Source organism: Streptomyces sp. NPDC019890, from assembly GCF_044903445.1.
GTDB lineage: Bacteria > Actinomycetota > Actinomycetes > Streptomycetales > Streptomycetaceae > Streptomyces.
In genome coordinates this window covers 573,478-631,148 of record NZ_JBJDQK010000002.1, presented here as the reverse complement: position 1 = coordinate 631,148, position 57,671 = coordinate 573,478, and the positions used below count along the sequence as shown (strand labels likewise).

At 69.5% G+C, this 57,671-nt stretch carries 43 protein-coding genes and 3 pseudogenes (2 of these 46 only partly in view); 26 read left to right on the top strand and 20 right to left on the bottom strand.

Annotation, left to right across the window (positions count from 1 at the left end; translation table 11 throughout):
- The 3 genes from ACI2LP_RS07175 to ACI2LP_RS07165 all read left to right on the top strand — a co-directional run.
- Nucleotides 1-2,526 carry the 3' portion of an ABC transporter ATP-binding protein gene (locus ACI2LP_RS07175; protein WP_404723527.1) on the top strand. Its footprint begins 1,185 nt before the window's first position, so the window shows 2,526 of its 3,711 coding nt (coding positions 1,186-3,711); the start codon falls outside the window, past its left edge; the stop codon is at nucleotides 2,524-2,526.
- Nucleotides 2,527-2,680: 154 nt separating this feature from the next.
- On the top strand, nucleotides 2,681-3,046 hold the full coding sequence (locus tag ACI2LP_RS07170) for a hypothetical protein (protein WP_404723526.1): 366 nt from the start codon (nucleotides 2,681-2,683) through the stop codon (nucleotides 3,044-3,046).
- 97 nt (nucleotides 3,047-3,143) lie between these two features.
- A complete protein-coding gene (locus tag ACI2LP_RS07165; RefSeq protein ID WP_404723525.1) occupies nucleotides 3,144-4,577 on the top strand; it encodes a S28 family serine protease in 1,434 nt (477 codons plus the stop codon).
- Nucleotides 4,578-4,636: 59 nt separating this feature from the next.
- Here the strand turns inward: ACI2LP_RS07165 and ACI2LP_RS07160 are convergent, their stop codons facing one another.
- The 3 genes from ACI2LP_RS07160 to ACI2LP_RS07150 form a co-directional block, all read right to left on the bottom strand.
- The gene (locus ACI2LP_RS07160) at nucleotides 4,637-5,272 is read right to left on the bottom strand and encodes a hypothetical protein (protein WP_404723524.1); all 636 of its coding nucleotides are present in this window, start codon (nucleotides 5,270-5,272) and stop codon (nucleotides 4,637-4,639) included.
- A gap of 150 nt (nucleotides 5,273-5,422) precedes the next feature.
- The gene (locus tag ACI2LP_RS07155; protein ID WP_404723523.1) at nucleotides 5,423-7,276 is read right to left on the bottom strand and encodes a glycoside hydrolase family 3 protein; all 1,854 of its coding nucleotides are present in this window, start codon (nucleotides 7,274-7,276) and stop codon (nucleotides 5,423-5,425) included.
- Nucleotides 7,277-7,702: 426 nt separating this feature from the next.
- Nucleotides 7,703-8,623 (bottom strand): LysR family transcriptional regulator, encoded by a 921-nt coding sequence (locus ACI2LP_RS07150; protein ID WP_404723756.1) that lies wholly within the window; start codon nucleotides 8,621-8,623, stop codon nucleotides 7,703-7,705.
- A gap of 89 nt (nucleotides 8,624-8,712) precedes the next feature.
- Between ACI2LP_RS07150 and ACI2LP_RS07145 the strand changes: the two genes are divergently transcribed.
- The gene (locus ACI2LP_RS07145) at nucleotides 8,713-9,669 is read left to right on the top strand and encodes an EamA family transporter (RefSeq protein ID WP_404723522.1); all 957 of its coding nucleotides are present in this window, start codon (nucleotides 8,713-8,715) and stop codon (nucleotides 9,667-9,669) included.
- Here ACI2LP_RS07145 and ACI2LP_RS07140 read toward each other — a convergent pair.
- The 3 genes and pseudogenes from ACI2LP_RS07140 to ACI2LP_RS07130 form a co-directional block, all read right to left on the bottom strand.
- A pseudogene (locus ACI2LP_RS07140) lies at nucleotides 9,563-10,333 on the bottom strand (sugar phosphate isomerase/epimerase family protein); the annotation flags it as partial. The gene ACI2LP_RS07145 and the pseudogene ACI2LP_RS07140 overlap by 107 nt on opposite strands.
- A 10-nt stretch (nucleotides 10,334-10,343) precedes the next feature.
- Complete coding sequence (locus ACI2LP_RS07135) at nucleotides 10,344-11,279, bottom strand: GNAT family N-acetyltransferase (RefSeq protein WP_404723521.1); 936 nt, start codon at nucleotides 11,277-11,279, stop codon at nucleotides 10,344-10,346.
- Between the two features lie 342 nt (nucleotides 11,280-11,621).
- Nucleotides 11,622-12,686 carry a LacI family DNA-binding transcriptional regulator gene (locus ACI2LP_RS07130; protein WP_404723520.1) on the bottom strand — a complete coding sequence of 355 codons (1,065 nt, stop codon included), beginning with the start codon at nucleotides 12,684-12,686 and terminating at the stop codon, nucleotides 11,622-11,624.
- Nucleotides 12,687-12,834: 148 nt separating this feature from the next.
- Between ACI2LP_RS07130 and ACI2LP_RS07125 the strand changes: the two genes are divergently transcribed.
- From ACI2LP_RS07125 to ACI2LP_RS07105, 5 genes are all read left to right on the top strand, one after another.
- The gene (locus ACI2LP_RS07125; RefSeq protein WP_404723519.1) at nucleotides 12,835-13,986 is read left to right on the top strand and encodes a Gfo/Idh/MocA family protein; all 1,152 of its coding nucleotides are present in this window, start codon (nucleotides 12,835-12,837) and stop codon (nucleotides 13,984-13,986) included.
- Nucleotides 13,983-15,149 carry a dihydrodipicolinate synthase family protein gene (locus ACI2LP_RS07120; protein WP_404723518.1) on the top strand — a complete coding sequence of 389 codons (1,167 nt, stop codon included), beginning with the start codon at nucleotides 13,983-13,985 and terminating at the stop codon, nucleotides 15,147-15,149. The genes ACI2LP_RS07125 and ACI2LP_RS07120 overlap by 4 nt, the downstream gene beginning before the upstream one ends.
- Before the next feature lie 32 nt (nucleotides 15,150-15,181).
- Nucleotides 15,182-15,988: a sugar phosphate isomerase/epimerase family protein gene (locus ACI2LP_RS07115; protein WP_404723755.1), complete on the top strand. Its 807-nt coding sequence runs from the start codon at nucleotides 15,182-15,184 to the stop codon at nucleotides 15,986-15,988.
- A gap of 283 nt (nucleotides 15,989-16,271) precedes the next feature.
- The gene (locus ACI2LP_RS07110; protein ID WP_404723517.1) at nucleotides 16,272-18,572 is read left to right on the top strand and encodes an ATP-dependent RecD-like DNA helicase; all 2,301 of its coding nucleotides are present in this window, start codon (nucleotides 16,272-16,274) and stop codon (nucleotides 18,570-18,572) included.
- Nucleotides 18,573-18,705: 133 nt separating this feature from the next.
- Nucleotides 18,706-19,995: a citrate synthase gene (locus ACI2LP_RS07105; RefSeq protein ID WP_404723516.1), complete on the top strand. Its 1,290-nt coding sequence runs from the start codon at nucleotides 18,706-18,708 to the stop codon at nucleotides 19,993-19,995.
- Nucleotides 19,996-20,488: 493 nt separating this feature from the next.
- On the opposite strand, the gene ACI2LP_RS07100 is transcribed toward ACI2LP_RS07105, so the two are convergent.
- The 3 genes from ACI2LP_RS07100 to ACI2LP_RS07090 form a co-directional block, all read right to left on the bottom strand.
- Entirely contained in the window at nucleotides 20,489-22,678 is a 2,190-nt protein-coding gene (locus tag ACI2LP_RS07100; RefSeq protein ID WP_404723754.1) for a heavy metal translocating P-type ATPase, read from the bottom strand.
- A 171-nt stretch (nucleotides 22,679-22,849) separates the two neighbouring features.
- Entirely contained in the window at nucleotides 22,850-23,158 is a 309-nt protein-coding gene (locus ACI2LP_RS07095; RefSeq protein ID WP_404723515.1) for a heavy-metal-associated domain-containing protein, read from the bottom strand.
- A 176-nt stretch (nucleotides 23,159-23,334) separates the two neighbouring features.
- A complete protein-coding gene (locus ACI2LP_RS07090; protein WP_404723514.1) occupies nucleotides 23,335-24,075 on the bottom strand; it encodes a TetR/AcrR family transcriptional regulator in 741 nt (246 codons plus the stop codon).
- Nucleotides 24,076-24,240: 165 nt separating this feature from the next.
- Between ACI2LP_RS07090 and ACI2LP_RS07085 the strand changes: the two genes are divergently transcribed.
- On the top strand, nucleotides 24,241-26,622 hold the full coding sequence (locus tag ACI2LP_RS07085; protein WP_404723513.1) for an MMPL family transporter: 2,382 nt from the start codon (nucleotides 24,241-24,243) through the stop codon (nucleotides 26,620-26,622).
- A gap of 7 nt (nucleotides 26,623-26,629) precedes the next feature.
- Here ACI2LP_RS07085 and ACI2LP_RS07080 read toward each other — a convergent pair whose 3' ends face one another.
- Together ACI2LP_RS07080 and ACI2LP_RS07075 are read right to left on the bottom strand one after the other, a co-directional pair.
- Nucleotides 26,630-26,830, bottom strand: coding sequence for a MerR family transcriptional regulator (locus ACI2LP_RS07080; protein ID WP_360875911.1), 201 nt, complete (start codon nucleotides 26,828-26,830; stop codon nucleotides 26,630-26,632).
- A 214-nt stretch (nucleotides 26,831-27,044) separates the two neighbouring features.
- On the bottom strand, nucleotides 27,045-27,956 hold the full coding sequence (locus tag ACI2LP_RS07075) for a sugar phosphate isomerase/epimerase family protein (RefSeq protein ID WP_404723512.1): 912 nt from the start codon (nucleotides 27,954-27,956) through the stop codon (nucleotides 27,045-27,047).
- Between the two features lie 129 nt (nucleotides 27,957-28,085).
- Here ACI2LP_RS07075 and iolC point away from each other — a divergent pair, with 129 nt between their 5' ends.
- From iolC to mmsA, 5 genes are read left to right on the top strand one after another with little or no spacing between them, the layout of a single operon-like run.
- Nucleotides 28,086-29,171, top strand: a complete 1,086-nt coding sequence (iolC, locus tag ACI2LP_RS07070; protein ID WP_404723511.1) for a 5-dehydro-2-deoxygluconokinase — start codon at nucleotides 28,086-28,088, stop codon at nucleotides 29,169-29,171.
- Nucleotides 29,168-30,052 carry a deoxyribose-phosphate aldolase gene (locus tag ACI2LP_RS07065; protein ID WP_404723510.1) on the top strand — a complete coding sequence of 295 codons (885 nt, stop codon included), beginning with the start codon at nucleotides 29,168-29,170 and terminating at the stop codon, nucleotides 30,050-30,052. Before iolC ends, ACI2LP_RS07065 begins: the two co-directional genes overlap by 4 nt.
- 16 nt (nucleotides 30,053-30,068) lie before the next feature.
- Nucleotides 30,069-31,025: a 5-deoxy-glucuronate isomerase gene (gene iolB / locus ACI2LP_RS07060; RefSeq protein WP_404723509.1), complete on the top strand. Its 957-nt coding sequence runs from the start codon at nucleotides 30,069-30,071 to the stop codon at nucleotides 31,023-31,025.
- Complete coding sequence (gene iolD / locus ACI2LP_RS07055) at nucleotides 31,022-32,902, top strand: 3D-(3,5/4)-trihydroxycyclohexane-1,2-dione acylhydrolase (decyclizing) (RefSeq protein ID WP_404723508.1); 1,881 nt, start codon at nucleotides 31,022-31,024, stop codon at nucleotides 32,900-32,902. Before iolB ends, iolD begins: the two co-directional genes overlap by 4 nt.
- 11 nt (nucleotides 32,903-32,913) lie before the next feature.
- Complete coding sequence (gene mmsA, locus ACI2LP_RS07050; protein ID WP_404723507.1) at nucleotides 32,914-34,413, top strand: CoA-acylating methylmalonate-semialdehyde dehydrogenase; 1,500 nt, start codon at nucleotides 32,914-32,916, stop codon at nucleotides 34,411-34,413.
- 680 nt (nucleotides 34,414-35,093) lie between these two features.
- Here the strand turns inward: mmsA and ACI2LP_RS07045 are convergent.
- Nucleotides 35,094-35,780: a TetR/AcrR family transcriptional regulator gene (locus ACI2LP_RS07045; RefSeq protein ID WP_404723506.1), complete on the bottom strand. Its 687-nt coding sequence runs from the start codon at nucleotides 35,778-35,780 to the stop codon at nucleotides 35,094-35,096.
- Between the two features lie 194 nt (nucleotides 35,781-35,974).
- On the opposite strand from ACI2LP_RS07045, the gene ACI2LP_RS07040 reads away from it, so the two are divergent.
- Complete coding sequence (locus ACI2LP_RS07040) at nucleotides 35,975-36,838, top strand: NAD(P)H-binding protein (protein ID WP_404723505.1); 864 nt, start codon at nucleotides 35,975-35,977, stop codon at nucleotides 36,836-36,838.
- Between the two features lie 281 nt (nucleotides 36,839-37,119).
- Here the strand turns inward: ACI2LP_RS07040 and ACI2LP_RS07035 are convergent.
- The 5 genes and pseudogenes from ACI2LP_RS07035 to ACI2LP_RS07015 form a co-directional block, all read right to left on the bottom strand.
- A pseudogene (locus ACI2LP_RS07035) lies at nucleotides 37,120-37,341 on the bottom strand (TerD family protein); the annotation flags it as partial.
- Nucleotides 37,342-37,667: 326 nt separating this feature from the next.
- Nucleotides 37,668-38,147 (bottom strand): hypothetical protein, encoded by a 480-nt coding sequence (locus ACI2LP_RS07030; RefSeq protein WP_404723504.1) that lies wholly within the window; start codon nucleotides 38,145-38,147, stop codon nucleotides 37,668-37,670.
- Nucleotides 38,147-42,463 carry a DUF6531 domain-containing protein gene (locus ACI2LP_RS07025; RefSeq protein WP_404723503.1) on the bottom strand — a complete coding sequence of 1,439 codons (4,317 nt, stop codon included), beginning with the start codon at nucleotides 42,461-42,463 and terminating at the stop codon, nucleotides 38,147-38,149. The genes ACI2LP_RS07030 and ACI2LP_RS07025 overlap by 1 nt, the downstream gene beginning before the upstream one ends.
- Entirely contained in the window at nucleotides 42,460-42,828 is a 369-nt protein-coding gene (locus tag ACI2LP_RS07020; RefSeq protein ID WP_404723502.1) for a hypothetical protein, read from the bottom strand. The genes ACI2LP_RS07025 and ACI2LP_RS07020 overlap by 4 nt, the downstream gene beginning before the upstream one ends.
- Nucleotides 42,829-43,345: 517 nt before the next feature.
- Nucleotides 43,346-43,825 (bottom strand): hypothetical protein, encoded by a 480-nt coding sequence (locus ACI2LP_RS07015; protein WP_404723501.1) that lies wholly within the window; start codon nucleotides 43,823-43,825, stop codon nucleotides 43,346-43,348.
- Nucleotides 43,826-43,916: 91 nt separating this feature from the next.
- On the opposite strand from ACI2LP_RS07015, the gene ACI2LP_RS07010 reads away from it, so the two are divergent.
- Together ACI2LP_RS07010 and ACI2LP_RS07005 are read left to right on the top strand one after the other, a co-directional pair.
- Entirely contained in the window at nucleotides 43,917-44,282 is a 366-nt protein-coding gene (locus ACI2LP_RS07010; protein ID WP_404723500.1) for a MerR family transcriptional regulator, read from the top strand.
- A 112-nt stretch (nucleotides 44,283-44,394) separates the two neighbouring features.
- Nucleotides 44,395-44,914 (top strand): annotated as a pseudogene (locus tag ACI2LP_RS07005) (DUF4291 domain-containing protein).
- Here the strand turns inward: ACI2LP_RS07005 and ACI2LP_RS07000 are convergent.
- Entirely contained in the window at nucleotides 44,911-46,098 is a 1,188-nt protein-coding gene (locus ACI2LP_RS07000) for a S8 family peptidase (protein ID WP_404723499.1), read from the bottom strand. The pseudogene ACI2LP_RS07005 and the gene ACI2LP_RS07000 overlap by 4 nt on opposite strands.
- A gap of 317 nt (nucleotides 46,099-46,415) precedes the next feature.
- On the opposite strand from ACI2LP_RS07000, the gene ACI2LP_RS06995 reads away from it, so the two are divergent.
- Both ACI2LP_RS06995 and ACI2LP_RS06990 read left to right on the top strand, forming a co-directional pair.
- Nucleotides 46,416-49,196, top strand: coding sequence for an alpha/beta fold hydrolase (locus ACI2LP_RS06995; protein ID WP_404723498.1), 2,781 nt, complete (start codon nucleotides 46,416-46,418; stop codon nucleotides 49,194-49,196).
- Complete coding sequence (locus tag ACI2LP_RS06990; protein WP_404723497.1) at nucleotides 49,193-50,053, top strand: ABC transporter permease; 861 nt, start codon at nucleotides 49,193-49,195, stop codon at nucleotides 50,051-50,053. Before ACI2LP_RS06995 ends, ACI2LP_RS06990 begins: the two co-directional genes overlap by 4 nt.
- An 89-nt stretch (nucleotides 50,054-50,142) precedes the next feature.
- On the opposite strand, the gene ACI2LP_RS06985 is transcribed toward ACI2LP_RS06990, so the two are convergent.
- A complete protein-coding gene (locus ACI2LP_RS06985) occupies nucleotides 50,143-50,745 on the bottom strand; it encodes a DNA-binding response regulator (RefSeq protein ID WP_404723496.1) in 603 nt (200 codons plus the stop codon).
- A gap of 302 nt (nucleotides 50,746-51,047) precedes the next feature.
- Here ACI2LP_RS06985 and ACI2LP_RS06980 point away from each other — a divergent pair, with 302 nt between their 5' ends.
- From ACI2LP_RS06980 to ACI2LP_RS06955, 6 genes are all read left to right on the top strand, one after another.
- The gene (locus ACI2LP_RS06980; RefSeq protein ID WP_404723495.1) at nucleotides 51,048-51,371 is read left to right on the top strand and encodes a hypothetical protein; all 324 of its coding nucleotides are present in this window, start codon (nucleotides 51,048-51,050) and stop codon (nucleotides 51,369-51,371) included.
- Nucleotides 51,372-51,542: 171 nt separating this feature from the next.
- On the top strand, nucleotides 51,543-53,171 hold the full coding sequence (locus ACI2LP_RS06975) for a von Willebrand factor type A domain-containing protein (RefSeq protein ID WP_404723753.1): 1,629 nt from the start codon (nucleotides 51,543-51,545) through the stop codon (nucleotides 53,169-53,171).
- A 208-nt stretch (nucleotides 53,172-53,379) separates the two neighbouring features.
- A complete protein-coding gene (locus ACI2LP_RS06970) occupies nucleotides 53,380-53,850 on the top strand; it encodes a DUF1772 domain-containing protein (RefSeq protein WP_404723494.1) in 471 nt (156 codons plus the stop codon).
- Nucleotides 53,851-53,925: 75 nt separating this feature from the next.
- The gene (locus tag ACI2LP_RS06965; RefSeq protein WP_404723493.1) at nucleotides 53,926-55,107 is read left to right on the top strand and encodes a YbhN family protein; all 1,182 of its coding nucleotides are present in this window, start codon (nucleotides 53,926-53,928) and stop codon (nucleotides 55,105-55,107) included.
- A gap of 100 nt (nucleotides 55,108-55,207) precedes the next feature.
- Nucleotides 55,208-56,482, top strand: a complete 1,275-nt coding sequence (locus tag ACI2LP_RS06960; RefSeq protein ID WP_404723492.1) for an ArgE/DapE family deacylase — start codon at nucleotides 55,208-55,210, stop codon at nucleotides 56,480-56,482.
- Between the two features lie 162 nt (nucleotides 56,483-56,644).
- Nucleotides 56,645-57,304, top strand: coding sequence for a L,D-transpeptidase family protein (locus tag ACI2LP_RS06955; protein ID WP_404723491.1), 660 nt, complete (start codon nucleotides 56,645-56,647; stop codon nucleotides 57,302-57,304).
- Between the two features lie 57 nt (nucleotides 57,305-57,361).
- Here the strand turns inward: ACI2LP_RS06955 and ACI2LP_RS06950 are convergent, their stop codons facing one another.
- A protein-coding gene (locus ACI2LP_RS06950; RefSeq protein ID WP_404723490.1) for a response regulator crosses the window boundary here: on the bottom strand, nucleotides 57,362-57,671 show its 3' end. 413 nt of this gene lie beyond the right edge of the window; 310 of the gene's 723 nt are visible here — the last part of the coding sequence; the start codon falls outside the window, past its right edge; it ends in the stop codon at nucleotides 57,362-57,364.

Genomic DNA, 57,671 nt, shown 5'->3' with positions numbered 1-57,671 from the left:
CTCGTCGGCGGCCACGATGTGCGCGAGCTGACCCTCGACTCGCTCCGCGCCGCCATCGGGCTCGTGCCGGAGGACAGCTTCCTCTTCTCCGACACCGTGCGCGCCAACATCGCATACGGAAAGCCGGACGCGACCCAGGAAGAGATCGACACCGCCGCGCGCGCCGCCCAGGCCGACCGCTTCATCGCCGAGCTGCCCGACGGCTACGCCACCAAGGTCGGCGAGCAGGGCCTCACCCTCTCCGGCGGCCAGCGCCAGCGCATCGCGCTCGCCCGTGCGATCCTCACCGACCCCCGGCTGCTGCTCCTCGACGACGCCACCTCCGCCGTGGACGTCCGCGTCGAGCACGAGATCCACGAGGCCCTGCGCTCCGTCATGGCCGGGCGTACGACCCTGCTCATCGCCCACCGCCGCTCCACCCTGGGTCTCGCCGACCGTATAGCCGTGCTCGACGGCGGACGGCTCGCCGACATCGGCACGCACGAGGAGCTGACGCGTCGCTCGGCCCTGTACCGGCGGCTGTTGACCGACCCGGACGAACTCGGCGCGGTCTCGCCCGGACACACCCCGCTGCCGGCGGCCGAACCCGAGGAAGACCGCACCGTACGGGACGAGCTCGACGCAGAGTTCGACGCCAACCGCGGCATCACGCCCCGCCTGTGGGAGCGCGAGGAGAACGCCGAGGAGTCTGCGGCCCCCGGCGCGTCCCCCGAACTGCTCGCCCAGGTCGAGGCCCTGCCGCCGGCGACCGACACCCCCGCCATCGACGAGGCACGGGCCGTGCGGCCCGAGGAGTCGTACGGACTGCGCCGACTGCTGGGCGGCTTCGGCCTCCCGCTGCTGATCAGCCTGCTGTTGGTGGCCGTCGACGCCGGCATGAGCCTGATGCTTCCCATTCTGATCAGGCACGGCATCGACAAGGGCGTCACGCAGATGGCGCTCGGCGCCGTGTGGGCGGCCTCCGTGCTCGCGCTGATCACCGTGGTCGTGCAGTGGGCCGCGCAGACCGGTGAGACCCGGATGACCGGCCGCACCGGTGAGCGGGTCCTCTACTCCCTGCGGCTGAAGATCTTCGCCCAGCTCCAGCGGCTCGGACTCGACTACTACGAGCGCGAGCTGACCGGCCGGATCATGACCCGGATGACGACGGACGTGGACGCCCTGTCCACGTTCCTGCAGACGGGCCTGGTCACCGCGTTCGTCTCGGTGGTCACTTTCTTCGGCATCATGGTCGCCCTGCTCGTCATCGACGTAGAGCTGGCGCTGGTGGTCTTCGCGACGCTGCCGGTGCTGATCATCGGCACGTACTTCTTCCGCAAGAAGAGCGTGAAGGCGTACGAGCTGGCCCGCGAGCGCATCAGCGTCGTCAACGCCGACCTCCAGGAGTCCGTGTCCGGGCTGCGGATCGTCCAGGCCTTCCGCCGCGAGCGCGACGGCGCGGGCCGCTTCGCCGCCCGCAGCGACAACTACCGCAAGGCCCGGGTGCGCGGCCAGTGGCTGATCTCGGTGTACTTCCCCTTCGTCCAGCTGCTGTCCTCGGTGGCCGCCGCTTCCGTGCTGATCGTCGGCGCGGGCCGCGTCGAGGCGGGCACCCTCACCACCGGCGCGCTGGTCGCCTACCTCCTCTACATCGATCTGTTCTTCGCGCCCGTGCAGCAGCTGTCCCAGGTCTTCGACGGCTACCAGCAGGCGACGGTGTCCCTGGGGCGCATCCAGGAGCTGCTCCAGGAGCCGACCTCGACCGCCTCCGCGCGCGAGCCCCTCGATGTGCTCTCGCTGCGCGGCGAGATCGCCTTCGAGAACGTCGACTTCGCGTACGGGGATGACGAAGCGGCCCTGAACGCCATCAATCTGCGCATCCCGGCCGGCCAGACCGTCGCGTTCGTCGGCGAGACCGGCGCGGGCAAGTCGACGCTGGTCAAGCTGGTCGCGCGGTTCTACGACCCGACGAGCGGCCGGGTCACGGCCGACGGCACCGACCTGCGCGCGCTGGATCTGACGGCGTACCGGCACCGGCTCGGCGTCGTCCCCCAGGAGGCGTACCTCTTCGCGGGCACCGTCCGCGACGCCATCGCCTATGGACGTCCCGGCGCGAGCGACGCCGCGGTGGAGGCCGCGGCCCGCGCCGTCGGCGCCCACGACATGATCGCCACACTCGACGGCGGCTATATGCACGAGGTCGCCGAGCGCGGCCGCAACCTGTCCGCGGGGCAGCGCCAGTTGATCGCGCTGGCCCGCGCCGAGCTCGTCGACCCGGACATCCTGCTGCTCGACGAGGCCACAGCGGCCCTCGATCTGGCCACCGAGGCCCAGGTCAACCAGGCCACGGACCGGCTGACCGGCCGCCGCACCACACTGGTGGTCGCCCACCGCCTGACCACCGCGGCGCGCGCCGACAGGGTGGTCGTGATGGATGCGGGCCGGGTGGCGGAGGACGGGACCCATGACGAACTGCTGGCCCGGGGCGGCACCTACGCCACGCTCTGGCGCACCTTCATAGGGGAGGACGAGCCCGCCGCCGTATGACGCAGGGCGGGTACGGATTCCTACGGAGAGCGGATTCGTGGGAGCCGCAACCATTCTCACGCCGACTGCGTCGTACGCATGTACGGGCAAGTGGCAAAGGGGTGTGAGAGTGTTCGGTGGGGCGGGGAACAGACGACGTTGGCGGCGGCCGCTCATGCACGGCCTCGCCCTGCTCATGGCCGTGGCGGCCCTCACCATCGCCGGACCGGGCACGCCGCGTGCCGAGGCCGTGGCGTCCAACTGCGCCGGCCGCCCGCTGAAGACCGTCAAGTTCGCCACCGGCGAGCTGCGCGTCTACAAGAACCGGTGGTACGCCTGCGCCGTCGCCGTATCCAACAAGCCGGGCACGCGGCGCGCCATGTCCATCTCCCTCCAGGCGCGCGGCGGCCACGCCGCCGTCGACAAGGGCACCTTCACCCGCCAGGCGGGGCCTGTCACCGTGCACGCCCTCAACCGCTGCGTGCGGGCCACCGGCGCCATCTCCGGCGTCGCGCGCTCGACCGGCTGGATCCTCTGCTGACCCTCTCCCGGTCGATCGGGAGTCAACTGGGGCTGGCGGCTCGGGCATTGACCCCGCTAGGTTCACCGCGACCACAGGTGAATCAAGGGGAGGGTGAATGCGCAAGGCGCTCAGATGGCTGCTGTCGCTCGTGGTGCTCATTGGCACCGTGAGCGCGGTCGGCGCGACGGCCGGTGCGGCTACCGCCGCGGAGCCGACGACCGGCACGGACATCAAGGACCGGGTCCTCGCGATACCGGGTATGAGTCTTATCGAGGAGAAGCCGTACCCGGGTTACCGGTACTTCGTTCTCAACTACACGCAGCCGGTCGACCACCGGCACCCGGACAAGGGCACCTTCAAGCAGCGAATCACCCTGCTGCACAAGGACACCAACCGCCCCACGGTGATGTTCACCTCCGGCTACAACGTGAGCACCACGCCTCGCCGCAGTGAGCCGACGGCCATCATCGACGGCAACCAGGTCTCCGTGGAGTACCGGTTCTTCACCCCGTCCCGGCCCGACCCGGCCAACTGGTCCAAGCTCGACATCTGGCAGGCCGCGAGCGACCAGCACCGCATCTTCACCGCGCTGAAGAAGATCTACACCAAGAACTGGCTCACCACCGGCGGCTCCAAGGGCGGCATGACCGCCACGTACTACGAGCGCTTCTACCCGCGCGACATGGACGGGGTCGTCGCCTACGTCGCGCCCAACGACGTGGTGAACAAGGAGGACTCGGCATACGACCGGTTCTTCGAGAAGGTCGGCACCAAGGAGTGCCGCGACAAGCTCAACGCCGTGCAGAGCGAGGCGCTGGTGCGCCGCGAGCCGCTCGAGGCCATCTACACCAAGTACGCGGCGGACAACGGCTACACCTTCAAGACGGTCGGCTCCCTCGACAGGGCGTACGAGGCGGTCGTCCTCGACTACGTCTGGGCCTTCTGGCAGTACAGCCTGCTGGCCGACTGCGAGGCGATCCCGGTCGCCAAGACCGCGACCGACCAGCAGATCTGGGACAGCGTGGATGCGATCTCCGGCTTCTCCTTCTACGCCGACCAGGGCCTGACGCCGTACACGCCGTACTACTACCAGGCAGGCACCGAGCTGGGCTCGCCCGACATCAAGCAGCCGCACCTCGACGGCCTGAGCCGGTACGGGTACCAGCCGCCGCGGAACTTCGTGCCGCGTGACATCCCCATGCACTTCAAGCCGTGGGTCATGCGCTCCGTGGACAGCTGGGTGCGGCACAACGCCCGCCAGATGATGTTCGTCTACGGCCAGAACGACCCGTGGGGCGCGGAACAGTTCCGGCTCGGCAAGGGCACCCGCGACAGCTATGTGTACGTCGTGCCCGGAGGCAACCACGGATCCAATGTGGCCGGCCTGGTGCCGGACCAGAAGGCGGCGGCCACCGCCGCGATCCTGAAGTGGGCGGGCGTCGCCCCGGCCGCCGTCCAGCAGGACGCGGCGAAGGCGAAGCCGCTGACGAAGTACGACGCGAAGCTCGACAAGCGCGACGTGGAGCGGGAGCCGGCGCTGCGGCCGTAACCTTGCGCTCAGCCCGCTCGCAACCCCGTGGGCTGTGCCCGCCGCTGTGTGAGTGACCCTCACACACGGCGGGCGCAGCCCACCGGCGTGTGGCCGCCGAGCCGCACATACAGCGCCGTGGACGGCGGGCACTGCGCCCGGCTCGTCACCGCCGACGCCACCGTGAACTCCGGGGCCCGCTCGCCCGATCCGTCGCAGGCCGTCTCCTTCACCTGCCCCTTGCTCGCGCTGTAGACGCAGTCGCCGACGATGGTGTGCGGGCCGCCGCCCCCGCCCGGATCGCCCGGATGCGGCGGCTCCAGATTGCGCATACAGGCGTACCCCTGACCCACCTCCCCGTCGCCGTCCTCGTCGGTCGCCGGGCGGCTCTCGGAGATGTGCAGCACGAAGTCGGTGGTCGTGGGGCAGCCGGGGCCGGCCGCGGGCCGCCCGCCGTACCGGGCGGTCACCCGGGCCACCGCCTTCTCGCTCGTACAGGGCACCTCATGGAAGTCGCGGCCGCGCGATGCGCAGTCGCCGGGTCCGAGGAAGACCAGGCCGTATCCCGAGGGCGTGGCGGTGGGTCCTTCGACGGTGCCGGCGGCCGTTCCCGCGCGGCCCGTCGCCTGCTGGCAGCCCGTGGTGAGCGCTGCCGCCAGTACGAGTACCAGTACCAGGGCGCTCACCGCCCCGGCGGACCGCTGCTGTTGTGCCATACGGACCCCCGAGCCCCGGCCACCCGGCCGGTCCCTCAGGCGTGACCCGCCGGAGCGGGCCACGCCGGACGCGCGTCGTGCATGGGGACATTGTGGGGGAGTGCGCCGGTGTGTGTGGCCGGTTTGCGCAACTCAGCCGAATTGTGCGGCTCAGTCGTAGGACAGGCCGTGGCCGATGGGATACAGCACCTGGGCGGGGTCGCTCGCGCTCTGTATGGGCACGGGAAGCCGTCCCTCGGGCTCGGCGCGGCCCGCGATGACCCGTGCGGCGGCGCGCAGTTCGACATCGGTCCAGGAGTACGTGGCCAGCGCCGCCCCCACGCCTTCGAGCAGGGCGATGTCGTACGGATTGCGGATGGCGAGCGCGACGACCGGGACTCCGGTCCGGACGAGCCGGGCAACCAAGGTGCGCTGGGGGCCGGTGGCCGTGACGTTGTACGTGCCGACGATCACCGCGTCCTTGCCGCTTGTCGCGGCCACCGCCTCCTCGATCTTCGCGGCGGTCGGGGTGATGCCGGTGGACAGCGCGGTTGCGGTGAAGCCGAGTTCGGCGAAGGCCTGCGCCAGCACTGTGGTCGGCGGTCCGGTCGTCCCGGTCGGCGAGGCCGGATCCGCGCCGACGACCAGCAGGTTCTGGCGGCTGCGCCGGCTCAGCGGCAGCAGTGCGCCGTCGTTGACCAGCAGGGTCGTGGTCCCCTCGGCGATCTTGTCGGCGATGACGAGATGCGAGCGGGCGCCGACGATGCGGTCCAGCTGCCGCAGGGAGACGAACGGATCCTGGAACAGGCCCAGTTTCTCCTTGAGGAGCAGGATGCGCAGGATCGATTCGTCGAGACGGGAGACCGTGAGCTCGCCGCTCCTGACGGCGCTGAGGACGCCGTTCCAGGCGACGGCCAGGTCCGGCGGGTTGAGCAGCTGGTCCACGCCCGCCTTCAGGGCGAGCACCGGCACCCGATGGTCGCCGTACTTGTCCCGTACGCCCTGCATGTTGAGCGCGTCGGTGACGACCACGCCGCCGTAGCCGAGCTCCTGGCGCAGGATGCCGGTGAGGATGGGGGCGGAGAGCGTGGCCGGGTCGTTGCTGGGGTCCAGCGCCGGGAACTGGATGTGCGCCGTCATGATCGAGTCGATCCCGGCGGCGATCGCGGCCCGGAACGGCGGAGCGTCGATGTCCTCCCACTGCTGCCGGGTGTGGGTGATGACCGGGATGCCCGTGTGGCTGTCGACGGTGGTGTCGCCGTGGCCCGGGAAGTGCTTGGAGGTCGCGGCGATGCCCGCGCTCTGATAGCCGCGGACCTGGGCGGCGACGAGGCCGGCCACCGCGTCCGGGTCGGCGCCGAAGGAGCGTACGCCGATGACCGGATTGGCGGGATTGACGTTGACATCGGCGACGGGGGCGTAGTTCTGGACGATGCCCATCGCGGCGAGCTCGGCCCCGGCGATCCGCGCGGCCGTACGGGCTGCGGAGCGGGACCCGCCCGCACCCAGCGCCATCGCGCCCGGCATCAGCGTGGCGGGCTTGCCGACCCTGGTCACTATCCCGTGCTCCTGATCGGTGGAGATCAGCAGCGGCACAGGGGTCGGCTGGGCGAGCCCCGCCCGCTGGATGCCGTTGGACAGCTCGGCGATCTGGTGGGGATCGCGGGTGTTGTGCGCCCAGGCGAAGTAGATGATGCCGCCGACGTGGTATTTGGCGATCAGCTCGGCGGCCGTACGGACGCCCATCTCCTTGAGGTTCAGCTCGATGTCGGCCTGGTCGGGGGCGGTGGCGGAGTGCCCGTACACCCGCATCACGAAGAGCTGGCCGACCTTCTCCTCCAGGCTCATCCGGGCGATCAGCCGCTTGAGACGGTCGTGGTGGAAGGGGCCGGCGAACACGGGCGATGCGCCGGCGACGGCGCCGGCAGCGACGGCGGTGGCGGCGGTTGCGGTGAGGAGGGTGCGTCTGGAGAGACTCCGGTCATGGCTTCGGTCGTGACCCCGGGCGTGGCTCCGGTCATGCATGGGTGCTCCTTCCGGCCTTGCTCGACAAGGGAGTTGAAGGAAACTTCCAAGGACTCACGGATAGCCCGAAAATTACTGCCAGGTCAAGTGTGTGGCAACAGAAAGGCCGCGCGACGCGCGAAAGCTCACCGGGACGGGGGCCCGCCACCGGTGCTGTCGGAGGGGGCGCACCGGTGGCGGTGTGCTGCCGGCCGCAGGCGGCTGGAGAGGGGTGGTCAGCGATCGCAGCCAGCAGCGAGGGCCGACACCGCGTTGCGGAGACTCACCCAGCAGTACGCGGGTTGGACGGAGGGTGTTCGCGATGGGTTCCGGTATCGGGCGAATTGGTACGGGTGGGGCAGGGCTGCCGTGCGGGTCCTGAGCCTGCTCGGGGTGCGGGCGCCCGGGCCCCGGACGTCCGCACCCCGAACCGCCCCCGGGCGCGCCTCACGCCGCCGCCGTATCCCCGCCCACCCCCACCCAGTGCCCCCGCAGCATCCCCACCGTCGCCGTGATCGCCGGCCGCCTCGCCGCCCCCGTCCGCCACAGCGCGTACAGCCGCCTCTTCGGCACCGGATCCAGCGCCACCGCCACCACCCCCGCCGGCAGCACCCCCCGCCCCAGCCGCGGGATCATCGCAATGCCCAGTCCTGCCGCGACCAGCGCGACCTGGGTGTGGTACTCCTCCGCCTGGTGCGCCAGTTCGGGCTCGCACCCCGCCGCCCGCAGCGTACGGATCAGCCAGTCGTGGCACACCGTGCCCGGCGGCTGGCAGATCCACCGCTGCCCGGCCAGATCATCCCGGCGCACAGACGCCCGCGCGGCCAGCGCATGCCCCTCCGGCACCAGCAGATCGCACAGGTCGTCGCCGATGACCGCCTGCTCGACGCCCTCCGGCGCCGGCAGTGGCGCGATGTCCCAGTCGTGCGCCACCGCCAGGTCGATCATGCCGCGGGCCACCAGGTCGATGGACAGATGCGGATCGACCTCGGTCATCCGCGCATCGAGCCCCGGATGACGTCGGCCGAGCTCCGCGAGCACCCCCGGCAGCAGCCCGCGTGCCGCCGTGGCGAAGGCCCCGATCGCCAGCTGCCCGGTCGGCTGCCCCCGGCGCTCCTCGAGCGTGGTCTCCGCGCGCTCCACGATCGCGAGCAACTCCTGCGCCGTGGCTGCCAGATGCCGCGCCTCCTCGGTGAGCGCGACCCCCCGCCCCTGCCGCTCGAGCAGCGTCGTACGAGTCTCCCGCTCCAGCTTGGCGATCTGCTGCGACACCGCGGACGGGGTGTACCCGAGAGCCGTCGCCGCCGCTGCCACCGAACCGTGTACCGAGACTGCGTGCAGCGCCCTCAGCCGTCCCAGATCGAGCATCGCCGACTCCCATTCGTAAGCAACGCTCAATTCCACCATGAAGAAATCCGCGCTGGTGCTACATGGTTCACGCCGGTGATCCTCGGTCCATGCGTCCCGTACACATGGCACTCGCCGTCCTGGTCACCGCGGTCTGGGGAGTGAACTTCGTCGTCATCGAGCTCGGGCTCGGCCACTTCCCGCCCCTGCTCTTCTCCGCCCTGCGCTTTCTCGTGGCGGCGCTGCCCGCGCTCTTCTTCGTGGGCCGCCCGAAGGTCGCCTGGAAATGGGTGATCGGCGTCGGACTCGCCCTGGGCGTCGCGAAGTTCGGCCTGCTCTTCATCGGCATGGACCGCGGCATGCCGGCCGGCCTGTCCTCGCTCGTCGTGCAGATCCAGGCGGTCTTCACAGCCCTGTTCGCCGCCGCCGCGCTGGGCGAACGCCCCGGCGGTGTACGGGTCTTGGGCATGACCGTCGCCCTGTCCGGCATCGCCGTCGCCGCCGTCGACGAGGGGACCGCGGGACCCGTCCTCGCCTTCCTGCTGGTCATCGCGGCCGCGGCCTGCTGGGGCGTGTCCAACGTGCTGACCCGCAAGGCGTCCCCACCGGACGCGCTGAACTTCATGATCTGGGTCTCCACCGTCCCCGTACTGCCCCTGCTCGCGCTCTCCCTGCTCTTCGAGGGCCCGCGGGCCGATGCGGACGCGCTGCGCTCGCTGGACTGGAGCGGTGCCGGGACGATTCTCTACGTGGCCTGGGGCGCAACGGTCTTCGGCTTCGGCGCCTGGGGCTATCTCCTGCGCCACTATCCCGCCTCCGCCGTCGCCCCCTACTCGCTGCTGGTACCGGTCTTCGGCATGTCCTCCGCGGCCCTGCTGCTCGACGAGTCGGTCAGCCCGCTGCGCTGGGGCGCCGCGGTGCTGCTGGTCGGCGGGGTCGCGCTCACCTCGCTGTCGCGAGCAGGCGCTCCAGGTACTCCCGCCCCGGCGTCAGCAGCCCCGGCAGGTCCGCCGCCTTCGGATACCAGCGCTTCTCGTACTCCCAGCACAGCCACGTCTCGTCGGTGAGCGTCGCCAGGCACTCGGCGAGCGGCAGTACGCCCTCGCCGAGGGGGAGCGGCGCGAGGTCGTCGGCCGACGCGACATCCTTGACCTGCAGATAGCCGAGGAACGGCGAGAGTGCGGCATGGGCAGCCGCCGGTTCCTCACCCTCCAGCCAAGGGGACACCACGTCCCAGATCGCGCCCGCGTACCGGTGGCCGACGGGGCCCAGGATGCGGGACACATCGGCCCCGGCCCGGTGCGAGTCGTGGGTCTCCAGCAGAATCCGTACGCCGAGCGTGGCCGCGGTCTCCGCCGCAACGCCGAGCCGGCGGGCGGCGACGGCCTCGGCGACGTCGGGGTCCTGGTCTCCGCCGCCGGGAAAGACGCGCACATGTGGCGCGCCCACATCCTTTGCCAGCTGGAGCAGTTCCTCGATCTCCCGGAGCACGGGGGCGTCGTCGCCCTCCGCCGCGACGCCGGTGTATCCGCATACGGTCAGGATGTCCACGCCCGCCCGCTCGAACTCCCGGACCACGGCGGCCCGTTCCGGCGCCCCGATCCCGGGGTGGACGGGCTCCTCCGGGTCGGCCCGCAGTTCCACCCCCTGGTAACCGGTGTCGGCGGCGAGTTGCACCACGTCCGGGATGGGCATGCCCGGCACACCGAGCGTCGAGAAGGCGAACTTCACTTGACCGTCCTCACTTGTCCGTTTCTTCCGGCAGGGGCAGCCGCCAGTCCTGGCCGACCAGATCCACGCCGTACGAGCGGTGCGGCTTCTCGGCGACGAGGGTGAATCCGGCCCGCTGATAGATCCGGCGGGCTCCGGCCAGTACGTCATTGGTCCACAGCACGAGTTCCCGGTACCCCACTTCGCGGGCGAAATCCACCACCGTACGCACGAGTCGGTCACCGAGTCCCTGACCGCGCGCCTCGGGCTCGACGAGCAGCAGCCGCAGCCGCGCGGTGGCCGGGGCGTCGTCGCGTACGCACATGACCGACCCCACCGGGCGGCCGTCCAGCTCAGCGATCCACACCCGTTCCAGATGAGGGTCGTGGTCCTGGGCGAAGTCCGCGACGATGCGGGCGACGAGCCCTTCGAAGTCGGCGTTCCACCCGTACTCGGCGGCGTAGAGAGCTCCGTGCCGCTGTACGACCCACCCCAGCTCGCCCGGCCCCGGGTCCCGCAGCACCGGGCCTTCGCGGTGCCCCGCCCGGCCGCTGCCGAGGATCTCGCGTACGGTCCCCATCGCCTCGACCAGCCGCGACCGCTCCCCGGCCGGCACTTTGGCCAGCAGCGCCGCCACGGCCTCCCGCGACCGCTCGTCGAGCAGCGTGGCGGCCTCGCGCCCGCGCGGAGTCAGGGTGATCCGCTGCCGCCGCGAATCCACCTCGGAGGGCGCCCGCGCCACCAGCCCGTCGCGCTCGAACTTGGCGAGCAGCCTGCTCAGATACCCGGCGTCGAGGGAGAGCTCGGCGCGCAGATCGGCGGCGTCGGTGCGGGGGCTGTGGGCGAGCTCGTACAGGACGCGGGACTCGGTGAGGGTGTACGGGGTGTAGAGGTGCTTGCTGTAGTCGAGGGCGCCGATGAGGTTGGTGTAGAAGCGGTTGAAGGCACGGATCTCGTGGATCGGCATGAGCGGCTCCGGGCGTTTCCTTTGACTGAGTCAACGGTAGGGCGGAGGCCGGATCCCGGCAAGAGCCGGTGGTAACCGCCCCGCCTCCCGAATCGCTTGGGGGTGCCTGTGAGCCTTGGGGTGCAGGGGACGCGTAGGGGTCGTGTTCTGGACGTAAGAGCGGCGCAGCTCGCGCGAAGCGCGGTGACCACGCGGCGGAGCCGCACATTGAGGACAGCGCAGTCCAGAATTCGAGCCCCGGAGCGGGCCCCAGCCCGCACCCGCAGACCCCGGCACCCAGGGACAGGCCCCCGCGGCCCGCGCCCCGGACTCCCGCACTCCGGACAGGCCCGCAGACCCCTGTCACCCCTTCCGCGGCGGCGCCGTTGACGACCGGGCCATCAGTTCCGCCGCGATCGTCGCGATACCCCCCGGTGGCCGCGCCTCCTTACCCATCGCCAGCCGCCCCGCCCGCGCCCCCGCCTCGTACAGCGGCAGCCGTACCGTCGTCAGCGCGGGCACCGCGTCCACCGAGAAGGGCAGGTCGTCGAAGCCCGCCACCGAGATGTCCTCCGGGATCCGCAGCCCCTGGTCGCGCAGGGCCGCACAGGCACCCAGTGCCACCGTGTCGTTCGCGGCCACGATCGCCGTCAAGTCGGGGTCGCGGCGCAGCAGTTCGAGTGTCGCGTCATAGCCGGAGCGCCGGGCGTACGGACCGTGCACGGTCAGCCGGTCCTGGTCCTCGTCGACCCCCGCCGCCGTCAGCGCGGCACGGTGGCCCTCCAGTCGGTGCCGGGTCGTCGTCCGCTCCGTCGGCCCCGCGACGTAACCGATCCGCCGGTGCCCCAGCGTGAGCAGATGCTCGGTGAGCCGCCGCGCCCCGCCCCGGTTGTCGAAAGCGAGCGCGGCGACGATCGCCTCGCTGCCGGGCAGCGGCGGCCGCCCGCACAGCACCACCCGCGTCCCCGCATCCGCAAGCTTCGTGAGCTTCGCGGCCATCGCCTCGATGTGATCCGGATCCTCCAGCGCGCCGCCGGTCAGCACGACGGCCGCGGCCCGCTGCCGCTGCAGCAGTGTGAGATAGGTGAGTTCGCGCTCCGGCGAGCCTCCGGTGTTGCAGACGACCGCGAGCTTCTCGCCGCCCGCGCGCCCCGACCCCTCCTGCCCGCCGATCGCCGTCTGTGCGGCCCCGGCCATGATCCCGAAGAAGGGGTCGGCGATGTCGTTGACGAGTATGCCGACCAGATCGGACGTGGCCGCGGCCAGCGAACTCGCGGGCCCGTTCAGTACGTAGTCGAGCTCGTCGACCGCCCGCAGTACCCGCTCCTTCGTCGATGCCGCGACCGGGTAATTGCCGTTGAGCACACGGGAGACGGTGGCCGGGGACACCCGGGCGCGCGCCGCCACATCCGCCAGGGTGACTGTCATCGCTTTCCTCCGCGGGAGATGGAACAGCGCCCTTGTCCGGGCCACTGTCGGCAGGCTAGCGTCATACCGTGTAGAAAGCGCTTGCTACGACCGTATCGAGGCAACACGGCCGTAATGAGGGAAATCGAGGGGAACAGGGAGGCACCTCGTGACACGCAGGACGGTGCGCATCGCCATGAACGGCGTCACGGGTCGGATGGGATACCGCCAGCACCTGGTGCGCTCCCTCCTTGCCATCCGCCATCAGGGCGGCCTCGACCTCGGTGACGGCGATGTCCTGTGGCCCGACCCCGTCCTCGTCGGCCGCCGCGAACCCGCGCTGCGCGAGATCGCCGAGCGGCACGGCCTCGCGCATGTCTCCACCGACCTCGACGCCGTACTCGCCGACGACAGCATCGACATCTACTTCGACGCACAGGTCACCTCCGCCCGCGTCGCCGCGATCAAGCAGGCCGTCGCGGCGGGCAAGCACATCTACACCGAGAAGCCCACCGCCAGGGACCTCGCCGGCGCGCTGGAGCTGGCCCGCCTTGCCGAGTCAGCGGGCATCAAGCACGGCGTCGTCCAGGACAAGATCTTCCTGCCTGGCCTGCTCAAGCTGAAGCGCCTCGTCGACGGCGGCTTCTTCGGCGAAATCCTCTCCGTGCGCGGAGAGTTCGGCTACTGGGTCTTCGAGGGCGACTGGCAGGAGGCCCAGCGCCCGAGCTGGAACTACCGCGCCGAGGACGGCGGCGGCATCGTCGTCGACATGTTCCCGCACTGGGAGTACGTACTGCACGAGCTGTTCGGCCGGGTGACGAGCGTGACGGCGCACGTCGCCACGCACATCCCGCGGCGCTGGGACGAGCGCGGCAAGCCGTACGAGGCGACCGCGGACGACTCCGCCTACGGCATCTTCCAGCTGGCGGGCGGCGCCGTCGCCCAGATCAACTCCTCCTGGGCGGTGCGGGTGATGCGTGACGAGCTCGTCGAGTTCCAGGTCGACGGCACGCACGGCTCGGCGGTCGCGGGCCTGCGCCGCTGCCGCGCCCAGCACCGCTCCGCCACCCCGAAGCCGGTCTGGAACCCCGACCTGCCCGCCACCGAGTCCTTCCGCGACCAGTGGCAGGAGGTGCCGGACAACAGCGAGTTCGAGAACGGCTTCAAGGCGCAGTGGGAGCTGTTCCTGCGCCATGTGGTGCTCGGCGAGCCGTACCGCTGGGACCTGCTGGCCGGCGCGCGTGGTGTGCAACTGGCCGAGCTGGGCCTGAAGTCCTCGGCCGAAGGCCGCCGCTTCGAGGTGCCGGAGCTCTCGCTGTGACCATCCGCCTCCCGCACGGCACGTATGAACCGCGCACCGAACCGGCCGTGTTCGCCGGGCGCGCTGCCCTCGCCGGGTGCGCCGCAGGCGCCGCGCTCGCCTCACGTACGGTCTTCTCGGCCGCGCATGTCGTCGCCGACCCGTACGCCGACACGACGTGGGACTCGCCCGCCGCCGTGGACTGGGACGCGACGCTCGCCTTCCGCCGCCATCTGTGGTCGCACGGGCTCGGCGTCGCGGAGGCCATGGACACGGCGCAGCGCGGGATGGGCCTGGACTGGACGGGCGCGGCGGAGCTGATCCGGCGCTCGGCGGCGGAGGCGCAGGCGGTGGGCGGCGCCATCGCCTGCGGCGTCAGCACGGACCAGCTGACCGGGCCCGCGGACCTGGCCACGGTCACCGCCGCCTACGAGGAACAACTCGCGCTGGTCGAGGAGTCGGGCGCACAGGCGATCCTGATGGCATCCCGTGCCCTCGCCGCCGCCGCCGAGGGGCCTCAGGACTATCTCCGCGTCTACTCCGACCTCTTGCGCCAGGCGTCCGAGCCGGTGATCCTGCACTGGCTGGGCCCGATGTTCGACCCGGCGCTCGAGGGTTACTGGGGCTCCGCCGACCTCGACGCGGCCACCTCCGTCTTCTTGGACGTCATCGCCACGCACCCCGACAAGGTCGACGGGATCAAGATCTCGCTGCTCGACGCCGGGCGCGAGATCGATCTGCGCCGCCGCCTCCCGCAGGGCGTGCGCTGTTACACCGGCGACGACTTCAACTACCCCGAGCTGATCGCCGGCGACGAACGGGGCTTCAGCCATGCGCTGCTCGGCATCTTCGACCCGCTGGGTCCGCTCGCGGCACGGGCGGTACGAGTCCTGGACACGGGCGACGCCGCCGGCTTCCGGAAGATCCTCGACCCGACGGTGGAGCTGTCCCGGCATCTGTTCCAGCCGCCGACGCGCTTCTACAAGACGGGTGTCGTGCTGCTGGCGTGGCTGGCGGGGCACCAGTCGCACTTCACGATGGTGGGTGGCCTGCAGTCGGCGCGCTCGCTGCCGCATCTGTGCCGGGCGTACGTACTCGCGGACGGTCTGGGCCTGTTCCCGGACCCCGGCCTGGCCGAGCAGCGGATGAAGACCCTGCTGACGATGTACGGAGTCGACCAGTGACCGATGGCCTGAGCCGCTTCAGCATCAACCAGATGACGGTGAAGCAGCTGACCCTGCCCGAACTCACCGAGGCGTGTGTACGCCTGGGCATCGGGGGCGTGGGCCTGTGGCGCGAACCGGTCCAGGCGTACGGAGTCGACGCGGCGGCGAGACTCGTGCGCGCGGCAGGTCTGACGGTCACCAGCCTGTGCCGCGGCGGCTTCCTCACTGCGGTCGACGCGGCGGAACGGGCCCGCGCCCTGGCGGACAACCACGCGGCGATCGACGAGGCGGCGACCCTCGGCACGGACACCCTGATCCTGGTCTCCGGTGGTCTCCCGGCGGGCAGCCGCGACCTGGCGGCGGCTCGTGAACGCATCGCGGACGCGCTGACCGTACTGGCTCCGTACGCGGCCGGCCGGGGGGTACGCCTGGCGATCGAACCGCTGCACCCGATGTACGCGTCGGACCGCTGCGTGGTCTCCACGCTGACGCAGGCGCTGGACCTCGCGGAGCGCTTCCCGTCGTCCCAGGTGGGCGTGGTGGTGGACACGTACCACATCTGGTGGGACGACACGGCCCCGTCGGCGGTGACCCGGGCGGGCGCGACGGACCGCATCCACGCCTTCCAACTGGCGGACTGGACCACGCCCCTGCCGGCGGGCGTGCTGAACGGCCGCGGTCAGATCGGGGACGGCGCGATCGACCTGCGCGCGTGGCGGGACCTGGTGGACGCGGCGGGTTACGGGGGTGCGATCGAGGTGGAGCTGTTCAACGACGGGCTGTGGGCGCGGGACGGCGTGGAAGTGCTGAGGGAGACGGCGATCCGCTTTGTGGAGCACGTAGTTCCGAAAAAATAACTGCCCGCAGTCCTACAACCCTTTCCGGGTGAGGTGGGTCGTACCTGGCATCAAGGCTCCCGGGGGGAGGGATCTGGGGGGATCGAGGGAGCTCTTGACGGAGGGGGACAGGGGCCCGGTCGGCAGGACCGGGCCCCCATGACTGTCCGGGTGGCTGCCCCGGCGCCGATCCGGGCGGCCGTCCCGGTAACCGTCCGGATGCCGATCCGGGTGACTGTCCTGGTGACTGTCCGGTTGTCCACAGGCATCCCGCACTGTCCGACCCCGGCGGTAGCGTCGGATCATGTCCAATCAGGCAGTGGTCGAAGGGGTCCTGGAGCGGATCACCTACGCCAACGAGGAGAACGGCTACACGGTCGCCCGCGTCGACACCGGACGCGGCGGCGGTGATCTCCTCACGGTGGTCGGCTCGCTGCTCGGCGCGCAGCCGGGCGAGTCCCTGCGTATGGAGGGCCGCTGGGGCTCCCACCCGCAGTACGGCAAGCAGTTCACCGTGGAGAACTACACGACGGTCCTACCGGCCACCATCCAGGGCATACGCCGCTACCTCGGCTCCGGTCTGATCAAGGGCATCGGCCCCAGAATCGCCGAGCGCATCGTCGAGCACTTCGGCATCGACACCCTGGACATCATCGAGCAGCAGCCCAAGAAGCTCATCGAGGTCCCCGGACTCGGCCCGAAGCGTACGAAGTTGATCGGCGCCGCCTGGGAGGAGCAGAAGGCCATCAAGGAGGTCATGATCTTTCTCCAGGGAGTCGGCGTCTCGACGTCCATCGCCGTGCGCATCTACAAGAAGTACGAGGACGCCTCGATCTCGGTCGTGAAGAACCAGCCGTACCGACTGGCGGCAGACGTGTGGGGCATCGGCTTCCTCACCGCCGACAAGATCGCCCAGGCGGTGGGCATACCGCACGACAGCCCGGAGCGGGTCAAGGCCGGCCTGCAGTACGCCCTGTCGCAGTCCACCGACCAGGGGCACTGTTTCCTGCCCGAGGAGCAGTTGATCGCGGACGCGGTGAAGCTGCTCCAGGTGGACACCGGCCTTGTCATCGAGTGCCTCGCCGAGCTCGCTGCGGAGGAGGAAGGTGTCGTACGGGAGACGGTGCCGGCCCCCGACGGCGGGGAGCCGGTGACCGCGGTCTATCTGGTGCCCTTCCACCGTGCCGAGATCTCCCTCGCCGCCCAGCTGGGCCGCCTGCTGCGGTCCGCGGACGACCGGATGCCTGCCTTCCAGGACGTCGCCTGGGACAAGGCGCTGGCCTGGCTCGCGGAGCGTACGGGCGCGGAGCTGGCGCCCGAGCAGGAGCAGGCGGTCCGCCTCGCGCTCACCAGCAAGGTGGCCGTCCTCACCGGCGGCCCCGGCTGCGGCAAGTCGTTCACGGTCCGCTCCATCGTGGAACTGGCCCGGGCCAAGAAGGCCAAGGTGGTGCTCGCGGCCCCCACCGGGCGTGCGGCCAAGCGGCTGGCGGAGCTCACCGGCGCCGAGGCGTCCACCGTGCACCGGCTGCTGGAGCTCAAGCCCGGCGGGGACGCGGCGTACGACCGGGACCGCCCGCTGGACGCGGACCTGGTCGTGGTCGACGAGGCGTCCATGCTCGATCTGCTGCTGGCGAACAAGCTGGTCAAGGCCGTGGCCCCGGGCGCGCATCTGCTGCTGGTCGGGGACGTGGACCAGCTGCCGAGCGTCGGCGCGGGCGAGGTGCTGCGCGATCTGCTCGCCGACGGCGGCCCGGTGCCCAGCGTCCGGCTGACGCGGATCTTCCGCCAGGCCCAGCAGTCCGGCGTCGTCACCAACGCCCACCGCATCAACTCCGGCGTCCAGCCCATCACTTCGGGCCTCTCCGACTTCTTCCTCTTCGTGGAGGAGGAGACGGAGGACGCGGGAAAACTCACGGTCGATGTGGCGGCCCGCAGGATTCCCGCCAAATTCGGCCTTGATCCGCGGCGTGATGTGCAGGTCCTCGCGCCGATGCACCGCGGCCCGGCCGGCGCCGGCACGCTCAACAGCCTGCTCCAGCAGGCGATTACGCCCGCACGGCCCGACCTCCCCGAGAAGCGTTTCGGCGGCCGGTTGTTCCGCGTCGGCGACAAGGTCACCCAGATTCGCAACAATTACGACAAAGGCAAGAACGGCGTCTTCAACGGCACGGTCGGGGTGGTCACCTCCCTGCACCTGGAGGACCAGCGGCTGACGGTGCTGACGGATGAGGACGAGGAGGTTCCGTACGACTTCGACGAGCTGGACGAGCTGGCACACGCCTATGCGGTGACCATCCACCGCTCGCAGGGCAGCGAGTATCCGGCCGTGGTGATTCCGGTCACCACCGGGGCCTGGATGATGCTCCAGCGGAACCTCCTGTACACGGCGGTCACCAGGGCCAGAAAGCTCGTCGTGCTGGTCGGCTCCCGCAAGGCGATAGGACAGGCCGTGCGCACTGTTTCCGCAGGCAGACGCTTCACCGCCCTCGACCACCGGCTGGCCGGCCCGGTGCCGGTGCTGAGCCGGCCGGGGGAGGTCGCCGGGCCCCCCGGGGTGGGAAATGCCACCCCAGCTTCCGGAACCAGGGCGAAGGGGGCAAGATGAGCAGGTTGGCGGCACTCAGTGCCGCCAATAGGCCCAATGGTCGACCCCGAGTGCACTCTCCTCAGCCAAATGGGGGATGGTAGAGACAGTCAGGGCACCTCGAAGAAGAGGCACTACGTCGGTGAGGGATGACGTGAGCGACAACTCTGTAGTACTGCGGTACGCGGACGGTGAATACACCTACCCGGTGGTCGAAAGCACCGTCGGTGACAAGGGCTTCGACATCGGGAAGCTCCGAGCCCAGACCGGTCTGGTGACCCTGGACAGTGGATACGGCAACACCGCCGCATATAAATCCGCGATCACCTACCTCGACGGCGAGCAGGGCATCCTGCGCTACCGCGGCTACCCCATTGAGCAGCTGGCCGAGCGCTCCACCTTCCTCGAGGTGGCGTACCTGCTGATCAACGGCGAGCTTCCGACGGTCGACGAGCTTTCCGCCTTCAAGGGCGAGATCACCCAGCACACGCTGCTGCACGAGGACGTCAAGCGGTTCTACGGCGGGTTCCCGCGCGACGCCCACCCGATGGCGATGCTGTCCTCCGTGGTCAGCGCGCTGTCGACGTTCTACCAGGACAGCCACAACCCGTTCGACGAGAAGCAGCGCCACCTTTCCACGGTCCGGCTGCTCGCCAAGCTGCCGACGATCGCGGCGTACGCATACAAGAAGTCGATCGGCCACCCCTTTGTCTACCCGCGCAACGACCTCGGGTATGTGGAGAACTTCCTGCGGATGACCTTCTCGGTCCCCGCCCAGGAGTACGACCTGGACCCGGTCGTCGTCTCGGCGCTCGACAAGCTGCTGATTCTGCACGCGGACCACGAGCAGAACTGCTCGACCTCCACCGTGCGTCTGGTCGGTTCCTCGCAGGCGAACATGTTCGCCTCGATCTCCGCCGGCATCAGCGCCCTGTGGGGCCCGCTGCACGGTGGCGCCAACCAGTCGGTCCTGGAGATGCTCGAGGGCATCCAGGCCAACGGCGGCGATGTCGACTCCTTCATCCGCAAGGTGAAGAACAAGGAGGACGGCGTCCGTCTGATGGGCTTCGGCCACCGGGTCTACAAGAGCTTCGACCCGCGGGCGAAGATCATCAAGGCTGCGGCGCACGATGTCCTCTCGGCGCTCGGGAAGTCCGACGAACTGCTCGACATCGCGCTCAAGCTGGAGGAGCACGCGCTCTCCGACGACTACTTCGTCTCGCGCAACCTCTACCCGAACGTGGACTTCTACACGGGCCTCATCTACCGGGCCATGGGCTTCCCGACCGAGATGTTCACCGTGCTCTTCGCGCTCGGCCGGCTGCCGGGCTGGATCGCCCAGTGGCACGAGATGATCAAGGAGCCGGGTTCACGCATCGGCCGCCCGCGCCAGATCTACACCGGCGAGGTCCTGCGCGACTTCGTCCCGGTCGAGGCCCGCTGACACAGGCCCTGGCCCGCTGACGCAGGGCCCGCCGACGGGAGGCCCTGAGCCCGGTACGTGGCGCGTAGGCGCTTCGTAGCCGGGCGCCGGTCATCTTCGCAGCCGGGCCGCCGGGCTTCGTTGCCTTGTGCCGGTCAGCACCGGCGCAGACAGCGGAAAGCGCCCCGCTGCCGATCCCCCCACGGGTCGGCGGGCGGGGCGCTTCCCATATCCCCGGAGCGGATTCCCCCCACGGGATCCGGCCGGGCGTCTGCTGGTTGCAGAAGCTCCTCACGCGGTCTGCCGGGGTACGTACGCACGGGAGGGCCGCTCAAAGCTCCCCGGGCACGTGCCCCGGCCAACAGCTTGCCTGGGACGTCCCCCAAGACATCCCATGAACGTCCCCCAAGACGTTCTCGGCATCGCCCATTCAGACTCGCGAGGAGCCTCAATGGTTACCCCTAAATATCTGTGATCTAGGTCTCCTTGTGAAGGTCTTGTGACCTATCTGTAGTCACGAGAAGGAGCGCAGCCGCAGGCTGTTAGTCACCACAAATACGGACGAAAAGGCCATGGCAAATCCGGCGATCATGGGGTTGAGCAGGCCAGATGCCGCGAGCGGCAGTGCGGCAATGTTGTAGCCGAAAGCCCAGTAAAGATTCCCTTTGATGGTGGCCAGAGTCCGACGGGCGAGACGGATCGCGTCGGCGGCGACCCTGAGATCTCCGCGTACGAGGGTGAGGTCCCCGGCTTCGATGGCGGCATCCGTGCCGGTGCCCATCGCCAGGCCCAGGTCCGCGGTGGCGAGCGCGGCCGCGTCGTTGACCCCGTCGCCGACCATCGCGACACTGCGGCCCTGCGCCTGGAGGCGCCCGACCACAGCCACCTTCTCCTCGGGCGTGACCTCGGCGTACACCTCGTCGATGCCGACCTCGGCCGCGACCGATTCGGCCACTGCCCTGCTGTCTCCGGTCAGCAGCACCGGAGTGAGGCCGAGGGCCCGCAGCCGCTCCACCGCCTCGGCGCTGGTGTCCTTGACGGTGTCGGCGACGGTCAGCACGCCGAGCGCCTTCCCGTCCCGGGCGACGAAGACGGCCGTACGCCCATCGGTGGCCGTGAGCTCCTCGGGCAGCTCCACGCCCGCGTCCTGAAGCAGCCGGGCGCGCCCGACGAGTACCTCGTGTCCGTCGACAACACCCCGGACGCCGAGTCCTGGGATGTTCTCGAAGGCCGTCGGCACGGGCAGCGGGCCGAGGCGTTCCTCGGCTTCCGCGGCGACGGCGCGGGCGATGGGGTGCTCCGAGGCGTGCTCCAGTGCGCCCGCGAAGCGCAGCAGTTCATCTTCATCGGCGGTTTCGGAGGCGTACGCCCGCTGAAGGTGCATCCGGCCGGTGGTGACCGTCCCGGTTTTGTCCAGGACGACGGTGTCGACTCTGCGGGTGGACTCCAGCACCTCGGGCCCCTTGATCAGGATGCCCAGCTGGGCACCGCGCCCGGTGCCGACCATGAGGGCTGTCGGCGTCGCCAGGCCCAGCGCGCAGGGGCAGGCGATGATCAGTACGGCCACGGCGGCGGTGAAGGCCGCGGTGGCGTCGCCGGTGGCCAGCAGCCAGCCGGCCAGCGTGCCGAGGGCGATCACGAGGACCACGGGTACGAAGACGGCCGAGATCCGGTCGGCCAGGCGCTGCACCTCCGCCTTGCCGTTCTGGGCGTCCTCGACCAGCCGGGCCATCCGGGCGAGCTGGGTGTCCGCACCGATCCTGGTGGCCCTGACGACGAGCCGGCCCGCGGTGTTGACGCAGCCGCCGGTGACCGGGTCGCCCGCGGCCACATCGACCGGCACGGACTCGCCGGTGAGCATCGAGGCGTCGACGGCCGAGGTGCCGTCGACGACTGTGCCGTCGGTGGCGATCTTCTCCCCGGGGCGCACGACGAAGCGGTCGCCGACCGCGAGCCGGCCGACCGGTATCCGTATCTCGGTATTGCCTCTGAGGACCGTGACGTCCTTCGCGCCCAGCTCCATCAGGGCACGCAGGGCCGCGCCCGCCCTGCGCTTGGATCGGGCCTCCAGATAGCGGCCGAGGAGGATGAACGTGGTCACGCCCGCGGCGACTTCGAGATAGATCGTCGAAGCGCCGTCGGTACGGGCGATGGTCGGGTCGAAGCCGTGGCGCATGCCGGGCATCCCGGCGTCGCCGAGGAACAGCGCCCAGAGCGACCAGCCGAAGGCGGCGAGTGTGCCGACCGAGACCAGGGTGTCCATGGTGGCCGCACCGTGCCGGAGGTTGGTCCAGGCGGCCCGGTGGAAGGGGAGCGCGCCCCAGACGGCGACGGGGGCGGCGAGGGCGAGCGAGAGCCACTGCCAGTTGTCGAACTGCAGGGCCGGGATCATCGCCATGAGGACGACGGGCGTGGCGAGTACGGCAGACACGGTGAGGCGTTGGCGCAGGGCGACCGACTCGGGGTCGGGGTTCGCGGCGGTGGCCGTGGCGGAGGCAGCGGCGGGCTCGGCTTCGGCTTCGGGCCGCGGGGGCTGCTCGGCCGTGTAGCCGGTCTTCACGACGGTGGCGATGAGGTCGGAGATCTCCAGCCCTGGCGGGCAGGAGATCTTCGCCTTCTCGGTCGCGTAGTTGACCGTGGCGCTGACGCCGTCCATGCGGTTGAGCTTCTTCTCGACGCGAGCGGCACAGGAGGCGCAGGTCATCCCGCCGATGGTGAGCTCGACCTGGGTGGTTTCCACGTTCGGGACTCCAAAAACGGGGGCCGGGCCGTACCCGGGCAGTGTCGGACTGGTCGGGTACGGCCCGGCTGCGGGCCGTGCGGGAGCGGGTCGACGCTCAGGCGCTCGGGAGTCGGGTGCTCGGGAGTCGGGCGCTCAGGCCTGGCCGACCAGCTCGTATCCGGCCTCGTCGACGGCCGCGCGTACGGCGGTCTCGTCGAGCGGGGCCTCGGAGACGACCGTCACCCGGCCGGTCGCGGCGACCGCCGTCACCGAAGTGACGCCCGGAAGCTCGGAGATCTCGCCGGTGACGGCGCCTTCGCAGTGGCCGCAGGTCATGCCGGTGACCTGGTAGACGGCGGTGACGCCGCCGATCTGCACATCGGCCGCGCCGGTGCCGCAGGCGCCGCCGCCGCAGCAGCCGGAGGTGGGAGCTGTCTGGGAGGTCTCGGTCTCGGCCGTCATGTCGTTCTCCTCGTAGCGCTTACAAGAGGTGCACTCATGGTGCAGCAGAGGTCTCGGTGACTCCGGGTACCCTCCAACCTTCACCATACTATACCCCTAGGGGGTATCAAGCGAATGTCGGATGGTGGCGCTCAGGCTGCTGGCGGGGACGGGTGAGGCGCTGTCGGAGCAGCGGGTCAGCCGGACGGAGGCATGGTGAGCACGGCCTTGCCGACCACCGGGTCGAGGTAGCGGAACATGACCTGCTTCAACTCGGCGATGTACGCGTCCCGTTCCGCTCCCTCATGGGCGAGTACGAGGTCGAGGCCGGCCTTGAAAAGGGCGAAGGTCATGTCGGCCATACGGCTGCGCTCGGCGGCGGGCATGTCCGGCAGATAGTGGGCCAGCAGCTCCTCGACCCGGGACAGCAGGGAGGCGTGCAGGGCGTCGTGCTCCTCTGCGATGCGGCCGGGGACGTCGGAGCCGTGCATCAGGGCGAAGAAGACCGGGTTCTCGCAGTTGAACTGGATCATCGGATCGAGAACGGCGTCCAGCATCTGGTCGAGGGGGAGGGCGAGGTTGGCCGGGGTGAAGGCCTGGCCGTGGGCCTCGCGCATCTCGTGCATCAGGCGTTCGCCGAGCTCGACGGCGATGGCCTCCTTGTTCGGGAAGAACTGGTAGAGCGTGCCGGGGGAGACGCTCGCCTCGCGGGCGATGGCGTTGGTGCTGGCGGCGGTGTAGCCGCAGGAGCAGAAGACGCTCGCGGCGGCCTGGAGGAGCTGGGCGATCCGGCGCTCTCCACGGGCCTGACGGCGCCGCGGCCTGGCGGCAGGCGCGGACGCGGTGGCATCGGCGGGCTTTGGCGTGGCGGTGGGCTCGGGCGTCGCGGCCGCGGCGGGCGCGGGCGTCCTGGGCTCGACCTTCGCGGGCTCCGGCACGTGAAATCCCCAGCCTTCCTGGAGTGGTTGACAAACGCGAGTGGGCGCTCGCATTCTTGGTCAATGCGAGTGACAGCTCGTGTTTGCCAGTCTATTGGCAATAGTCGGTTCATGCTGCCTGCCGGGAAGCCTGCGCATGAGCCACGGTGAAGGGGACACCGCACCATGTCCGAGGTCAACAGCCCACCGCCGGTCGGGGGATGGACCCGTTTCGTCACCGCGCGGCCGCGGCTCTCGCTGCTGGCCGCGCTGGTGCTCACCGCACTCGCGGTGTTCGCCGGAAGCGGGGTCGCCGAGCGCATGGGCAGCGGCGGCTGGCAGGACCCGGCCGCCGAGTCGACGTATGCGACAGAGGCGCTGGAGCGGGAGTTCCCGGCCTCCCAGCCGAATCTGCTGCTGCTCGTGGACAGCGGGCGGGCGAGCGTGGACGACCCGGCGGTCGCCGCCGAGGGGCGGCGGCTCGGGGAGCGGCTCGCCGCCGAGAAGGACGTCACGGGCGTCGGCTCGTACTGGGAGACCCGCTCACCCGCGCTGCGCGCCGGAGACGGGCATCAGGCGCTGATCGCGGCCCGGATCGAGGGCGACGAGAAAGCCACCTCCGAGGTGCTGGAGCGGATGGCGCCGGACTTCCGGGGGGCGCACGGCCCGGTCCAGGTCTCGATCGGCGGCCCCGTCGCCCTGCAGCACGAGATGACCGTGACCATCCAGGAGGACCTGCTGCGGGCGGAGCTGATCGCTCTGCCGGTGACGCTGGTGCTGCTGGTCATGGTCTTCGGCAGCGCGATCGCTGCACTGCTCCCACTGGGCGTCGGCATCGTCGCCATCCTGGGGACGAACGCCGTCCTGCGCGGCATCACAGAGTTCGCCGAAGTCTCGGTCTTCGCACAGAACCTCACCACGGCTCTGGGCCTCGGACTCGCCATTGACTACGCCCTGTTCATCGTGCGCCGATTCCGCGAGGAGCTGGCCGCCGGGGCCGAGGTGCGGGAGTCGATCGGTATCACCCTGCGCACCGCGGGCCGCACGGTCCTGTTCTCCGCGCTGACCGTGGCCGTGTCGCTGGCCGCGATGCTGGTCTTCCCGCAGTACTTCCTGCGGTCCTTCGCCTACGCCGGGATCGCGGTGGTGCTTCTGGCGGCAGGGGCCGCGCTGGTGCTCCTCCCGGCCGCCCTGATGCTGCTTGGACACCGGGTCAATGCGCTGGACCTGCGCCGCCTTTTCAAGCGTGGCCGACGCGACCGCACATCGTCCGACGGGGCCGGGGCGGAGAAGGCGTCGGCCGAGGACCAGAAAGCGGCCGCGGACCGGCGAGCGGCTGCGGACCAGGAAGCGGCCGGAGCCGGGTGGGCACGGGTCGCCGGGCTGGTGATGCGCCGGGCCCCGCTGTTCGCGTTCGCCACCGTGGCCGGTCTTGTGCTGCTCGGACTGCCCTTCCTGGGCGTGAAGTTCGGTACTCCCGACGACCGCCAGCTGCCGTCGACCGCCGAGGTCCATGTGGTCCAGCAGCAGATACGGGACGGCTTCCCCGGCAGCCCCGCCGGCGGCCTCGAAGTCTTCGCCGAGGACACCGGTTCCGGGTCCGCGACGACCCCCGCCGAGTACGCCGCGTACCGCGACAAGATCGCCGCCCTCCCGGGTGTGCTGCGGGTGGACGGGCCCGTCACCTCGGGCGGATCCGCCTACCTCACGGTGCAGCCCAAGGGCGAGGCGGTGGGAGAGGAGGCCCAGAAGCTCGTGCATGAACTGCGCGACGTACCGGCCCCGTTCGAGACCTCGGTGACCGGCCGGGCCGCGGTGCTGGAGGACTCCAAGGCCGCCATCGCCGACCGGCTGCCACTGGCGCTGGGGATCATCGCCATAGTGACGCTGCTGTTGGTCTTCCTGCTCACCGGCAGCGTGCTCATCCCCGTCCAGGCGGTCGTGCTCAATGCCCTGAGCCTGACGGCGATGTTCGGCGCGGTGGTCTGGGTCTTCCAGGACGGGCACCTCTCCGGGCTGCTCGCCTTCACCTCCACCGGTGACATCGAGACGACGCTCCCTGTGCTGATGTTCTGCATCGCCTTCGGGCTGTCCATGGACTACGGCGTCTTCCTGCTCTCCCGTATCAAGGAGGAGTACGACCGTACCCGCGACCATGAGCACGCGGTGAGGTTCGGCCTTCAGCGCACCGGCGGCCTGATCACCGCGGCGGCCGTGATCCTCGCTGTCGTGATGGTGGGCATAGGCACCTCACGGGTGACCAACACCAAGATGCTCGGCCTGGGAATCGCGTTGGCCGTGCTGATGGACGCCATGGTGGTCCGCAGTCTGCTCGTCCCCTCGGTGATGAAGCTGATGGGCGCCGCGACCTGGTGGGCACCGGGGCCGCTGCGCCGCTTCCATCAGCGGTTCGGCCTGAGCGAGGGGGAGATACCGCAGCCCGCGCCGCACCCGGATCAGGAGCCGGAATCGACGCCCGACCTCGAGGTTGATCTCGACCCCGACACCGCGCCGGATCCCGACATCGAGCAGGACCCGGACGCGGCACGGGACACCGTCAGGACGTAGCGCGGCCTCACTCCCTGCGGCCGCCCCTGTTCCCGGGGCGATTGGCCACCCAGACACGGATCGTGTCCTCGTACCAGTAGGGCTTGCCGGTCTCCACATGGTCGGGCGGCGGGAGAAGGCCGTGCTTGCGGTAGGAGCGGACCGTGTCCGGCTGCACCCGGATGTGCGCGGCGATCTCTTTGTAGGACCAGAGTCTTCTGTCCGTCATGGGTGTGGCACCTCCCTGCGTGCGCGGCAGCGGCGGCCGGGGGGACCGTCGGGGGAGCTGCAGCGCAGACGCTGGCGATCACTGAGCCTGTGCCCGTTGAACGAATGCGCCGAGGTGGAGGGGCGGGCTGTTGATCGGCTGTGACAGAAGGCCCGCGTAATGGAGACATGCGTGACGAGGAGGGGACGACCACGACAGAGTCGGCCCGTTCGCGTCACGCGCCGCAAGAGCGCAGGAAACGGCGGGTTCGCCGGGCGATCGGGAAGGGTTTGTCCGGCGGGCAGGGGTACATGTCCTGCTCGACGATGGCGAAGAGTTCGACGTCCAGCGCCTGCGCCGCCGCCAGTACGGGCTCCAGAGCGGGCACCCCGGCCGGCGGCTCGCACATCACGCCCCTGCCGACGGCCGGCCCGAACGGCACCTCGTCAGCCACCACTTCGGCGAGGATCTCCGGGTCCACCTGCTTGAGGTGGAGGTAGCCGATCCGCTCCCCGTAGGTCTCGATCAGCTTGACGCTGTCGCCGCCGCAGTAGGCGTAGTGCCCGGTGTCCAGACAGAGCGAGACCAGTCCGGGGTCCGTGGCGTCGAGGAACCGGCTGACGTTCTCCTCGCTGTCGATATGGGTGTCCGCATGCGGGTGGACGACGATCTTCAGTCCGTACCGCTCACGCACCTCGCGGCCCAGCCGTTCGGTCTGGCTGGCGAGATCGCGCCATTGCGCAGGGGTCAGGGTGCGGTCCTCCAGCACCTGCCCGGACTTGTCGTCACGCCAGAAGGAGGGGATGACGACGAGATGCTCCGCGCCCATGGCCTGCGTGAGCGCCGCGATGTCGGAGACATGTGCCCAGGTCTTCTCCCACACGGCCGGTCCATGGTGCAGTCCGGTGAAGACCGTGCCGGCCGAGACCTTGAGCCCCCGGCGGGCCGTCTCCTCGGTGAGACGGGCGGCATCGCTCGGGAGATAGCCGTACGGGCCGAGCTCGATCCACTCGTAGCCGGCCCCGGCGACCTCGTCGAGGAAACGCTGCCAGGGGACCTGCTGGGGGTCGTCGGGGAACCACACCCCCCAGGAGTCGGGGGCCGAGCCGACCCGGATGCGGTTCAGGGAGGGGACGGTGGAGGTCATGCGGAGCAGCTTTCCCGCCGCCGGAGAAGGGTGTCAAGGCTTCGTCCGAATGTAAGGACAAAATGTTGACAGGGTTCATGGAGGACCACTAGACCTGAGCACAGCCGGCGTCGAACCGAAGGGACGCGCATGCCTCAGCCGTACGACGTGATCACGATGGGCCGGATCGGGGTGGACCTCTATCCGCTGCGGACCGGGGTCCCGTTGGCACAGGTCGACACGTTCGGGAAGTTCCTCGGCGGCTCGGCCACGAACGTCGCGGTCGGCGCTGCCCGGCTCGGTCGGCGGACGGCGGTGATCACCCGCACCGGCCAGGACGCCTTCGGGGAGTATCTCCACCAGGCACTGAGGGAGTTCGGGGTCGACGACCGCTGGGTGACGCCGGTGGCGGCCTACCCGACCCCGGTCACCTTCTGCGAGATCTTCCCGCCGGACAACTTCCCGCTCTACTTCTACCGGCAGCCGAAGGCCCCCGACCTGGACATCCATGAGGGTGAGCTGGACCTGGAGGAGATCCGGGCGGCGCGTGTGTTCTGGATGACCGGGACCGGGCTGTGCGCCGAGCCGAGCCGCACGGCGACACTCGCGGCGCTTGCCCACCGGGACCGCTCCGGCACGACCGTCTTCGACCTCGACTGGCGGCCGATGTTCTGGACGGACCCGGACGAGGCGCGGCCGTACTACGCCGAGGCGCTGGCACACGCGACCGTCGCCGTCGGCAATCTCGAGGAGTGCGAGATCGCCACCGGTGAGCGCGAGCCGCACGCGGCGGCCCGTGCGCTCCTCGCCGCCGGGGTCGAACTCGCCGTCGTCAAGCAGGGGCCCAAAGGCGTTCTCGCCGTCCACCGGGACGGCACGCAGGCCGAGGTCCCGCCCGTCCCCGTCGATGTGGTCAACGGGCTGGGCGCGGGCGACGCGTTCGGCGGGGCGCTCTGCCACGGTCTGCTCTCCGGCTGGGAGTTGGAGCGCATCATGCGGTACGCCAACGCTGCCGGAGCCATCGTCGCGGCCCGCCTCGCCTGCTCCACGGCCATGCCGTACGCGGCCGAGGTCGACCAGGTCCTCTCCGGCGCCCCGGTCCCGCCCTCCCCGACCCCGCCGCCCGGCGACGCGCCCGCGCTCCGGCCGAGCTCATCACCCGCCGACGCGCCCGCGCCCCACTCGCCCCCGCCGACGCCCCCGCCGGCCCCAGTCCCGCCAGGAGCAGCGTCGTGAGCCGCGTCGACATCGCCGAGCTCGTCGGGATCCGCACCCGCCACCCCGAGGCCGTCGCCGAGGCCGCCACCCGGCGGCGCAGGCGGCCCCGGCTCATCGGCGACAGCGGGCGCCTGATGATCATCGCCGCCGACCACCCGGCCCGCGGCGCCCTCGGCGTCGGCGACCGCCCCTTCGCCATGGCCAACCGCCTCGACCTGCTCGAACGGCTCTGCCTGGCCCTCTCCCGCCCCGGCGTCGACGGTGTTCTCGCCACCGCCGACATCCTGGACGACCTGCTCCTCCTCGGCGCCCTCGACGACAAGGTCGTCATGGGCTCGATGAACCGCGGCGGCCTCGCGGGCGCCGCCTTCGAGCTGGACGACCGCTTCACCGGCCACCGTGCCCAGGACCTGGACCGGCTCGGCTTCGACGCGGGCAAATTGCTGCTCCGCATCGACTACGAGGACCCGGGCTCCCTCGACACGCTGTACGCGACCGCCCGCGCCGTAGACGAGATGGCGGAGCGTCAGCTTCCCGTCTTCGTCGAGCCGTTCATATGTCACCGGATCGACGGACAGCTCCGAAACGATCTCAGCGCCGAAGCAGTCACCCGGTCGATCGCCATCGCGTCCGGGCTTGCCGGTACCTCCGCGTACACCTGGCTGAAGGTCCCCGTCACCGACGACCCCGACGACATGGCGGCCGTGATGGAGACCACGACCCTGCCCTCGGTCCTCCTCGGGGGCGAGGTCGGCGACGACCAGGACGGCGCATACGAGAAATGGCGTGGTGCGCTGCAACTGCCCACCGTCCAGGGACTGGTGGTGGGACGCTCGCTGCTCTATCCGGTCGACGGGGACGTTTCCGGGGCGGTCGATACGGCCGTAGGACTGCTGTAGGGGGTACGGAGAAGCCATGAGCGACCACGACGACAAGGGCCGGTACCTGCCGGCGGGCAGTGCGGCCGAGGGGCCCTATGCCCTCCGGATCGACCCCGAGCAGGCCGGCTGGGGTTACTCCAGCCTGAGTGTGCTGGAGCTGGCACCGGGCGCCTCGCACTCCTTCGCCGCCGGGGACAGCGAGTGGATCGTGCTGCCGCTCGCCGGCGGCTGCACGGTGCACACACAAGGCGAGTTTTTTGAACTGCAGGGCAGGGAAAGCGTGTTCAGCGGAGTCACGGACTTCGCCTACGTACCCCGCGATGCCCATGCACAGATTGCCTCCGGCGCGGGAGGCCGCTTCGCCCTGGCAGGAGCGAAGTGCGAGCGACGACTCCCCGCTCGCTACGGCCCCGCGCCGGAGGTGCCCGTCGAGCTGCGCGGCTCGGGCAGCTGCTCGCGACAGGTCAACAACTTCGCGGCAGCGGACACCTTCGACTGCGACAAGCTGATCGCGGTCGAGGTGCTCACCCCCGGCGGCAACTGGTCCTCGTACCCGCCGCACAAGCACGACGAGCACCGCCCAGGCGTCGAGTCGGAGCTCGAAGAGATCTACTACTTCGAGATCGACCGCGGCGGCATCGGCTACCACCGGGTCTCCCCCTCCCGGCCCGGCGGTACGGACGTCCTCGCCGAGGTCCGCACCGGTGACGCCGTCCTCATCCCCGACGGCTGGCACGGCCCGTCCATCGCCCCGCCCGGCCGCGACATGTACTACCTCAATGTCATGGCGGGCCCGGGCGCGACGCGTGAGTGGCTGATCTGCGACCACCCGGAGCACGGCTGGATCCGCGACACCTGGCCGACGCAGCCCGTCGACCCCCGACTGCCCCTGTACGAAGCCGAAGCCGCAACCCAAGCCGCAACCCAAGCCGCGACCGAACTTGCAACCGAAGCAGCAACCGAAGCCGAAACCGAGGAAGGCCCCCGATGAGCAGTACGCGCCGACTCACCGTCGCCCAGGCCCTCGTCGCCTTCCTCGCCCGCCAGTACACCGAGCGCGACGGCCAACGCCACCGCCTGGTCAACGCCACCTGGGGCATCTTCGGCCACGGAAATGTGGCCGGAATCGGCCAGGCACTCCTCGAGTCCGCCACGGACATGCCGTACGTCCAGGGCCGCAACGAACAGGCCATGGTGCACGCCGCCGTCGGCTACGCCCGCCAGTCCCGCCGCCTCTCCGCCCACGCCGTCACCACCTCCGTCGGCCCCGGCGCCACCAACCTCGTCACGGGCGCGGCCCTCGCCACCATCAACCGGCTGCCCGTGCTCCTGCTGCCCGGCGACGTGTTCGCGACCCGCCCCGCCGATCCGGTCCTCCAGCAGCTCGAAGTCCCTTACGCGGGCGATGTGTCGGTCAATGACGCGCTGCGGCCGGTCTCCCGCTACTTCGACCGCGTCACCCGCCCCGAGGCACTGATCCCGGCGGCGTTGCAGGCGATGCGCGTCCTCGCCGACCCCGCCGACACCGGTGCGGTCACGCTCGCGCTGCCGCAGGACGTACAGACAGAGGCGTATGACTGGCCGGAGGACTTCTTCGCCGAGCGCGTCTGGCACGTACGCCGTCCCCGGCCCGACCAGGACGCCCTCGACGCGGCCTGCCGCGCCCTGACCGCTGCTCGTCGACCTCTGATCGTCGCGGGCGGCGGAGTCCACCACAGTGAGGCCGAGGACGCACTGCGCACCTTCGCCGAGGCGACCGGCATCCCGGTCGCCTCCACCCAGGCGGGCAAGGGCTCGCTGCTGTACGACCACCCCTGCGACGTCGGCGGCATCGGCCACACCGGCACCGCGACGGCCGACGAGCTGGCCCGTACCGCCGATCTGGTGATCGGCGTCGGCACGCGCTGGTCCGACTTCACCACCGCATCGGCGACCCTCTTCCAGAACCCCGCGGTCCGGTTCCTGAACATCAACATCACCGGCTTCGACGCCCACAAGATGGCCGGGCTCTCGCTCGTCGCGGACGCCCGCGCCGCTCTCGACGACCTCGCGGGCGCGCTGGGCACGCGCCACCGGGTCGAGCCCGCGTACGAGACGGAGTACGGCGACGACAAGGAGCGCTGGGAGTACCGCGTCGATGCCGCGTACGAGGCCGAGGACCCGGACACCCGCCCCACCCAGCCCCAGGTGCTCGGCGTTCTCGACGCGCTCGTGACCGGGGACGACGTCGTGATCAACGCCGCGGGCTCGCTGCCCGGTGATCTGCACAAGCTGTGGCGCGCCCGCAGCTCCGACCAGTACCACGTCGAGTACGGCTACTCCTGCATGGGATACGAGATCCCCGCGGCCATCGGCGTCGGGATGGCCGCGCCGGGCCGCCCCGTCTGGGCGCTCGTCGGCGACGGTACGTATCTGATGAATCCCACCGAGATCGTCACCGCTGTCCAGGAGAACATCCCCATCAAGGTGGTCATCCTGCAGAACCACGGGTACGCCTCCATCGGAGGCCTGTCCGAGTCCGTGGGCGCGGAGCGCTTCGGCACCGCCTACCGACACCGGGCCGGCGACGGCACGTACACCGGCGCCCCGCTCCCCGTCGATCTGGCCGCCAACGCGGCCGCGCTCGGGCTGCGCGTGATCCGCGCCAAGACGGTGCGTGACCTGCGTGAAGCGCTCGCTGAGGCGCGTGAGGCGACCGTTCCCACAGGTGTCTACGTCGAGACCGAAACGGCAGACACTGTGTCGGGCGCGCCCCCCGCGCAGGCGTGGTGGGATGTTCCAGTGGCCGAGACCGCGACCCGCCCGTCGGCGGTCAAGGCTCGGGAGGAGTACGACCGGCAAGTCGCAGCCCGACGCCGCCATCTCTGAAGGAGCACGAAATGAAGACCGTCAACCACTGGATCGGTGGCAAGACCGTCGAGGGCGCGTCCGGCAACTGGGGCCCGGTCACCGACCCGGCGACCGGCGCCGTCACCACTCAGGTCGCGCTGGCTTCGGTGGAGGAGGTCGACACGGCCGTCACGGCGGCGAAGGATGCCTACGCCACCTGGGGCACGTCCTCGCTCGCGCAGCGCACCTCGATCCTCTTCCGCTACCGCGCACTGCTGGACGCCAACCGGGACTCGATCGCCGAGTTGATCACCGCCGAGCACGGCAAGGTGCACTCCGACGCGCTCGGCGAGGTCGCCCGCGGTCTGGAGATCGTGGAGCTCGCCTGCGGCATCACCACCCAGCTCAAGGGCGAGCTGTCCACCCAGGTCTCCAACCGGGTCGATGTCTCCTCGATCCGCCAGCCGCTCGGCGTGGTCGCGGGCATCACACCGTTCAACTTCCCGGCGATGGTCCCGATGTGGATGTTCCCGCTGGCGATCGCCTGCGGAAACACCTTCGTACTGAAGCCGAGTGAGAAGGACCCGTCCGCAGCGAACCTGCTGGCGGAGCTGGCCGCCGAGGCCGGCCTGCCCGACGGCGTGCTCAATGTCGTCCACGGCGACAAGGTCGCGGTCGACGCGCTGCTCGCGCACCCGGACGTCGCCGCGGTCTCCTTCGTGGGCTCGACCCCGATCGCGCGCTACATCCACACCACCGCCTCCGCCAACGGCAAGCGCGTCCAGGCGCTCGGCGGGGCGAAGAACCACATGCTGGTCCTGCCGGACGGGGACCTGGACGCGGCAGCGGACGCGGCGGTCTCGGCGGCGTACGGGTCCGCCGGCGAGCGCTGCATGGCCATCTCCGCGGTCGTCGCGATCAGCTCCATCGCCGACGAGCTGGTGGACAAGATCCGCGAGCGCGCCGAGAAGATCAAGATCGGCCCGGGCAACGACCCGGAGTCCGAGATGGGCCCGCTGATCACCAAGGTCCACCGGGACAAGGTCGCCTCGTACGTCACGGGCGCGGCGGCCCAGGGCGCGGACGTCGTCCTGGACGGCACGGGCTACACGGTCGAGGGCTTCGAGGACGGCCACTGGATCGGCCTCTCGCTGCTGGACCGCGTCTCCACCGACTCGGACGCCTACCGCGACGAGATCTTCGGCCCGGTGCTGTGTGTGCTGCGCGCGGAGACGTACGAGGAGGGCGTGGCCCTGATCAACGCCTCGCCGTTCGGCAACGGCACGGCCGTCTTCACCCGCGACGGCGGCGCGGCCCGCCGCTTCCAGCTGGAGATCCAGGCGGGCATGGTCGGCGTGAACGTACCGATCCCGGTCCCGGTGGGCTACCACTCCTTCGGCGGCTGGAAGGACTCGCTCTTCGGCGACCACCACATCTACGGCAATGACGGCGTGCACTTCTACACCCGCGGCAAGGTCGTCACGACTCGCTGGCCGGACCCGGCCGAGGGCCACATCGGCGTGGACCTGGGCTTCCCCCGCAACCACTGACGGCACCCCGGCCCGTACGGACTCCTCATCCGTACGGGCCGTTCGGTATGCCTCGTCCAACTCAAGGACAAGAACCCGCAGTTCACGCGCGGCACGCCGGGGCAGCGACTCGCCCACGGCGCCGGGCCAGAGGTAGTTGCGGGTCTCCTCGATCCGGACGATCTCGCTCAGAGCCTGCCGTGAGAGCCCGCGGATCGGATTCAGCTCGTTCTTCCGACTACCGGGCCTGACCGCAGGCGGAGCGACCTCCCCGCTCCTGGCCGTGCGAGCCGAGCAGGCCGACCTGATCGAGTTCGGCACCGACAGCCGACGGATCCAGTTGGCCCGGGCGAGTCCGTCCTCCGGGTGCTGGACCGGTTCCACAGCCTCGGCGGCACCAACACCGCCGCAGCAGTCACCCGCCACCAGGCGTATGCCCCCGGGATCGGCCTCCCGGCCGCCCGCGACCGCCGTTTTCCCGCGGCCTGGAAGCGGGACCCGATGACCTGCGTCATCAAGCCGCTTTCACAGTCCTATCCATGCTGCCAGTGCTGTGACCGCATAGGTTCGCCGGGTTGGTGGTCGTAGCGGTTGGACGTGTGGTGACGTCCGATCCGACTGCTGGAGGTGCGGTGGTCTGGTTTCCAGAAGTGGTGGTCGAAACCTTGCCACCGTGGCCAGGGCCGTAGCGCGGTGTTGGATCAGCGTTGCAGCCACTCGTCGAGAAGCGCGGCCTCAGCTTTGCTGAGAGTGGGCAGTTCGGGCATGAGGGTGCGGAAGGCCGCGACGACGGCCGTCGGATCCTGGGTGGGGACAGTGGGCTCATCTGTGAGGATGGCGCGAGCGATCGCGTCGAAGGCGGCGTCGGCCAGGTGCGGGTCGCTTTGCTCTGGTGGCAGGGTCAGCAGGGTGTGGACGGTTCCGATCCCCGCCGAGCGGATGAGGTTGACGGCGCGTTCCTCGCTCACCCGAAGCCGCCCGGCGGCGGCGATTGTGTGCACACGCTCGGAGAGGATCAGCACGCCCTTGACCTGTGCCGGGGTGTCGCGTGCGCGGGCCGGGTCGAGCAACAGGCCGTAGACGTACGGGTTGGCCAGGCCGAAGCTGATCTGCGTGTTCCATCCGGCGCGGAGGTCTTCTACAGGGTCGTCCGAGGGCGCGGTGGTCTGCTTGCTCGCCACATGTTCGGCGAAGACACGCTCCGCGGCGGCATCCAGCAGCTCGTCCTTGTCCTGGAACAAGCGGTAGAGAGCAGGAGGCTGCAGCCCAGCCTCGTGGGCCACGCGGCGCGTGGTCACCGCGGCCGGCCCCTGGTCGCGCAGCAGGCCGGCCGCAATCTTCACGATGCGGTCCCGGGTGATGTCTCGCCGCTGCGTGTTCGGTGCCATGGGGACGATGGTATCGCCCATGCGTGACAGGCGATGTTATCAATGATATTGCCAATCCTCCGCTGTCGAACTGTCCGAAGATGCTGGCAGCTGCGGCCGAGCTCCGGATGGGCTCAGATGGTTGTATCCAACGGAAGTATCAGTGATACCGTTATTTTCGTTCCGTTGGAAACATCATCAGACTGGAGCCACCGATGCTGATCGTCACGGGAGCCACCGGCCACCTCGGGTCGCTGATCCTCAACCGCCTGCTGGAGCGGGTACCGGCCGACAGGATCGGCGTCAGTGTGCGCGACGTGAGCAAGGCCGCCGACCTCGCCGAGCGCGGCGTCCGGGTCCGGGCAGGAGACTTCACCGAACCCGACAGTTTGAAGCACGCCTTCGAAGGTGCCGAGCGCGTCCTGGTCGTCTCCGCGGCCATTCGAGGCGGCGGCGCGTTGACCGCCAACAGCGCCGCCATCGACGCAGCACGGGAAGCGGGCGCCCAACGCATCCTGTACACCAGCCACCAGGCTGCCTCTCCCATGTCGCTCTTCCCGCCGCAGAAGGTCCATGCGGCTACCGAGGAGCACCTCAAGCAGCAAGGAGTCCCCTACACCGCTCTTCGCAACGGGTTCTATGCCTCCACCTTGGGCTACTACATCGGCGCGGCGCTCAAGACCGGCACGCTCGCCGTGCCGCAGGATGGCCCGGTGTCCTGGACGGCCCACGAGGACCTGGCAGAAGCCGCGGCGTTCGCCCTGACCGAAGACGGTGCACTCGAAGGGGTAACGCCGCCGCTGACAGCCCCGCACACGCTGGACTTCGCCGACGTCGCCGACATCCTCAGCCGCATCACCGGCCGGACCATCACCCGAGTCGTCATGGACGACAACGAGTGGACATCCGCAGCAGTCGCCGGCGGGATGCCGCGGCCGGCTGCGGAGTTCTCCGTGACGATGTTCGCGGCGTCGCGCAATAGCGAGTTCAACGCCACCAACCCGACACTGGAAGCCACCATCGGTCACCCCGCGAAGACCGTCCACGAGGTCTTGGAGGCCGTCTTGCGCTCCCGGTAAACCGACCAGCCTCTGGTCCTGGCGGGTCGCCACCTCCGCGCCGCGACCCGCCCAGGAATGGCGACGGCGGTCGAATTGGCCTGGCCCACCGTAAAAGCCTGCGAGGGACAGATGGGCTGGCGACGAACGACGCGCAGCCCACTGTCGCGGCGCACGCCGCCTGGGTCAGCGACACCTACGCCGCCCTTCTGGAATGGAGGCCGCCACCCATCCGACCACTGCGGCCACGAACTCGGTGAACCTTCCCGGTCAGAGCACCAGCAGCATCCGGACTCGCTGATCTACTCCACCTCGATGCCGAAATCCTGAACCAGTTCCTCCAGGCCGCCCGTGTAGCCCTTGCCACCGAGGACGAAGTCCCAGTCTCCGTTGGGCCTTCGGCGGAAGGAGCCGAGTACCAAGGCAGTCTCGCGCGGCCGGCCGTCAGAGACCTCAAGCCGTCCCAGCGCGGCCATCCCCGGATCGAGCAGTCGGATGCAGGCATCAGTGAAGCCAGAGAGATCCACTCGTCAAAGGCAACCAGCTCGGGCCATACCCGCAGGTCACCGTTACTGGAGGGTAGCTACGGCTGTACCGGGCGGCAGTGCCCAAGCGGTCGCCCTTGGCAACGTTGACCCCGCTAGGTGTGCCTGCCGCAGAAAGGACTATGAACACTGCTTGACTTGGATCAAGCCGCCCCTGACGGTACGCAGGCCTCAGATCTGGTTTCCTCGCCGCCAGGCGCGATGACTCCCAAGCTCGGAGCGGGGGTTCGATTCCCGTCACCCGCTCCACAACGAAAGGACCAGGTCAGAGATCTGAGCCTTGGTATCGGATACTGTCATTTCGACTACAGCAACGCCCCTGGGAAGTATTCGAACAGCGCGGGCATGGCGCCATGATCAGTCCCCTCCATGGTCACCACAACCCTCTTGCGTGCCGAATCGCCAAGGAATCGAACGAACTCTTCAACAGCTGTGAACGACTCCAAATCCGTCACATCGCCCGGGTCGAAAGTGAATTCAATCTCGTCGACATCGAAGAAATAGCAGGTGAACCAGATGCCCCCCACTTCGACAGCCAGACTGGCCGATTCTTCCGGATTGCTCTCCAGTCGATGAAACAGCTCGCTTGCATCGGGAACTCTGCTATCGATCGAATCGGACAATGTCCAGTTGAAGGACACGGTCCAGTCCACAGAGTTCAACGCGGCAAGGACATTTCGCCAGGCATCAATCGAGGCGTCCAGGATGCACACGTCACGTAGCGCTCCGTCGACCTCGAAGTCCTCGCTGCGATACTGCATACCAACGCCTTCTCGTCCGCCCATTACAGGAACCCTTCAAACGTAAGCGAACCATTCCGCCAGCTCCAGCGAGCCCCCCATCCACCCGGCACCCTGAAATCGCGAGTGATCCCACCATACTGTGCAGTGGCCGAGGTGTTTACCGTTTCCACCACCCTCGGATCCGTCAAGATATCGCGAATCATTTCATTTGCAATCTCGGTCCTCTCGCTGTTTGTTACTCTACCGAAATCATACCTGTCCACATGCGCCTGACCGCGCTTGGCGATATTCCCCGGACTCGGATCGCCATGCTTTTGCAGGGCCCTGCCGGCCGGCGACAGCTGGCCCTTCTTTATATCGGCGGCGGCCTTGTACAGATCATCCGCGCCGTAGTTGCAGGGCGAGAGTCCCAACGGGTCTGTCCAGCCCAACGCGTTCACCACATATGCATGGTGGTTGTCTGCTGGTTCTAGGCCGAGAGGGTCAGGGCTGACGTATCGGGCGGTTCCCGGGTCGTAGTAGCGGAAGTAGTTGTAGTTCAGGCCGGTTTCGGAGTCGTGGTACTGGCCCGAGAAGCGCAGTGGGCAATCCACGGAGGTGGTGTCCGTCGGGGCTGGAAAACTCGTGCCCCAGAGGGTGGTGCGGCGTTGCCAGGTCAGTCCGCCGTCGGCGGTGACCAGTTCGGTCGGGGTGCCGATGGCATCCGTGATGACGGCGTAGAAGCGGGTGCTGTAGTCGGTCGAGGTGTCCTCGGCCAATTGGGAAAGCAGTGACGTGCCAGACGCGCGGACCAGCGGCCTGTGGTCGGTCTGGGTGAGTGGGCGATGTGTGCCCGGGGCGTAGTCCCAGGTGGTGACCCTTCCATCGGACGACTTCTGTTCGGCCAGGCGGGTGTCGTCCCAGGTGAAGTCCGTGCGCTCTGCAGCTGTACCGTCGTCTGCCAGTCGCTGCTTGGATATTCGGCGGCCCAATGGGTCGTACGTGTACTGCCAGCGCTCGCCGTCCGGTGTCACCGCCTTGACCAGGCGATCCTCCGCGTTCCAGACGTATGTCCAGGTATGTTGCTGCCCGTTGAGGAGCTTGCGGGTCTTGCGGATCAGGCGGCCCTGCGCGTCGTGTTCGTACAAGGTGCTGCCCGCGCGGCGGATAAGCGTGCCCTCGAATTCATGGTCGCCGACGGAATCGTGGGCAGGGGCTGTGGCATCCGTGAGGTTGCCTGCAACATCGTAGGCGTACGTCTCGGTCCAGCCGTGGGCCCGTACACCCGTGACACGGCCCATACGGTCGAGGTCGAACCGGCGTGTGCCCGAGGTCAGTTCCCGGATTTCGGTGAGGTAGCCGTCCTCGCGATAGGCGTAGCTACGGTGTTGGAGGAGGCGGTCCGCTTCCTTCGAGTGAGCGGTGAGGGATTGGGTGGAAAGACGGTCCGCCCTGTCCCAGCTCTGCCTGAGGGTCACGTCGGCTCCGACGCGGCGCTCGATTTCGTGGCCTGCGGCGTCGTACGCGAAGGTCAACGAGCCGGCCTCGGTACCGAGTGCGGCGAGCCGGCCCGCTGGGTCGTAGGTCCATTCCGAGCTCAGCCCCGACGGGGTGCTTCTCCTACTGACGCGGCCGAGGGCGTCGTACTCGTACGCCGTCGTGCGGTCGTTGACGGTTTCGGTGAGCGTGCGGCCGAGAGTGTCTCGTTCGATGACGATCTCGGCGTCCGCGTTGGCCGCGCGCACGACATGACCGGACGCGCCGTATGTATACGTCGTGATGTCGCCCGTGTCGGTGCGCTGCTCGATGACGCGGCCGAGCGCATCGCGCGTGAAGCGGATGGTCTCGCCCGCACCGTTCGTACGGGACGCCAAGCCGCCCGCCGCGTCATGCGTGTATGCGAGAGTCCGGCCGTTGAAGTCGCTCTCGGCGACCGGGCGGCCTGCCTCGTCGTATGTGTATGACCAGGTCAGACCCTGCGGGTTGGTGACTCCGGTCAGCCGTAGCTCGGTGTCGTAGGCGAAGGCGTACGTGGTGCCGTCCGGGTCCGTCCGGGTGGCCGGGACGTCGAAATGGGTGGCGGTGTGGCGGGTGACATTGCCCGTGGGGTCGGTATGGGTCAGAAGGTTGCCTTCGCCGTCCCAGGTCCAGGACTCCCTCGTGCCGTCCGCGTAGGCGCGCCAGTCCGGCTTGCCTTCGGTCGTCCAGCCCATGCGGGTGACCTGGCCCAGTGGATCGACCACTTCGACGATGCGGCCGAAGGTGTCGCGGCGCGCCAGTGTGGCGTGTCCGAGTTCGTCGTATACGGCGATGGGCAGCCCGGCTGCGTCGGATGTGACCCTGCGCGTGTGGCCCAGGGCGTCGGTGAGCGTGGTCAGGTGGCCTGACTCGTCGTAGCTGTGGTGGGTTTCGGAGCCGACGGGGTCGGTTGTGGTGAGGAGGTTGCCGCGTTCGTCGTACGTGTGCCGCCAGGTCGCACCACCGGGCTCGACGACTTCGGTGGGTCGGCCGAGGGTGTTGTACACGGCCCGGGCATCGGACCCGTCCGGCAGGGTCAGTGCGGCGAGGTTGCCCGCGTCGTCGTATGCATAGCGCGTGGTACGGCCCAGTGGGTCGGTGACCGAGAGGGGCTTGTCGCCTCGCGTGTTCCACTCAGTGCGGGTGGTGTGGCCGAGCGGGTCGGTCTCCTCGACGACCTGGCCCTCGGCGTTGTAGCGATGCGTGGACCGGTGGCCGAGTGAGTCGGTGTACGTGGTCGTGCGCGACTCGTCGTCGTAGGCGAGGGCGCCGGAAAGGAAGCCGTCGCTGCCCTCGGTGCGCTCGACGCGGCCGCGGGCGTCATAGAAGTACGCGAACGAAGTGCCGTTGCGGTCCGTCCAGGACGTGACCCGGCCCTCTGCGTCGTAGGTGTGACGCAGCGGCTGGTCACTGGAGTTGATGACCTCCGTGAGGTTGCCCGCCTCGTCGTAGCCGTACCGCATCACGACCGTACCGCCGGCGGCGGGCTCCGAGGGTTCGTACCGGGAGGGGGCCTCGAGGAGACGCAGAGCGGTGATGCGCGGTCCCTGCGTGTCGATGGCCAGGTAGTAGCCGCCGGAGTGGCGCAGCGCGGTGGGGATGCCGTCAGGCGTGCGTTCGACGTCGATGCGGGCGCCGTTGCGGTCGTGCCAGCTGTCCACGGGAAGGTGGACAGTCCCAAGGGTGTCCGAGGGAACAGGGCTGCTGAAGCTTCGTACGACTCCGGAGTCCGGATCGGTGACGGTCATGACGCCGTCGGGCTTGCCGTCCCATTCCAGTGGCCAGCAGGCGCCCTTCACCGGCAGGACAGGCTCGCCGGGCTGCGGTACCGGGTAAACCAGGCGCATGCCGTCCGCGGCGGCGAACACCACGCCCTCGGCGTCGAGTTGAATACATTCGTCGAGGGTGGATACCCAGGTGGGCCCGAAGCACATGCCCGCCCGGTACGTGGACAGATGGGTGCGCTCAAAGACCAGCGGAAGGGAGGCAGGGAGCGTGAGATCGGACTGCGTCATCAGCATGGCGCCGGTCGCCACATCGATCGGCTCTCCGACGCACGGGGTCTTCTTCGCCTGTCGGGCCGCCGGGCCGAGTTCGACGAGGTCGGGGCGGAGGGTCGGCGGCCGGAGCATCAGCGGCACCCCGTCGAGCTTGGTGAACAGGTTCCCTTCGACGCCGGCCTTGAGCACGCCGCTGCCCGCGCCGAACGCGCCGCCGTAGATCATGCCGTCCTTCGCTGCCTGATTGATCTCGTCCAGGCTGAAGCCGTCCTGCATGCCGGTGGCGATCTTCAGCGGCTGGGCGACAGCCAGGTCGATGGTCACCGACTCCACGCCTCCGAAGGCCGCGGCGACGAGGGCGCCCGCGGCGATTTCGGCAACGGTGGCGGAGACCGCGATACCCATCGTGGCGCCGAACTCGATGAGGGCCTCGGTCGCCAGAGCAGCAGCACCCGCTGCGGCACCTGCAGTGAAGAAGGCCAGCGCGATACCGCCCACGATGATCGCGGCGTCGATGCCGATCTGGGTCCACAGCTTTTCGATGGCGTCATCGACGGCGTCGGCAAACTTGTCCAGCGCCTCCGCCATCTTGCGTGCCGCCTTGGCGATATCGCTCAGCCAGCCCCCGTCCTTGCCCTTGGCGTAACGCTCCCAGAACACCTTGAACGCATCGATCGCCTCACCCTTGTTGTTGTGGATGAGTGAGGTGGCGGCGTTGTTGACGGGGGTACGTACGTCATCGACGGCGTCGGCGAACGATCGCCAGGCATCGGCGGCGTGGCGGAGCGTACCGGAGTTGGCATCCGGCCACCACATGCCCAGCTTGAGCAGGAGCTCCTTGGCCTCGTCCTCAACACTCACTTGGCGCCCTTGTCGTGCTCACCATCGATCTTCGCCTTCACCTTGGTGAACATCCCGGCAATCAACTCGTCGTTGTCGACATGTCCGTCCGCCATGTCCGCCATCGCCTCATGAATGCTGGTCAGGCCGAGGACCAGCGTGCCGGCAGCCCGTTCTATGGCCTTCTGCTGAGGGTGGTAGGCGTCGTAGAACTTCTTGCCCTGCTCGTCATCGCCCCAGGGTGCGCCGAGCCCGTCCAGTGTGGTGACCAGCGTCGTCAGCGCCGTGCTCAGATTCTGGGCCTGCGTATGAAAGACCGGAGCCGTCAACTTGATGTCGGCTGTGTGGATTTCCAGAACCGTGCCGTCACCCTTGCCCTCGCCCATGCGAAGCCTCCCCCGTTGTCGACTGCGAATCCCGACCCTAGAAGACCGTGGTCATGATGAGGTCAAGCAATAGCCATCACCGGGCAATGGGTGACGCACACGACACACATTGCCCAGTGATCAACCCATGTGGAATCGCTGCGAATTCCCGGTGGGGCTGCTGCACTTGGACCTTCGGGCTCCGTGGGCAGGGGCCCGACCATGTCGAGCTCGCCACCTTGCGCCTGCAACGGCAGCACAGTGCGCGCCCGACCATCCGCAGGCGAAAGCCTTGCCCGCCAGGGGAATGCGCCACCTCACGCCGACTGTCATGCCTAGCGGCAAAACCTCTCCCAACAGCAGGCTCCTTTAGCGGGTTTCACTGCCTCACGGCCGACCTAGAGGACTATGAACACTGCTTGACTTGGGTCTTCTGGTCAGGTCTCAGCGACGAGCCGGTTGATCGGTAGTCCATCGGTGCAGTCATCGAGCAGGAGCACGTGTGAGGGGTGCCGGTGCATGTGCCCCAAGCCGGGCCTCACTGACTCGCTGTGCCGAGCGGGTGCCCATCGGTCGGGCCGGCTTCGTGATCGAACAAGTTCGTGTGCCAGTTCCGCCACCACGGCACAAGCTGGACGAGGCCGAACGCCACCTCGATGGTGAAGAACAGCCACAGCAGCCGCATGGCCCCGTGGGCCAGCGCGTACGCCTGCCATGCCGCGAACAGCGTGCGCGCGATGCCGTCGAGCAGTCCGTGCACCGACAGCGGCCTGACGATACGCAGAACGGCCCAGACGACCACGACCGAACCCATCAGATTCGCGTACAGGGTCTGCACCGGGTCGAGTTCGGGCAGGACGCCGAGCCCGAGTGCGTTGCCCAAAGATGACAGCGTGTCGTGCACCAGCGCGTACGTCCACGGCGTCGCGAATCCCGCCGTGACGACGAGGTCGTACCAGGCGCTCGCGCGTACGACGCGAAGATAGGTGGGGGGTGCGGGGGCGAAAAGACGGATCACAACGAGGCTCCTGCTGGTCTCACGGCAGCGACGCCTCACGGTAAACAGTGGAGTACGCTCCAAGGTCAAGCCCATCATCCGACGGAGGGTCATGCGTATCGGAGAGCTGGCCGCGCAGGCGGGCGTGACCAGAGACACCATCCGGTTCTACGAGAAGGTCGGCCTCGTCGCAGGTCGGCGGCTGGCCAACGGGTATCGCGACTTCCCGCCCGAGGCAGTGGCCTGGCTGCACTATGTCCGCACTGCGCAGACGCTCGGATTCTCTCTGGCGGAGATCGCGCGGCACGGCGAGGAACTGAGCGAGGCGCCGGATGCTGCAGAAGCGCTGTCTGCGCTGTTCGAGGAGAAGATCAAGGTCATCGACGTACGTATGGCCGAACTCGTCATCCTGCGGGCCGAACTCGCTACGCGCGTCGGCACTGGATGCCCCTTGCGGGCGGTCGGCCAACCCGGCTGACTACGTGGTTGAGAGCGTCGCGGCCCTGACTGGTGACTGATCCCTGACCCGGTCACGACTGAAGTGGTTCACCGAATGCCATGAGCAAAGGTGGCGATTGGCAAGAAGCGCCATCGTCGCTGGTGACCTGCCTGGAGAATCCCCACCGAGAAAGGGCTGTGAACACGGCTTGACATGGATCAAGCCCTCCTTTCTGTGCATGATGTACCGCTGCGGCTGGGCCGAGAAGCAGGACCAGGAGACGGTGCTCGCTGTCGAGATCACTCGCGAGGGCTTCGACTGGGCGCTGGAACGCCTACCTCTCGCACTACGACCGAGATGTCCACCCCGACCAGGCCATGTGGAAGCGGGAGTTGAAGCGCGCACGTGCCAGCGTCCAGTGGGACCCCGAGCGGGATCTGCGCCTTCAGCCTCTGCCGTTCCGCTCGCTCCAGCTGGGGCTCGCGGGCGAGGCCTCGCGGCAGTACGCCGACGAGCGGACCGTCCCGATCACCGACGTGACCCCGCTCGCGCACCGCATCCACGCCCTCGTGCGGGACGGTGAACTGGAGGCCGCGGGCAGGCTACTGCCCGAGGAGCGTCCGTACCCGGCTGGGCAGGAGCTCCTCGGGCAGTTGGTCGGCAAGGGCTAGAACAGCGAGTACAGCAGCTTGTTCGGCGAACCCGTCCGCGGGTCCTGGACCTTGCCGTTCGTTGCACCGTTCACCAGCGCGTTCCGGACCTGTGCCGGGGTCGCCGTGGCGTGGGTCGACAGATAGAGCGCCGCGACGCCCACCGTGTGCGGGGTGGCCATCGAGGTGCCGGAGATCGTGTTCGTCGCGGTGTTGCTGTCCTTCCACGCCGACGTGATGTTCACGCCCGGCGCGAACAGGTCGAGACACGTTCCGTAGTTGGAGAACGACGCCCGACGGTCCGAGCTGTCCGTCGCGCCGACCGTGATCGCCTCGGGGACGCGGGCCGGCGAGTAGTTGCACGCGTTCTGCGGCAGGCCCAGGATGTTGCCGTTGCCCGCGGCGATCGAGTAGCTGACGCCCGAGGCGATGGACTTCTTCACCGCGTTGTCGAGCGAGGTGTTCGCCCCGCCGCCCAGGCTCATGTTCGCCACCGCCGGCTTCTTCGCGTTGGCCGTCACCCAGTCGACGCCCGCGATGACCCCGGCCGTCGTGCCGGAGCCCTGGCAGTCCAGGACGCGGACGGCGATCAGCTTGACGCCCTTGGCGACGCCGTAGGTCTTGCCACCGACCGTGCCGGCGACATGGGTGCCGTGGCCGTGGCAGTCCTGGCCGTTCTGCCCGCCGCCCACCGTGTCCGTGCCGACGCTCGCACGGCCGCCGAACTCGCTGTGGGAGGTGCGGATCCCGGTGTCGATGATGTACGCGTTCACATTGGACGCGGTCGTTTTGTAGGTGTAGGTCTTGGACAGCGGCAGATTCCGCTGGTCGACGCGGTCGATGCCCCAGGTCGCGTTGGACTGGGTGTCGTTGAGGCGGACCGTTTCGTTCTGCTCGACGTACGCCACGCGGGGATCGGCCGCGAGCTTCACGGCCTTCGCTCCGGACATCGTCGTGGAGAAGCCCTGGAAGACGCTGCGGTAGGTGAGTTTCGGCGTGACGCCCAGATCGGCGGCACGCGTGGAGCCGTCCTTCAGGACGACGATCCAGCTGTTCTGTACGGCAGTTGCAGTGGGAGCGAGACGAAGATCGCCGATGGGCGCGCTCTGCGCGGTGGGGGAGGCGGCGAACTGGAGACCGGCGGCAAGGGCTACTACGGGTATCAGTGCCCCGAAGCGTCGGGCAGTGGCTCTCATCTCGTGCACCTACCTTTCGTTGACCGTTAACGGACAAGTACGGGCGTGCATGGTGCCAGCAGCTGCATATGCGCTGACCAGGGTCTCGTGACGTGACGTGCGACACAAGACAGCATCGCCATTTGACGGGTGACGGATCCGCACATTGTGAACATCCGTCAGACCGAGAAAAGACGTCTTTGTCATCTTTGATCCCGTTTCAGCCATCTCGGGGCGCATACCGCGTCTGGTGTACGGCGACTGCACTCCGTACTACTCGAGGAGGCTCCTGAGTTCCGCCTGGCGGCAGCCGAGAGAGCACGGGGGATCCGCTTAGGGTTTCAGGCATGCAGATCCGACTTCCCCGGCCGCGCGGCCGATGGCTCGCAGGCGTCGCCGCCTTTGCCGTCCTCGCCGGCGCGGGCACCTGGACCGCGGTCGCTGACGACGGCGCGCCGACCGTGCACCGTGAGGACCAGGTGCAGGAGATGCCCGGGGCGAAGATCGACACCTCCTACTTCACGACGGGCGGCACGGCCCGCCGGCCCGCCGTGCTCCTCGGACACGGCTTCGGCGGCAGCAAGGACGATGTACGCGAGCAGGCCGAGAAGCTGGCTCGAGACGGATACGCCGTGCTCACCTGGTCCGCCCGCGGCTTTGGCAGGTCCACCGGGCAGATCGGGCTCAACGACCCCGACTTCGAGGTCAAGGACGTTTCACGGCTCATCGACTGGCTGGCGAAGCGCCCCGAGGTGCAGCTGGACGCCGACGGCGATCCGCGTGTCGGCGTCACTGGCGCCTCCTACGGCGGGGCGATCTCGCTGCTCGCTGCCGGACACGACAAGCGCGTCGACGCGATCGCACCCCAGATCACCTACTGGAACCTGGCCGACGCGCTCTTCCCCGACGGCGTCTTCAAGAAGCTCTGGGCCGGGATCTTCTTCTCGACAGGCTCCGCGGGATCGGTGGGTGCGCCGGACGGCGCCGCCCCCGCCGAGGAGCCCGCCGGCGACAGCCCGCCCGGCGGGTCGGCCGGTGGTTCGGCCGGCAACAGCGCGTCTGGAGCCGCTGCGGTCCCGCGCCCCGCCAACCCGAGCGGCTGCGGGCGCTTCGAGCCCGCACTCTGCGCCATGTACGAGCGCGTCGCCGTCGCCGGAAAGCCCGACGCCGCGGCCCGGCAACTCCTGGAACGCCGCAGCCCCTCCGCCGTCGGCGACCGCATCAAGGTGCCCGCGCTCATCGTGCAGGGCCAGACCGACTCGCTCTTCCCGCTCGCGCACGCCGACGCCATGGCCAAGCGGATCACCGCCAACGGCGTGCCCGTCGCCGTCGACTGGATCGCCGGTGGCCACGACGGGGGTGACCGGGAGAGCGGCCGCATCGAGGGTCGTATCAGCAACTGGTTCGACCGCTACCTCAAGCAGGACAAGAGCGCGGACACCGGACCCGCCTTCCGCGTCAGCCGGACCGGAGGCGTCGACTCCACCGACGGCCAAGCTCTGCTGCGCGGCGCGACCGGCGACCGTTACCCCGGTCTGGTGAGCGGTGCCCAAGCGATCCAGCTCACCGGCCCTGAACAGCGCTTCGCCAACCCGGCAGGCGCCAACCCGCCCGCCATCTCCGCCGTCCCCGGTCTCAGCGGCGGGCTCACCCAGTTCTCCTCCCTCGGTCTCGGCCTCTCCCTCGACTTCCCCGGGCAGTTCGCCCGCTTCGACTCCGCGCCGCTGTCGCAGTCGCTGCGGATCACGGGCTCGCCGACCGTCCGCGTCAAGGTCGCCTCCAGCAGCGGCGCCGCGGTCCTGTTCGGGAAGGTGTACGACGTCGGGACCGACGGCCGCCAACAGGTGCTGCCCTCCCAGCTTGTCGCCCCGGTCCGGGTCGAGGGCGCCGAGCAGGGCAAGGACGTCCGACTGACCCTGCCCGCCGTGGACCATGAGGTCGACGCCGGACACCGGCTGCGCCTGGTCCTGTCCGCGACCGACCTCGGCTACGCCTCCCCGGCCGCCCCCGCCACGTACACCGTCTCCCTCCTCGGTGGTGGGGCTGCCGCGGGCGCGCTGACCGTGCCCACCGCGCCCGCCGTCAAGACCCAGGCCGCGGGACTGCCCTGGTGGACCTGGGCGCTCCCGGCCGCCGGCGCACTGCTCGCGGCGGCCCTGCTGCTCACAGCCCGGCGCAGGGCCCTCGCCCCGGCACCCGACCCCGAGCTTGCCGAAGTGCCCCTGGAGATCACCAGCTTGACCAAGCGGTACGCGAGGTCCGCCGACCGGTATGCCGTACGGGAACTGTCCTTCCGGGTCGAGAAGGGCCAGGTCCTCGGCCTCCTCGGACCCAACGGCGCGGGCAAGACCACCACCCTGCGCATGCTGATGGGACTCATCCGGCCCGACGAAGGCGAGATCCGCGTCTTCGGCCACGCCATCCGCCCCGGCGCGCCCGTACTCTCGCGGGTCGGCGCGTTCGTCGAGGGCGCGGGCTTCCTGCCGCATCTGTCGGGCCGCGACAACCTGGAGCTCTACTGGCGGGCCACCGGCCGGCCCGCCGAGGACGCGCACATCGAGGAGGCCCTGGAGATCGCCGGCCTCGGTGACGCCCTCGCCCGCGCCGTACGTACCTACTCGCAGGGCATGCGGCAGCGCCTTGCCATCGCCCAGGCCATGCTCGGCATGCCGGATCTGCTGATCCTCGACGAGCCGACGAACGGACTCGACCCGCCGCAGATCCGCGAGATGCGGGACGTGATGATCCGGTACGCGGCCGGGGGCCGGACCGTCATCGTCTCCAGTCACCTCCTTTCCGAGGTGGAGCAGTCCTGCACTCATCTGGTGGTCATGGACCGCGGCCGGCTGGTGCAGGCAGGACCGGTCGAGGAGATCACCGGCGGGAGCGACACGCTGCTCGTCACCACCGCCGATGCGGTGCCGGAGCCGGTGATCGAGAAGATCGCCGCGCTGCCGGGGATCGGTTCTGCCTCCCGTACGGACGAAGGACTGCTTGTACGCCTCGACGGAGCCACCGCCACCGGCATGATCGCCGAACTCGTCCGGCTGGACGTGCCGTTGACCGGTGTCGGTCCGCACCGCCGCCTGGAGGATGCGTTCCTCACCCTGATCGGAGGATCCGCATGAGCACGCTGGTCGAGGCGGCCCCGGGCTACCGGGCACGCCACACGCTGCCGCTGCGGGTGGAGGCGGTACGGCAGCTGAAGCGCAGGCGGACCCTGGTGATGGCCGGGATCCTTGCCGCCCTGCCGCTCATTCTGATCGCCGCCTTCGCCATCGGTGGCACGCCGGACGGAAGGGACAGCGGCCGGGTGACCCTGATGGACACGGCCACCGCGTCCGGCGCGAACTTCGCCGCGACCTGTCTGTTCGTCTCCGCGGGCTTCCTGCTGGTCGTGCCGGTGGCGCTGTTCTGCGGGGACACCGTCGCCTCGGAGGCGAACTGGTCCTCGCTGCGCTATCTGCTGGCCGCTCCCGTGCCGCGTACCCGGCTGTTGTGGTCCAAGCTGGCGGTCGCGCTGGGCTTCAGCGCGGCGGCGATGATGCTGCTGCCACTGGTGGGTCTCGCTGCCGGCACCCTTGCCTATGGCTGGGGGCCGCTGAAGCTGCCCACGGGAGGCGGCTCCCTGGCCGCCGGTGAGACCGTGGGGCGTCTTGCGCTGGTCGTGGCGTTCATCTTTGTCTCCCAACTCGTCACCGCGGGGCTGGCGTTCTGGCTGTCCACCAAGACCGACGCCCCGCTGGGTGCGGTCGGCGGCGCGGTGGGACTGACGATCATCGGCAATGTGCTGGACGCGGTCACGGCGCTCGGTTCGTGGCGTGATGCGCTGCCCGCCCACTGGCAGTTCGCATGGATCGACGCGCTGCAGCCACACTTGGAGTGGAACGGCATGGTGAAGGGCGCTGCGGTGTCGGTGACATACGCCCTGGTGCTGTTCGCACTGGCCTTCCGGAGTTTCTCCCGCAAGGACATCGTGTCGTAGCTCGAGCCCAGTCTCGTAGCCGCCGCAGTGCCCAGGTCCGACTGGGCTCAGCCCGAACTGTGCTCAGCTACGACTGTGCCCAGCCCCGGTCAGATCCAGCCTCGACGAGCTGCTTCCGCTCCAGCCCGGAAGCGGCTCGTCGTGCCGAGGGCGGTGAGCAGTTCACCGACCCGGCGGCTGTATGTACGCCCGGACATGCGGAGGCGGGTCGCGGCCGCTTCGTCCGTGAGCCCGGCCAGTATCGCCTGTAGCACTGGCTGCAGATGGGACGGCACGGCGTCGGCCACGGTATGTCGGGTCAGCTCGTGGCCGGTGTCCCACCAGGTGCGGTGGGCGCGGACCAGAGCCTGGACGACAACGGGGTCGCGGATCAGCAGAACCCCGTTGTACAGCAGCTCCAGATCGAGAGGCACAGCCGCCACCGACCGGTCCGCGACCAGCATCTTGAACGGGATGCTGTCCGTCACCCGGGCCGTGCCGGGGCTGCGCCACGGCTCCGTGAGGTGGGTCAGCCCGTGCCGGGGCGCGATCCGCCGTACCGTCGCGGTCTGTTCGGCGGCCGTGCGCACGCACGCGCCCGCGAATTCCAGGAAAGGCTCCGGGATGCCGTGGCCCAGCGCGCCGGCCGGGTTGTCGAAACTGAGGAGCTCATGGCGCGCGGAGCGAACCAGGCCGGTCAGGGCCGCGCGCACCTGTGGCACTCCTTGAACCGGCTGCCCCGGTGCGTCGCGCAGGACAGACCGCGAGACCTCCCGACCGAGCACGGAGCCCGGAAGCACCCCCACTGCCATGACAGATCATCCCCCCCGCCTTTCATGCAGGCACGCGGTCCGTCCCCCCGGATCCGCATACCACTTCATGTACTCACACGATTGCATGCGGTGACAAGATCCTCTTCGGGGACTGGCGAGTCATTGCCACTCCCTTCGCTTCCGGCGCTGTGGCGATCACGCTGGAAGCACGAGGCATGAGAGGCGAGTGAAGGGAAGTCACGATGGTCCGACGTATTGCCACCATGGCGCTGTCCGCTGCCGCGGCACTGCCGTTGGTCGTCATGGGGCCGGCCGCCCGGGCGGCGGAGCAGGCGCCGCCACCCCTGCTCCTCAGCTGCAGCACCAGCACCGACGGCTGGACCGGCCGTGCGGACTGCACCAACAACAGCAGCCAGGTCGTGGCCTTCCGCGCCGTGGTGGTCTGCGGCTTCTGGCCCGATGCCTACGGAGCCTGGGTGACTCTGAACCCCGGCGGCGCCGGCTGGTCGTCGGCGACCTGCGGCGGCGGAACGGGGGTCGGCAGCGTCAGCTGGGAAGAGGGCTGATCGAATACCGGTGCCACCGAGGGAGTTGTTCACCGGCAAGGGCAACTCCGGACCGCCGTTGCCGCATTGAGATTCATCCGCAACTCCCTCGTCTGCTCCTTGGGGCCGTCTCGCACGTCACATTCACAAGTGCTGACGACCAGGGGAGTGAAGATGAAGCTCGGCTCAAGGATGTGCAGGGGCTCACGGACGTACCGGGGAGTGGCCGCCGCGGTGCTGGCCGGCGGGATGCTGCTGACCACCGGCTGCGGCGCTGGGGGAAGCACCGACCGGAGCTCCCACAGCGATGCAAAGCCTGCTCCCGTGCCGATAGCGCCGGACGGGGGAGGGGGCGCGCCCGCGACGGGGACGGACGGCCAAGCGGAGCGGCAGCGGGAGGGCGACGAAGCGCGGGAGTCCAGGCCGGTGGCGCCCGACTATCTGTCGACCTTTGCGCTCGACGTGGACACCGCCTCGTACGGCTACGCCCGTCGCACGCTGGAGGACGGACAGCTGCCCCAGGCCGGTGACATCCGGCCCGAGGAGTTCGTCAACAGCTTCCGGCAGGACTATCCGCGGCCCGCGGGCGACGGCTTCTCGGTGACGGTGGACGGAGCGCGGCCGGGGAGTGTGGACGGTGAGATCAGCAGGCGGGACGGAGTGGAGGCCGGAAGTGAGGCAGGCGGTGAGGCAGGCGCTGAGGCAGGCGGTGAGGACTGGTCGCTGGTGCGTGTGGGGCTCTCCACCCGCACGTCCGACCGCAAGGGGAAACGGCCGCCGGCTGCCTTGACGTTCGTCATCGACATCTCCGGCTCGATGGCCGAACCGGGCCGTCTCGACCTCGTCAAGGAGTCGCTGGGGATCCTCACCGACCAGTTGCGTGACGACGACTCGATCGCACTGGTCACCTTCAGCGACGAAGCAAAGACGCGGCTGCGGATGACCCGGATCGACGGCAACCGCGACCGGATCCACTCGGTCGTCGACAGTCTGGAGCCGACCGACTCCACCAATGTCGAGGCGGGCGTGAGGACGGGCTACGACGAGGCCGTCGAGGGCCGTCGGCGTGGAGCCACCAACCGTGTGGTGCTCCTCTCCGATGCGCTGGCCAACACCGGTGAGACCGAGGCGGACGCGATCCTCGACCGGATCGACGGCGCGCGCCGGGAGTACGGCATCACGCTCTTCGGTGTCGGGGTCGGCAGTGAGTACGGCGATGCGCTGATGGAGCAGCTCGCCGACAAGGGCGACGGTCACACCACGTATGTGTCCAGCAGCGAGCAGGCCAGGAAGGTCTTCGTCGAGCAGCTGCCCACCCATGTCGAACTGCGCGCGCGGGACGCCAAGGCGCAGGTGGCGTTCGACCCGAAGACGGTCAAGCAGTTCCGGCTCATCGGATACGAAAACCGCGCGGTCGCGGACGACGACTTCCGCAACGACCGGGTGGACGGCGGCGAGGTGGGCCCGGGCCACACGGTGACGGCGCTCTATGCCGTACGGCTGCGGGAGGGTGCGAGCGGGCATCTCGCGACGGCGACCGTGCGCTGGCTGGACCCGAGGACGCGGGCGCCGCACGAGCAGACGGGCTCGATCGAGACGGACGCGGTGGACGGCGCGCTGTGGGACGGCTCGTCCAAGAGGCTCCAGGTCACTGCGGTGGCGGCATACTTCGCGGAGTCGCTGAGGGGTGGTTCGATGCCAGGGGCGCCGGGGCTGGGGGCGCTTGCCGAGCGCGCAAGGAAGCTGGCGACCGCGACGGAGGACAGCGCGGTGCGGCAGTTGGCGGATGCGATTGATCAGGCCCGGAGGCTGCGGGACTGAGGGGTCGGCCACGGCGCGGCTTCGGCGGGGCCGCGCCACGCCTGATCTGTATGGCGCGGCTCAGGGGGGCCGTACCTCGCCACACCTGCGTCGCGTGGTTCAGCATGGCCGCGCCTCGCCTCGCCCGGGCCGGCGTGGTGCAGCCTGCTGTTCTCGTGCCCCGGGAAGGTTGGTGCGGTGGCCCTGCCTTCGCGTCATGATGTGCGGCATGGCCACCCTCCTCCTCGCCCTCGCCATCGGATTCACCGGTCTCTACGCGGGCTTCCTGCTCACCTTCCGGATCGCGGTCATGCCCTCGCTCGCCCAGCTGACGGATGATCAGTTCCTCCCGGCCATGCGCCGCATCAACGAGGTTGTGCCGCGCCCCACCTTTCTGCTGATCTTCTTCGCCATCATCGCGTTCCCGGCCGCGGCCCTCGCCGTACCGATCGACGGGCGCACGGACACCCAGCTGTGGCTGATCGTCGCGGGCCTGGTGTGTGCGGTGCTCAACCACCTCGTCACCGTCGCCGGCAACATCCCGCTGAACATCGCCCTCGCCAAGGCGGAGAACGACTCCTCGGCCGGCCCCGACAGTACGGTTCGCGCGGCCTTCGAGTCGCGGTGGAACGGCTTGCACCTGATCCGGACCGTGTTCATGCTCGCGTCGTTCGGGCTGCTGATCGCCGCCGCGTTCTAGCGGCCGTACCAGCCGCGGCCGCGACTTGATCCGGCCATCGACGTATCCGCCGGATGTTGAGCACACGACACCGGAATGTCGTGCAGGAGGGGCAGGTTCCGGGGGCAGCCCCCCGCCCTCACCGCCCCCGCCCTCACCGCGATCGCGAGCGTGGCCATGCCCGAGACCCTCACCGTGCAACAGCAACAGCAACAGCAACAGCAACAGCAACAGCAACAGCAACAGCAACAGCAACAGCAACAGGACCAGCAACAGCAACAGGACCAGGACCGGCACCAGGACCGGCACCGGCACCGGCGGCCGCTGGACCGTGTGCGGCGGCTGCCCGTCCGCAGGATCATCTGCTTCGTACCGTTCGTGCTCGTTGCGTTCTGGGCGGCCGACAACTGGCCGCTCGTCGCCTCCGGCGTCAGCCGACTGGGCGGAGCCGACGTCGGCTGGCTGCTCATGGGGACCGCCTGCACCGGGCTGTGCTGGGTGGCGGCGTCTTGCGTGCGCCAGGGGACGGTTGTGGAACGGCTGCCCGCCGGGCGGCTGCTCGCCTCGCAGTTCGCCGCCGGAGCCGCCAACCATCTGCTCCCCGCAGGCCTCGGAGCGCATGTGGTCACGCTGCGCTTCATGCGCGGATGCGGCATCCCGCTGGACCGGTCGACGGCTTCGCTCGCCCTCTACACGCTGGTCGAGGCGGTCGCCAGGACAGGCCTGCTGGTGACTCTGCTGGTGGCGTATCCCGACGCGCTGCGGCTGGACGAACTCGTGCCGCCCGGGCGTACCGTGCCGGCGGTCCTCACGGCCCTCCTTGTCGCTGCCGCCGTGATCGCGGCGGTGGCGACCGCGGTGCTCGCCGTGCAGCGGCTGCGCCGCATCGTCTTCGGCTTTCTGCGCACCGCGCTGACCGACGCCCGCGCCCTGCACAAGCGGCCCGCCCGGGCACTGGCCCTCTGGGGCGGTGCGCTGGCCTTCCCGCTTCTCCAGGCCGGTGTGCTGGTCTGTGTCGCATTCGCACTCGGGCTGCCGGTCTGGTGGCCGTACATCGTGATCGCCTACCTGGCGGCGAGCATCGCGGCCGGGTTCATCCCGGCCCCGGGCGGCATCGGTTCGGTCGAGCCCGCCCTCGCCGTCGCGCTGGTCACGGTGGGCGCGCCGCTCGTCGTCGCCACTGCCACGGTCCTCGGCTTCCGCTTCCTCACGGTGTGGCTGCCGCTGCTGCCCGGAGTGGCGGTGCTGGCCGCGCTGGTGCGGTGGCGGGTCCTGTGAGCGGCAGATGATTGATTGCACGGACGGCCTGTCCCTACCATCCGAACCATCCGTCCGAGGACACCCGTCCGAAGACATCACGGAGGGGAGGGGGAGAGGAATGACGGCAGAGTTCACCGCTGAGGAGTCGAAGGCCCTCGAGTCCATCGACAAGGCGGCCGTAGCCGAGCTCTTGCTCGACCTGATCGCGGTCCCGAGCGTGACGGGGAGCGCCGCCGAGTCGGAGCTGCAGCACCGGCTTGCCCGGCGACTGGACGGACTCGGCCTCGACGTCGACCTGTGGTCCATGGACCTGCCCGCGCTGCGGGCCACCCCCGGCTTCCCCGGCACCGAGGCGCCGCGCGACGAGGCATGGGGTCTGGTGGCAACCACCGCCGGCGACGCCGACGGCCCCTCGATGATTCTCCAGGGCCATGTCGACGTCGTGCCGCCGGGCGACCCGGCGCGGTGGGAGGGCAACCCGTTCGTGCCGAGGGTGACCGGCGACGTCGTCCACGGCCGCGGCGCCTGCGACATGAAGGCCGGACTCGTCGCCAACCTCGCCGCCCTGGCCGCGATCCGGTCCGCCGGCATCACCCTGCGCGGCCGGGTGGCGGCCCACTTCGTGGCCGGTGAGGAGGACGGCGGCCTCGGCGCCTTCGGCACTCTCCAGCGCGGTCACACCGGCGACGCGTGCATCATCACCGAACCCACCAGCGGCACGCTGGTGACCGCGAACGCCGGCGCTCTGACCTTCCGTGTCGAAGTCCCCGGCAAGGCCACCCACGCGAGCACCCGCGACGCCGGGGTCAGCGCCATCGACGCCTACCTGCCGATACGTGAGGCCCTGATCCGCTTCGAGGCCCAGCGCAACACGGACCCCGACCCGTTGCTCGCGGAGTACGCAATCCCGTACGCCCTGTCCGTCGGCAAGCTCCAGGCGGGCGACTGGGCGAGCAGCGTCCCCGACCTGCTCGTAGCCGAGGGCAGACTGGGCGTCCGCCTCGACGAGACCCCGGCCGCCGCCCGCGCCGCCTTCGAGAGCTGCGTGGCCGCTGCCTGCGCGTCGGACCCCTGGCTCAGCGCCCACCCGGCCTCGGTGACCTGGCCGGGCGGCGAGTTCGCGAGCGGCCGTCTGCCGGCCGGCGACCCGCTGCGCGACCTCGTACAGGACGCGAACGCCGACGCCACCGAGGGGCCGCGGTTGCGGGAACGGGGTGCGCCGTACGGCAGCGACCTGAGGTTGTACGCCGCAGCGGGCATACCGACGCTCCAATTCGGCCCGGGTGACGTGAGCTTGGCGCACGGCCCGCGGGAACAGGTCTCGCTGTCCGAGGTCGTGGAGGTGGCCCGGACGCTGGTGCTGGCGGTGCTGCGCGGGGTCGGCACGAAGTAACAGCGGCTCCCACCCCCGGTTGAGACAAAGCGCCCTCTGCATACCGGAGTTGAGGCAGAACCTCACACCGCTGCGGGAGGACCGCAGGAGTGAACTCTCGTACGTTTACGGCACATCGGCTCGCAGGGAAGCAAGCCGGAACGCTACGAGAAGGGACCGCTCATGAACGCACAACGGGGGAACGTCGCCCGGAGCCTCAAGGCCGTCGCGGCGGTGGGGACCGCGGTCGTCGCGGTCGGGCTGCTGCCGTCGGCCGCCAGCGCGCAGGCCGGGCACGGTGCGAGCGAGGTGCAGGCCACCAAGGCAGCCGCGGCCGCCAAGACCTACACGTACCTGTCGTACAAGAAGAACAAGAAGGACCCGTCGAACTCCCGGCTGAGCCTGGTGTTCGTGCAGCAGATCAACCCGGACAAGATCCGCAGTTTCACGGTGGACAGCTGGCGTGCCGGCTCCGGTCTCGGTACCGCCAAGAACAAGATCGGCCGGGATGCCTGTGTGTCGCGGGTGGGCTGGCTGCCCAGCGGCACGTACAGCATCCAGAAGTTCTACAACAACCACGTCGGCACCGTGAACGGCATCTCGTGGCTGCTCAACGACAAGAGGTGCAAGAACGACGGGAAGAGCGGTACGAAGCGCACCGAGCTGTTCATCCACAGCGAGATGAAGCCCAACGGCAAGCCGGGCTCGACCGAGTCGACCCGCTGGGACGGAAACAGCGACTACAAGTCCCTGGGCTGCATCAAGCTCAAGCCGTCCGACATCCGCGAGCTCAAGGGCTACCGGTCCAACTACCCCAAGCCGACCAAGCTCTACGTGTCCTAGCTCTACGTGTTCTGGCGCTACGTGTCCCGGCGCTACGTGCCCGAGGCGCCCCGGGCTTCAGTGTTCGGCCCTGCAACGGCGCGGGACGACGAGCCCCGACTCGTACGCCATGACGACGGCCTGAGCGCGGCTGCACAGCCCGAGTTTGGTCATGGCCCGGCTCAGGTGTGACTTGACCGTGGCCTCGCTCACCGTCAGCAGGGCGGCGATGTCCTCGTTGCAGGCGCCCGTGGCGACGAGCCGCAGGATCTCCAGTTCGCGAGGTGTGAGCCGGTCCAGGTCCGTCAGCGGCTCGTCGCCGGGCACGCTCGCCCGGGTGTACGTCTCCACCAGCCGCCGGGTCACACTGGGCGCGAAGAGGCAGTCT

Excerpts from the sequence above, each read along its gene's own strand:
- ACI2LP_RS07170 (WP_404723526.1), top strand. The coding sequence starts at position 2,681 with ATGCACGGCCTCGCCCTGCTCATGGCCGTGGCGGCCCTCACCATCGCC.
- ACI2LP_RS07165 (WP_404723525.1), top strand. The coding sequence starts at position 3,144 with ATGCGCAAGGCGCTCAGATGGCTGCTGTCGCTCGTGGTGCTCATTGGC.
- ACI2LP_RS07160 (WP_404723524.1), bottom strand. The coding sequence starts at position 5,272 with ATGGCACAACAGCAGCGGTCCGCCGGGGCGGTGAGCGCCCTGGTACTG.
- ACI2LP_RS07155 (WP_404723523.1), bottom strand. The coding sequence starts at position 7,276 with ATGCATGACCGGAGCCACGCCCGGGGTCACGACCGAAGCCATGACCGG.
- ACI2LP_RS07150 (WP_404723756.1), bottom strand. The coding sequence starts at position 8,623 with ATGCTCGATCTGGGACGGCTGAGGGCGCTGCACGCAGTCTCGGTACAC.
- ACI2LP_RS07145 (WP_404723522.1), top strand. The coding sequence starts at position 8,713 with ATGCGTCCCGTACACATGGCACTCGCCGTCCTGGTCACCGCGGTCTGG.
- ACI2LP_RS07135 (WP_404723521.1), bottom strand. The coding sequence starts at position 11,279 with ATGCCGATCCACGAGATCCGTGCCTTCAACCGCTTCTACACCAACCTC.
- ACI2LP_RS07130 (WP_404723520.1), bottom strand. The coding sequence starts at position 12,686 with ATGACAGTCACCCTGGCGGATGTGGCGGCGCGCGCCCGGGTGTCCCCG.
- ACI2LP_RS07115 (WP_404723755.1), top strand. The coding sequence starts at position 15,182 with ATGACGGTGAAGCAGCTGACCCTGCCCGAACTCACCGAGGCGTGTGTA.
- ACI2LP_RS07110 (WP_404723517.1), top strand. The coding sequence starts at position 16,272 with ATGTCCAATCAGGCAGTGGTCGAAGGGGTCCTGGAGCGGATCACCTAC.
- ACI2LP_RS07100 (WP_404723754.1), bottom strand. The coding sequence starts at position 22,678 with ATGACCTGCGCCTCCTGTGCCGCTCGCGTCGAGAAGAAGCTCAACCGC.
- ACI2LP_RS07095 (WP_404723515.1), bottom strand. The coding sequence starts at position 23,158 with ATGACGGCCGAGACCGAGACCTCCCAGACAGCTCCCACCTCCGGCTGC.
- ACI2LP_RS07085 (WP_404723513.1), top strand. The coding sequence starts at position 24,241 with ATGTCCGAGGTCAACAGCCCACCGCCGGTCGGGGGATGGACCCGTTTC.
- ACI2LP_RS07080 (WP_360875911.1), bottom strand. The coding sequence starts at position 26,830 with ATGACGGACAGAAGACTCTGGTCCTACAAAGAGATCGCCGCGCACATC.
- ACI2LP_RS07075 (WP_404723512.1), bottom strand. The coding sequence starts at position 27,956 with ATGACCTCCACCGTCCCCTCCCTGAACCGCATCCGGGTCGGCTCGGCC.
- iolC (WP_404723511.1), top strand. The coding sequence starts at position 28,086 with ATGCCTCAGCCGTACGACGTGATCACGATGGGCCGGATCGGGGTGGAC.
- iolB (WP_404723509.1), top strand. The coding sequence starts at position 30,069 with ATGAGCGACCACGACGACAAGGGCCGGTACCTGCCGGCGGGCAGTGCG.
- iolD (WP_404723508.1), top strand. The coding sequence starts at position 31,022 with ATGAGCAGTACGCGCCGACTCACCGTCGCCCAGGCCCTCGTCGCCTTC.
- mmsA (WP_404723507.1), top strand. The coding sequence starts at position 32,914 with ATGAAGACCGTCAACCACTGGATCGGTGGCAAGACCGTCGAGGGCGCG.
- ACI2LP_RS07045 (WP_404723506.1), bottom strand. The coding sequence starts at position 35,780 with ATGGCACCGAACACGCAGCGGCGAGACATCACCCGGGACCGCATCGTG.
- ACI2LP_RS07040 (WP_404723505.1), top strand. The coding sequence starts at position 35,975 with ATGCTGATCGTCACGGGAGCCACCGGCCACCTCGGGTCGCTGATCCTC.
- ACI2LP_RS07030 (WP_404723504.1), bottom strand. The coding sequence starts at position 38,147 with ATGGGCGGACGAGAAGGCGTTGGTATGCAGTATCGCAGCGAGGACTTC.
- ACI2LP_RS07020 (WP_404723502.1), bottom strand. The coding sequence starts at position 42,828 with ATGGGCGAGGGCAAGGGTGACGGCACGGTTCTGGAAATCCACACAGCC.
- ACI2LP_RS07010 (WP_404723500.1), top strand. The coding sequence starts at position 43,917 with ATGCGTATCGGAGAGCTGGCCGCGCAGGCGGGCGTGACCAGAGACACC.
- ACI2LP_RS06995 (WP_404723498.1), top strand. The coding sequence starts at position 46,416 with ATGCAGATCCGACTTCCCCGGCCGCGCGGCCGATGGCTCGCAGGCGTC.
- ACI2LP_RS06990 (WP_404723497.1), top strand. The coding sequence starts at position 49,193 with ATGAGCACGCTGGTCGAGGCGGCCCCGGGCTACCGGGCACGCCACACG.
- ACI2LP_RS06980 (WP_404723495.1), top strand. The coding sequence starts at position 51,048 with ATGGTCCGACGTATTGCCACCATGGCGCTGTCCGCTGCCGCGGCACTG.
- ACI2LP_RS06975 (WP_404723753.1), top strand. The coding sequence starts at position 51,543 with ATGTGCAGGGGCTCACGGACGTACCGGGGAGTGGCCGCCGCGGTGCTG.
- ACI2LP_RS06970 (WP_404723494.1), top strand. The coding sequence starts at position 53,380 with ATGGCCACCCTCCTCCTCGCCCTCGCCATCGGATTCACCGGTCTCTAC.
- ACI2LP_RS06965 (WP_404723493.1), top strand. The coding sequence starts at position 53,926 with ATGTCGTGCAGGAGGGGCAGGTTCCGGGGGCAGCCCCCCGCCCTCACC.
- ACI2LP_RS06960 (WP_404723492.1), top strand. The coding sequence starts at position 55,208 with ATGACGGCAGAGTTCACCGCTGAGGAGTCGAAGGCCCTCGAGTCCATC.
- ACI2LP_RS06955 (WP_404723491.1), top strand. The coding sequence starts at position 56,645 with ATGAACGCACAACGGGGGAACGTCGCCCGGAGCCTCAAGGCCGTCGCG.